General features: G+C 51.4%; 53 protein-coding genes and 1 pseudogene (1 of these 54 running past the window's edge). 8 read left to right on the top strand and 46 right to left on the bottom strand.

The window, feature by feature from the left end:
* From K0T92_RS25685 to K0T92_RS19020, 3 genes and pseudogenes are all read right to left on the bottom strand, one after another.
* Positions 1–126, bottom strand: a pseudogene (locus K0T92_RS25685) (IS256 family transposase); the annotation flags it as partial.
* A gap of 448 nt (positions 127–574) precedes the next feature.
* A complete protein-coding gene (locus K0T92_RS19015; protein WP_219874064.1) occupies positions 575–1,570 on the bottom strand; it encodes a C40 family peptidase in 996 nt (331 codons plus the stop codon).
* Between the two features lie 449 nt (positions 1,571–2,019).
* On the bottom strand, positions 2,020–2,271 hold the full coding sequence (locus K0T92_RS19020; protein WP_219874065.1) for a hypothetical protein: 252 nt from the start codon (positions 2,269–2,271) through the stop codon (positions 2,020–2,022).
* A gap of 201 nt (positions 2,272–2,472) precedes the next feature.
* Here K0T92_RS19020 and K0T92_RS19025 point away from each other — a divergent pair, with 201 nt between their 5' ends.
* Genes K0T92_RS19025 through K0T92_RS19035 form a run of 3 tightly spaced genes read left to right on the top strand, consistent with a single transcriptional unit; the run spans position 2,473 to position 3,722 of the window.
* Entirely contained in the window at positions 2,473–3,006 is a 534-nt protein-coding gene (locus K0T92_RS19025; RefSeq protein ID WP_219874066.1) for a TetR/AcrR family transcriptional regulator, read from the top strand.
* A 13-nt stretch (positions 3,007–3,019) separates the two neighbouring features.
* Entirely contained in the window at positions 3,020–3,349 is a 330-nt protein-coding gene (locus K0T92_RS19030) for a DMT family transporter (protein WP_219874067.1), read from the top strand.
* Between the two features lie 25 nt (positions 3,350–3,374).
* Complete coding sequence (locus tag K0T92_RS19035) at positions 3,375–3,722, top strand: DMT family transporter (protein WP_246628276.1); 348 nt, start codon at positions 3,375–3,377, stop codon at positions 3,720–3,722.
* 103 nt (positions 3,723–3,825) lie between these two features.
* Here the strand turns inward: K0T92_RS19035 and K0T92_RS19040 are convergent, their stop codons facing one another.
* From K0T92_RS19040 to K0T92_RS19060, 5 genes are all read right to left on the bottom strand, one after another.
* Complete coding sequence (locus K0T92_RS19040; RefSeq protein WP_219874068.1) at positions 3,826–4,737, bottom strand: cation diffusion facilitator family transporter; 912 nt, start codon at positions 4,735–4,737, stop codon at positions 3,826–3,828.
* Positions 4,738–5,071: 334 nt separating this feature from the next.
* The gene (locus K0T92_RS19045; protein ID WP_219874069.1) at positions 5,072–5,560 is read right to left on the bottom strand and encodes a double zinc ribbon domain-containing protein; all 489 of its coding nucleotides are present in this window, start codon (positions 5,558–5,560) and stop codon (positions 5,072–5,074) included.
* 273 nt (positions 5,561–5,833) lie between these two features.
* On the bottom strand, positions 5,834–7,456 hold the full coding sequence (locus tag K0T92_RS19050) for an ABC-F family ATP-binding cassette domain-containing protein (protein ID WP_219874070.1): 1,623 nt from the start codon (positions 7,454–7,456) through the stop codon (positions 5,834–5,836).
* Between the two features lie 66 nt (positions 7,457–7,522).
* Positions 7,523–8,587, bottom strand: a complete 1,065-nt coding sequence (locus tag K0T92_RS19055; protein WP_219874071.1) for a Gfo/Idh/MocA family protein — start codon at positions 8,585–8,587, stop codon at positions 7,523–7,525.
* 120 nt (positions 8,588–8,707) lie between these two features.
* A complete protein-coding gene (locus tag K0T92_RS19060; protein ID WP_219874072.1) occupies positions 8,708–9,745 on the bottom strand; it encodes an MBL fold metallo-hydrolase in 1,038 nt (345 codons plus the stop codon).
* A gap of 362 nt (positions 9,746–10,107) precedes the next feature.
* Between K0T92_RS19060 and K0T92_RS19065 the strand changes: the two genes are divergently transcribed.
* A complete protein-coding gene (locus K0T92_RS19065; protein ID WP_219874073.1) occupies positions 10,108–11,259 on the top strand; it encodes a virulence factor in 1,152 nt (383 codons plus the stop codon).
* Between the two features lie 12 nt (positions 11,260–11,271).
* Here the strand turns inward: K0T92_RS19065 and K0T92_RS19070 are convergent, their stop codons facing one another.
* The 7 genes from K0T92_RS19070 to K0T92_RS19100 all read right to left on the bottom strand — a co-directional run bounded on the left by K0T92_RS19070 (position 11,272) and on the right by K0T92_RS19100 (position 21,752).
* Entirely contained in the window at positions 11,272–12,060 is a 789-nt protein-coding gene (locus tag K0T92_RS19070) for a transglutaminase domain-containing protein (RefSeq protein WP_219874074.1), read from the bottom strand.
* A gap of 822 nt (positions 12,061–12,882) precedes the next feature.
* The gene (locus K0T92_RS19075; protein WP_219874075.1) at positions 12,883–14,379 is read right to left on the bottom strand and encodes an MDR family MFS transporter; all 1,497 of its coding nucleotides are present in this window, start codon (positions 14,377–14,379) and stop codon (positions 12,883–12,885) included.
* Between the two features lie 213 nt (positions 14,380–14,592).
* The gene (gene helD / locus K0T92_RS19080) at positions 14,593–17,010 is read right to left on the bottom strand and encodes an RNA polymerase recycling motor HelD (RefSeq protein WP_219874076.1); all 2,418 of its coding nucleotides are present in this window, start codon (positions 17,008–17,010) and stop codon (positions 14,593–14,595) included.
* A gap of 887 nt (positions 17,011–17,897) precedes the next feature.
* Positions 17,898–18,833, bottom strand: a complete 936-nt coding sequence (locus tag K0T92_RS19085; RefSeq protein WP_219874077.1) for an alpha/beta hydrolase — start codon at positions 18,831–18,833, stop codon at positions 17,898–17,900.
* Positions 18,834–18,848: 15 nt separating this feature from the next.
* Positions 18,849–19,481: a bifunctional 4-hydroxy-2-oxoglutarate aldolase/2-dehydro-3-deoxy-phosphogluconate aldolase gene (locus tag K0T92_RS19090; RefSeq protein ID WP_219874078.1), complete on the bottom strand. Its 633-nt coding sequence runs from the start codon at positions 19,479–19,481 to the stop codon at positions 18,849–18,851.
* A 112-nt stretch (positions 19,482–19,593) separates the two neighbouring features.
* The gene (gene mutY / locus K0T92_RS19095; protein ID WP_219874079.1) at positions 19,594–20,883 is read right to left on the bottom strand and encodes an A/G-specific adenine glycosylase; all 1,290 of its coding nucleotides are present in this window, start codon (positions 20,881–20,883) and stop codon (positions 19,594–19,596) included.
* The gene (locus K0T92_RS19100; protein ID WP_219874080.1) at positions 20,880–21,752 is read right to left on the bottom strand and encodes an AraC family transcriptional regulator; all 873 of its coding nucleotides are present in this window, start codon (positions 21,750–21,752) and stop codon (positions 20,880–20,882) included. The genes mutY and K0T92_RS19100 overlap by 4 nt, the downstream gene beginning before the upstream one ends.
* Positions 21,753–21,937: 185 nt before the next feature.
* Between K0T92_RS19100 and K0T92_RS19105 the strand changes: the two genes are divergently transcribed.
* The gene (locus K0T92_RS19105; protein WP_219874081.1) at positions 21,938–22,309 is read left to right on the top strand and encodes a c-type cytochrome; all 372 of its coding nucleotides are present in this window, start codon (positions 21,938–21,940) and stop codon (positions 22,307–22,309) included.
* 56 nt (positions 22,310–22,365) lie between these two features.
* Here K0T92_RS19105 and K0T92_RS19110 read toward each other — a convergent pair whose 3' ends face one another.
* The 9 genes from K0T92_RS19110 to K0T92_RS25530 all read right to left on the bottom strand — a co-directional run bounded on the left by K0T92_RS19110 (position 22,366) and on the right by K0T92_RS25530 (position 28,773).
* Complete coding sequence (locus K0T92_RS19110) at positions 22,366–22,599, bottom strand: hypothetical protein (protein WP_219874082.1); 234 nt, start codon at positions 22,597–22,599, stop codon at positions 22,366–22,368.
* A gap of 51 nt (positions 22,600–22,650) precedes the next feature.
* Positions 22,651–23,055, bottom strand: a complete 405-nt coding sequence (gene acpS, locus K0T92_RS19115; RefSeq protein ID WP_219874083.1) for a holo-ACP synthase — start codon at positions 23,053–23,055, stop codon at positions 22,651–22,653.
* A 24-nt stretch (positions 23,056–23,079) separates the two neighbouring features.
* Entirely contained in the window at positions 23,080–23,742 is a 663-nt protein-coding gene (modB, locus tag K0T92_RS19120) for a molybdate ABC transporter permease subunit (RefSeq protein ID WP_219874084.1), read from the bottom strand.
* 693 nt (positions 23,743–24,435) lie between these two features.
* On the bottom strand, positions 24,436–25,245 hold the full coding sequence (gene nadE, locus K0T92_RS19125; RefSeq protein WP_219874085.1) for an ammonia-dependent NAD(+) synthetase: 810 nt from the start codon (positions 25,243–25,245) through the stop codon (positions 24,436–24,438).
* A gap of 12 nt (positions 25,246–25,257) precedes the next feature.
* Positions 25,258–25,692 carry a BrxA/BrxB family bacilliredoxin gene (locus K0T92_RS19130; protein WP_219874086.1) on the bottom strand — a complete coding sequence of 145 codons (435 nt, stop codon included), beginning with the start codon at positions 25,690–25,692 and terminating at the stop codon, positions 25,258–25,260.
* A gap of 117 nt (positions 25,693–25,809) precedes the next feature.
* Positions 25,810–26,211, bottom strand: a complete 402-nt coding sequence (locus tag K0T92_RS19135) for a DUF3905 domain-containing protein (RefSeq protein WP_343223743.1) — start codon at positions 26,209–26,211, stop codon at positions 25,810–25,812.
* Between the two features lie 11 nt (positions 26,212–26,222).
* Complete coding sequence (locus tag K0T92_RS19140) at positions 26,223–26,372, bottom strand: hypothetical protein (RefSeq protein ID WP_219874087.1); 150 nt, start codon at positions 26,370–26,372, stop codon at positions 26,223–26,225.
* Between the two features lie 46 nt (positions 26,373–26,418).
* Positions 26,419–27,084, bottom strand: coding sequence for a hypothetical protein (locus tag K0T92_RS19145; RefSeq protein ID WP_219874088.1), 666 nt, complete (start codon positions 27,082–27,084; stop codon positions 26,419–26,421).
* A 21-nt stretch (positions 27,085–27,105) separates the two neighbouring features.
* On the bottom strand, positions 27,106–28,773 hold the full coding sequence (locus tag K0T92_RS25530) for a two-component system sensor histidine kinase NtrB (protein ID WP_219874089.1): 1,668 nt from the start codon (positions 28,771–28,773) through the stop codon (positions 27,106–27,108).
* 219 nt (positions 28,774–28,992) lie between these two features.
* Between K0T92_RS25530 and K0T92_RS19155 the strand changes: the two genes are divergently transcribed.
* Positions 28,993–30,267, top strand: a complete 1,275-nt coding sequence (locus K0T92_RS19155; RefSeq protein ID WP_219874090.1) for a BaiN/RdsA family NAD(P)/FAD-dependent oxidoreductase — start codon at positions 28,993–28,995, stop codon at positions 30,265–30,267.
* 531 nt (positions 30,268–30,798) lie between these two features.
* On the opposite strand, the gene K0T92_RS19160 is transcribed toward K0T92_RS19155, so the two are convergent.
* The 5 genes from K0T92_RS19160 to xylA all read right to left on the bottom strand — a co-directional run bounded on the left by K0T92_RS19160 (position 30,799) and on the right by xylA (position 36,404).
* Complete coding sequence (locus tag K0T92_RS19160; protein WP_219874091.1) at positions 30,799–31,200, bottom strand: hypothetical protein; 402 nt, start codon at positions 31,198–31,200, stop codon at positions 30,799–30,801.
* A gap of 159 nt (positions 31,201–31,359) precedes the next feature.
* A complete protein-coding gene (locus K0T92_RS19165) occupies positions 31,360–32,655 on the bottom strand; it encodes an ABC transporter permease (protein WP_219874092.1) in 1,296 nt (431 codons plus the stop codon).
* 16 nt (positions 32,656–32,671) lie between these two features.
* The gene (locus K0T92_RS19170) at positions 32,672–33,373 is read right to left on the bottom strand and encodes an ABC transporter ATP-binding protein (RefSeq protein ID WP_219874093.1); all 702 of its coding nucleotides are present in this window, start codon (positions 33,371–33,373) and stop codon (positions 32,672–32,674) included.
* A 202-nt stretch (positions 33,374–33,575) separates the two neighbouring features.
* Entirely contained in the window at positions 33,576–35,072 is a 1,497-nt protein-coding gene (xylB, locus tag K0T92_RS19175; RefSeq protein ID WP_219874094.1) for a xylulokinase, read from the bottom strand.
* A gap of 18 nt (positions 35,073–35,090) precedes the next feature.
* Positions 35,091–36,404 carry a xylose isomerase gene (xylA, locus tag K0T92_RS19180; RefSeq protein WP_219874095.1) on the bottom strand — a complete coding sequence of 438 codons (1,314 nt, stop codon included), beginning with the start codon at positions 36,402–36,404 and terminating at the stop codon, positions 35,091–35,093.
* Between the two features lie 283 nt (positions 36,405–36,687).
* Here xylA and K0T92_RS19185 point away from each other — a divergent pair, with 283 nt between their 5' ends.
* Positions 36,688–37,854, top strand: a complete 1,167-nt coding sequence (locus K0T92_RS19185) for an ROK family transcriptional regulator (protein ID WP_219874096.1) — start codon at positions 36,688–36,690, stop codon at positions 37,852–37,854.
* A gap of 14 nt (positions 37,855–37,868) precedes the next feature.
* Here K0T92_RS19185 and K0T92_RS19190 read toward each other — a convergent pair whose 3' ends face one another.
* From K0T92_RS19190 to K0T92_RS19210, 5 genes are read right to left on the bottom strand one after another with little or no spacing between them, the layout of a single operon-like run.
* Positions 37,869–38,711 carry a sugar ABC transporter permease gene (locus K0T92_RS19190; protein ID WP_219874097.1) on the bottom strand — a complete coding sequence of 281 codons (843 nt, stop codon included), beginning with the start codon at positions 38,709–38,711 and terminating at the stop codon, positions 37,869–37,871.
* Positions 38,708–40,030 (bottom strand): carbohydrate ABC transporter permease, encoded by a 1,323-nt coding sequence (locus K0T92_RS19195; protein ID WP_219874098.1) that lies wholly within the window; start codon positions 40,028–40,030, stop codon positions 38,708–38,710. The genes K0T92_RS19190 and K0T92_RS19195 overlap by 4 nt, the downstream gene beginning before the upstream one ends.
* Positions 40,031–40,037: 7 nt before the next feature.
* Complete coding sequence (locus K0T92_RS19200; protein WP_219874099.1) at positions 40,038–41,387, bottom strand: sugar ABC transporter substrate-binding protein; 1,350 nt, start codon at positions 41,385–41,387, stop codon at positions 40,038–40,040.
* Between the two features lie 18 nt (positions 41,388–41,405).
* Positions 41,406–42,743 carry an alpha/beta hydrolase gene (locus K0T92_RS19205; RefSeq protein ID WP_219874100.1) on the bottom strand — a complete coding sequence of 446 codons (1,338 nt, stop codon included), beginning with the start codon at positions 42,741–42,743 and terminating at the stop codon, positions 41,406–41,408.
* On the bottom strand, positions 42,744–44,096 hold the full coding sequence (locus K0T92_RS19210; RefSeq protein ID WP_219874101.1) for an alpha/beta hydrolase-fold protein: 1,353 nt from the start codon (positions 44,094–44,096) through the stop codon (positions 42,744–42,746).
* A 172-nt stretch (positions 44,097–44,268) separates the two neighbouring features.
* Here K0T92_RS19210 and K0T92_RS19215 point away from each other — a divergent pair, with 172 nt between their 5' ends.
* Entirely contained in the window at positions 44,269–45,204 is a 936-nt protein-coding gene (locus K0T92_RS19215; protein WP_219874102.1) for a LacI family DNA-binding transcriptional regulator, read from the top strand.
* Positions 45,205–45,300: 96 nt separating this feature from the next.
* On the opposite strand, the gene K0T92_RS19220 is transcribed toward K0T92_RS19215, so the two are convergent.
* The 12 genes from K0T92_RS19220 to K0T92_RS19275 form a co-directional block, all read right to left on the bottom strand.
* Positions 45,301–46,656, bottom strand: coding sequence for an ABC transporter substrate-binding protein (locus K0T92_RS19220; protein WP_219874103.1), 1,356 nt, complete (start codon positions 46,654–46,656; stop codon positions 45,301–45,303).
* Positions 46,649–48,208: an ABC transporter substrate-binding protein gene (locus K0T92_RS19225; protein WP_219874104.1), complete on the bottom strand. Its 1,560-nt coding sequence runs from the start codon at positions 48,206–48,208 to the stop codon at positions 46,649–46,651. Before K0T92_RS19225 ends, K0T92_RS19220 begins: the two co-directional genes overlap by 8 nt.
* The gene (locus K0T92_RS19230; RefSeq protein ID WP_343223746.1) at positions 48,205–48,744 is read right to left on the bottom strand and encodes an RNA polymerase sigma factor; all 540 of its coding nucleotides are present in this window, start codon (positions 48,742–48,744) and stop codon (positions 48,205–48,207) included. Before K0T92_RS19230 ends, K0T92_RS19225 begins: the two co-directional genes overlap by 4 nt.
* 139 nt (positions 48,745–48,883) lie before the next feature.
* Positions 48,884–50,164: an MFS transporter gene (locus K0T92_RS19235; RefSeq protein ID WP_219874105.1), complete on the bottom strand. Its 1,281-nt coding sequence runs from the start codon at positions 50,162–50,164 to the stop codon at positions 48,884–48,886.
* 66 nt (positions 50,165–50,230) lie between these two features.
* Positions 50,231–50,647, bottom strand: coding sequence for a GIY-YIG nuclease family protein (locus K0T92_RS19240; RefSeq protein WP_219874106.1), 417 nt, complete (start codon positions 50,645–50,647; stop codon positions 50,231–50,233).
* Positions 50,648–50,687: 40 nt separating this feature from the next.
* Complete coding sequence (locus K0T92_RS19245; RefSeq protein ID WP_219874107.1) at positions 50,688–51,452, bottom strand: DUF2087 domain-containing protein; 765 nt, start codon at positions 51,450–51,452, stop codon at positions 50,688–50,690.
* Between the two features lie 262 nt (positions 51,453–51,714).
* Positions 51,715–52,317 carry a sigma-70 family RNA polymerase sigma factor gene (locus K0T92_RS19250; RefSeq protein WP_219874108.1) on the bottom strand — a complete coding sequence of 201 codons (603 nt, stop codon included), beginning with the start codon at positions 52,315–52,317 and terminating at the stop codon, positions 51,715–51,717.
* Between the two features lie 89 nt (positions 52,318–52,406).
* A complete protein-coding gene (locus tag K0T92_RS19255; protein WP_219874109.1) occupies positions 52,407–52,982 on the bottom strand; it encodes a hypothetical protein in 576 nt (191 codons plus the stop codon).
* A gap of 256 nt (positions 52,983–53,238) precedes the next feature.
* Positions 53,239–54,336, bottom strand: a complete 1,098-nt coding sequence (locus K0T92_RS19260; protein WP_219874110.1) for a toxic anion resistance protein — start codon at positions 54,334–54,336, stop codon at positions 53,239–53,241.
* A 191-nt stretch (positions 54,337–54,527) separates the two neighbouring features.
* Positions 54,528–55,253, bottom strand: a complete 726-nt coding sequence (locus K0T92_RS19265) for a hypothetical protein (protein WP_219874111.1) — start codon at positions 55,251–55,253, stop codon at positions 54,528–54,530.
* 165 nt (positions 55,254–55,418) lie between these two features.
* A complete protein-coding gene (locus tag K0T92_RS19270) occupies positions 55,419–56,804 on the bottom strand; it encodes a phosphoribosyltransferase family protein (protein ID WP_246628278.1) in 1,386 nt (461 codons plus the stop codon).
* A protein-coding gene (locus tag K0T92_RS19275) for an HpcH/HpaI aldolase/citrate lyase family protein (RefSeq protein WP_219874163.1) crosses the window boundary here: on the bottom strand, positions 56,749–57,671 show its 3' portion. Its footprint extends 220 nt past the window's final position; 923 of the gene's 1,143 nt are visible here — the last part of the coding sequence; its start codon lies beyond the right edge, outside the window; it ends in the stop codon at positions 56,749–56,751. The genes K0T92_RS19270 and K0T92_RS19275 overlap by 56 nt, the downstream gene beginning before the upstream one ends.

Below are 57,671 nucleotides of genomic sequence, written 5' to 3' on the forward strand. Positions count from 1 at the left end.
GTTCGTTTCATCCTCCATGAAGTGTTTGATCTCCGCCTTCATAATGGATTCCAGGTTTTCTTTTACAAACTGAGTGACAAGATTTTCAAATAGGTTTGTGAGCTGGTTTTCTGCTATTATAGTCATGGAGTAGAGTCCCTTCTTGGTGCGTGGTAACCCCGAGGATACTCTACTTTTTTGTTCCCTGTTAAGGGGCCAAATATTGGTACACAAACTATTGTACGTCATCATTAACGGCCAATTTTTGCTCAAATTCATGCACGATTGCAGGAATCTTACTATTAAGGCGTCTTGCAACCGAAATTCATGCACATTTGCAGGCTTCTTACTCCGTCACGCTGCCTTCAAACCACACTCGGAGAAGGGTTAAGCAACTATACACGAAGGCGCGAGATACAGGAACCTGCTCAATTAGGCAAGTCCTCCTTTTACAATGAAAAAGATGCTCCCAGCCCCACTTTTTCAGCTTTTTCAGTGGTTTTGGAGGCATCTTTTCTTTTCACATCATGTGGGACTGGCTCATTGGATATTGGACTATTCGGACAGCCCCTCTTTGATGAACATGGACGGCAGCTTAAAGCGCACTTCCACCGAACAGGAAGCGATGCTCCCAATGTGTGCCAGCAATATCGTTGACGCGCACGCCGCCGGACTCCTTGGAGTACGTATGCAGAATGCGTCCGTCACCCAAGTAAATGCCGACATGTGTGATCGTTGCAGTTGATTTGTTGATACCGGCATATGAGGATGCCTTGGCGCCCTTATACGACATGAAGAACATCAGATCGCCGCGTTTCAGCTCGCTCCAGTTGGTCTTCACAGCTCCTTTGCCCTTCACATAACTGCCTTGCTGGCGGGAATCCGAAGGCAATGTCACCCCAATACCGGCCATGAAAGCTGTCCGGACGAAGTCAGAGCAATCGAATGTCGCTGTCGTATTCCGGTCCGAGCCGAATTCGTAAGGCGTGCCCAGAAAGCTCATGCCTGCGGTAATAACCTTCTCTACCTGTGCCGACTGCCCCTGCTGGCCGCCGCCAGGATTCGTCACGCCGCCGCTGATCTGTATGTACTCAGCGCGTGAGCTCACATAGCCTTTCACACCACGCGAGTCCTTCACCTCATACCAGTAGCTGTTCGGCTGTCCTGTGATCGTAACACTCTCGCCTTTGCTGAGATATCGAATTCTTGAAGCCTCTGTAGACGGGGATGTGCGGAAGGAGACAGAAGCTACAATAACGGCATTCCCCGTAGTCCCTGTGCTGCCTGTATTCCCGCTGCCAGCGGAATTTTTAACAATTTCAATATATTTATTGGACGATGATACATAACCAATCTGCCCGCTGTTATCTTGTACTTTGTACCAGTAGCTGTTGACCTCTTCCAGTATGGCAACCTGACTGCCCTTCTTCAAATATTTGATTACCGTTGATGCGGTAGAAGGCCGGTCACGAAAGCTTACGCTGGCTTGCACCTCTCCGACGAGGGCGCCATTGGCGGCAGCTGATGATGCTGGAATGATAAGCACGGCCGCAAGGATGAGCGTCAACAATGATGCCATAACTTTCTTCATGATGAATTTCCTCCATTTTCAATTGTGATGGTCGATTCTGCAGATGTCGGCAACAGAGGGCTGTCCTTATTCCATGATCATTAGAATCACGCTTTATGCATCGCTCCCTTCCTGATCCATATGAGACGTAAGGTGCATAAACTTATTGTACGTATGACACATCCTGTCACCTATCGTCCGCTTGTCTCATTTGCTCTATCGAAGAATAGGCAATAGGAACCATTGATAAGGCTTACATTCCAAAAAACAAAAAAGACGCCTCTCGGCGCCTTCCTTTATAATCCTTGGTACATATTGCTTTGAAGCCCTTTTCATTACCTTCATAACCAGTCCTAGCTATAAGTCTATCGAACTAGATGAGCTTATACTTATGATCAATCGGTAAATAAAACCAATTGCCTGAATCGGTCATTTTATATCCAGATTTATCCTCAACCAGTCCATCCGCACTAATAATTTTGCCACGTCGAAATACCCGCTTCGGGAACAGCGCTGTCCACCACAGCCGGAGTCTCGTACTTGCTGGCAACCTTCATCAGCGTATCATAACGATTGCTGGAATCCAGAATGGTCTGAAATTCCGATCTGTCGATTGCGGAGAATGTAGCCACCTCACCAGTATGATAATACAAATGAAGTCTTTCTTCCTTCTCATCATACGAGCAAAAGGCGATCTGCTTGGATTCTACTGGCACGAGCATTAACAATCCCTCCCTTATTAGCGGGCAATAACATCATATATCCTTATTAACCTTATATTCAATTCCGTCAATCAATATACGGACCGCAAATTAATTTTTTTTCGCGAGAATAGATAAAATCCTGTACTAACCGGTAATACTTCATTAGCAATTTGACAAAAAGACCGTCCAGACGGTATAGTTTATATAGAGGTGAGTAATGTGAATCGTAATTCTAAACGTAGTCATATCTTAACGGCAGCGGCATCTATTGTTAAAAACCACGGGGTCGAGAAGCTTACACTTGAAGCCGTTGCCAAGGAAGCCGGAGTCAGCAAGGGCGGACTGCTTCACCACTTTCCGAATAAGGAAGCATTAATAAAGGGCATGGTGGAGGAGCTAACGAACGATTTTATTGATGAGGTTAACCATAAAGCGACCACTAATGCCGCAGATTCTGGAAAGTGGATCCAGGCCTATATCGAAACAACTTTCGATGATCTGAACAGTGGCAATGGGATTAGCTCTGCGCTCTCTGCTGCTCTTTTTACCAATCCGGATCTGCTCGTCAATCTACAAAACCAATATGCAGTTTGGCAACAAAACATGGAGAATGACGGCATTGATCCGGTAAGCTCTACGATTGCCAGATTGGCTGCTGACGGCCTGTGGTTCACAGAAATATTCGGAGTTGGCAAGTTGGATGATGAAATACGCAGCAAAGTCATGATGCAATTGATAACAATGACCAGATAGGAGGCACGCCAGCTTGAATCCATTTGTATTACTGGCAACAGCCATCATTTGCGAAGTACTCGGCAGCTCGATGCTGAAAGTATCCAACGGATTTAAGAAGCTGCTCCCTTCTCTAGGGGTAGTGGTCGGCATGGGGGCCGCTTTCTATTGTCTATCCCTTTCACTTCGCACAATTCCGCTTGGTACGGCTTACGCGATATGGTCAGGGGCAGGCACAGCTTTGACGGCACTGATTGGCGTCATCGTCTACAAGGAAAGTTTCAATCTCAAGAAAGGTCTCGGCCTGGTTCTGATCATTGGCGGCGTTATTATTATGAGGCTTGCCGCCAGCGGCTCCCATTAACTTGCCTGGAATCGGAGGTTCTATTATGAAAGGCTATTTCGCATTAGGCACAGCCATTATTACCGAGATATTCGGTACAACCATGCTGAAATTCTCAGAAGGATTTACAATTTTATTCCCTTCCATTGGCGTAATTTGCGGCTTTGGGCTAGCATTTTATTTTCTATCCGTAAGTCTTAGAACAGTCCCCTTAAGTTTAGCCTATGCCATATGGTCAGGGGTAGGAACAGCATTAACCGCAGTGATTGGCATACTCGCATGGGGCGAACCCTTCAGTGCCGCAGCACTGGCCGGTATCGTCCTTATCATCGGCGGTGTCGTTCTATTGAACGCTTCTGACCGTCAGGATCAAGCAATAACAACATCTGACTAATCAAGCTGGGCGTAAAAAGATCCCCTCCAATCCAAGCACTCGAACCTCCATACTGCCATGGCGGTATTTGGAGTGCCTGATTGAAGGGGAATTAATGAAACCGTTAATTCGGACGCGTGCTCTCTGCCAGCCGGGCCTCTGTCTCCTCGAAGCTTAGCGGCTCCACATGAACATGAACACTCATAATATTGTGCTTGCGCTCCATCCGCCGCTCGATCTCATCGCTGATCCGGTGGCTCTCCACAAGCGATAACTCGGGGTCAACCCCAACAACAACGTCGATCAGCACATTGCTGCCATGCACCCTTGCTTTAATATCCTTGATGGAGCGCACGCCACGGGTACGTTCAATGGTCCCGCGAAGCGTGTTTAGCTCATTTTCATTGAAGCCGTCCGTAAGGGCATGTGTGGAGCTGTAGAAAATATCCCACGCTGTCTTGCATATAATAAGGCCGACTGCGAGCGCTGCAACAGGGTCAAGCCAGGGCAGCCCCAGCTGTGAGCCGATAATGCCGACGGCAGCGCCGATACTGACCAACGCATCGGACAAATTATCCTTCGCCGCTGCCATTAAAGCTTGATTATTGATCCGCTTCGCCAACTTGCGGTTGTATACATACACCCCCGCCATACAGGCGGCCGCCCCTAACGCCACCCAAGCGGTAATGAGATTCGGCGCTGTGCTATGATCCTCGAACAATGATTTGCCTGCACTGATAAGCACTTGAATGCCAACCGTCGCCATAATAAAAGAGGCGATAAGCGCTGCGATCGTTTCCGCGCGAAAATGTCCATACGGATGATCATTGTCCGGCGGCTTCTGCGAAATCCGCAATCCGATCAATACCGCCGTTGAAGCAATGATATCCGTCAAATTGTTAAAGCCGTCGGCTACAAGCGCTGCTGAAGCAAAGCCATATCCTGCAGCAAGCTTCAGGCCTGACAGTACAATATAGGCGCCGATGCTTATGATAGCTCCCTTTTCACCCTGCTTAATCTCTTGATATTGGTCCATCAGGTGGAACACCTCACTTATGTAAATTCGGCTTTGATCCCGAATGGATGCTGCTGCCACCTACGTATCATACTTGAAGACAATCGTGTGGGTCTAGAGAAACAGTGTTGGCGATGGGGTCACTTTTGTGGGGCTGCGCAACTTGTTTGTCCCCGCTCAAAACATTCGCCCGGCCAATCCGCAGTCCCTTGCCCATCCGGTTAGCAGCTAATAGCTTAACCTTTACCGGGGCAGTTGAAACATACTGAGCAGAACATAACCTCCCCGCATAGCAAAAAGGCAGCCTCTACTGGCGCCTCAGCGCGCTGTAGTGACTGCCTTTTACCAACAACTATTAATAGGTCTCTTCCGCTGAATCCGAGGACAATCCTTTGCCGCAAGCGACACAGACCTTGGCATTGAGCGCATTCTCTGTCTGGCAGTCGCTGCAGATGACACGAATTTCGCCGAATGTCGTCTCCGGCCTGTGCTCCTCTACGAGCTCCGTGCCGCAATCAGGACAGAATCTTGCATCCAGCGGTACGACCTTGCCGCAAGTGCAGCTTTTCTCAAACCGGATATTTCTGATCCGCTCATCCAGCAGCTGAATCTCCAGCTTCATCGCATCCAACTGCTCGCAGAAGGAGGCAATCTCCATATCTGCTGCTGTTATATCACCGCTCTCATGAGCGCGGTAGATAGCTTCGCCCATAATGAGATACAGCTTCTCCATTTCTTTCTCCTTGCCGGAGATTTGCGACTTCAGCCGCGTAATTTCTACTGTTTGCTGCGCTTTCTTCGCTGCATCAGATGCACCTTGCTTCACTTTATCGAAAAAAGACATGAGATCGACTCCTCCGTCATCCAATCTGTTCATACTATCAAGTCATCTACTAGTTTACCACATTCGGATGGGTCTTTTCATGGGACCGCTTTACCACAGTATATGACAAGGGCCCGCGGCGCTAAAACAACTTCTTTTCTCCAATTCATTGGAGCGCTGCTATTCTTCGATCCCGCCGTGGATAGAACGACAGAGGGAGCCATGATGGCTCCCTCTGTCGTTCTGGCTCTCATGTATGGCTGCATCAGGCAGCCGGCATGACACGAATCGCTGTTATTCCGCTGGATACATACGCTCGCGCAGTGCCTTTACCTCATCGCTCTCAAGGTATTCATCATAAGTCATAATACGGTCGATAATACCGGTCGGTGTAATCTCGATGATCCGATTCGCTATCGTCTGCACGAACTGATGGTCATGCGAGGTGAAGATAAGCGTACCGTCAAAGTCAATAAGACCATTATTAAGCGCTGTGATCGATTCGAGATCCAGATGGTTCGTCGGTTCGTCCATAAGCAGGACGTTCGCTCCGGCAAGCATCATCTTGGACAGCATGCAGCGCACCTTCTCTCCACCGGAGAGAACACTCGCTTTCTTCAGAGCTTCGTCACCAGAGAAGAGCATCCGTCCGAGGAATCCGCGAATAAAGCTCTCGTCCTGATCCTTGGAATACTGGCGCAGCCAGTCAACCAGATTCATCTCGATACCATCGAAGTAAGCAGCATTGTCCTTAGGGAAATACGCCTGGGTCGTCGTTATGCCCCATTGGTACGTGCCTGCGTCCGCCTCCAGCTCGCCAGTAAGCAGCTGGAACAGCACCGTCTTAGGCAGCGTATTCGGTCCTACTAATGCAATCTTGTCGCCTTTATTAATCGCGAGCGTAAGATTGTCGATCTGCTTGACGCCGTCAATGGACTTGGTCAGGCCGTCAACAAGGAGCAGCTGCTTGCCCGCTTCGCGCTCCGGCTTGAAGTTAATGAATGGATATTTGCGATTCGACGGACGAATATCGTCCAGCGAGATCTTGTCAAGCAGCTTCTTCCGTGAAGTAGCCTGCTTGGATTTGGATTTGTTGGCGCTGAACCGTTGAATAAACGCCTGCAGCTCCTTGATCTTGTCTTCCTTCTTCTTGTTCGCATCCCGCATCAGCGTTAACGCCAGTTGGCTGGATTCGTACCAGAAGTCATAGTTGCCCACATACATCTGGATCTTGCCGAAGTCGATGTCCGCAATATGCGTACAAACCTGGTTCAAGAAGTGCCGGTCATGGGATACGACGATAACAGTGCCTTCATAATTGCCAAGGAAGTTCTCCAGCCAGTGAATGGACTCCATGTCCAGATGGTTGGTAGGCTCATCGAGCAGCAGGATGTTCGGCGATCCGAACAACGCTTGCGCAAGGAGAACACGGACTTTCTCATTACCGCTGAGCTCAGACATCAGCTTGTCATGCAGCTCCGGCGGGATGCCAAGGCCGTTCAGCATGCCTGCCGCCTCGGATTCCGCTTCCCAGCCGTTCATATCAGCAAATTCAGCTTCCAGCTCACCGGCACGCATACCGTCTTCATCGGTAAACTCCGCCTTCGCGTAGATCGCGTCCTTCTCTCTCATAACATCGTAGAGCTTCTTATGGCCCATAATGACCGTTTCAAGCACCTTGAACTCATCATACTCATAATGATTCTGCTTGAGAACGGCAAGCCGCTCGCCCGGTGTAATATGCACTTCTCCCTGCGATTGCTCCACTTCGCCTGACAGAATCTTCAGGAAAGTCGATTTTCCCGCGCCGTTCGCGCCGATAAGGCCGTAACAGTTGCCCGGTGTAAATTTAATATTCACATCTTCAAAAAGCGCCCGCTTCCCATAACGGAGCGTAATGCCGCTCGTACTAATCATTGTGCGTAATCCCGTCCTTCACTCAGAAATCTCGTTCATCACACCATTATAGCACAGAAGAGCGGATTATTCCCATGTCAGCTTCACTTCATTGCCTGTTCTGGACGATTCATAGATCGCATCGAGAATCCGGTTGTTCGTATAACCCGACAATGCGGGCGTGATGGGCTCGATGCCTTCTTGAATGCAAGTGACGAAATGCTTGTTCAACAGCAGCCTTGAATCCTCTCCGTCCAGCGGTGTGATCGATGATTCGACGATAATATTGTTCGCATGGCTGACCATTTTTCCCGTGCTTCCAATAAGCGAAGCGCCAGCCTCTGTTCCCATCAGGTGCAGGAACGGCTCCTCGCTAATCGCTGCCGTATGCGCTGCCCAGCTGACGTCAAGCGACAACGTCGCGCCGTTATCGAATTTAATCAGCGCTGTGGCGAGATCCTCAACATCATAATAGCCGTCCCAGTTCGGCGTCCCCCAGTCGCCAACGCCTTGGCGGTTCGGCCCGAACTCGGCATAAGTAGAGCCATACACCGATATCGGCTTGGGGTTGCCCATCATATAGAGGGTTAGATCCAGCATATGAACGCCGATATCAATAAGCGGGCCTCCGCCCGATTCATCCATTCGGGTAAACCAGGAGCCCCAGCCTGGAATCCCCTTACGGCGCATCCAGCCGGTCTTGGCATTATAGATGCGTCCCAGCTTCCCGTTATCAATCTCCTGCTTGAGCGCCCGTGACAGTCCGGTCCAGCGCATCTGATGCGCCATCATCAGAATTTTGCCGGATTGCTCCTTGGCTTCCACGATTTCGCGGGCCGAGTCGGAATTGATGGACATCGGCTTCTCCAGCAGCACATGCTTGCCATGGCGAAGCGCCTCTATCGCGAGTGACGCATGAAATTTATTCGGTACTGCAATAACAACGGCATCAATTGCTTCATCCTGCAGCAGCGCCTCCGGACTTTGATGAACGATTCCGACGCCATGCTCCTGAGCCCGTTGCTCCGCAAGCGGCAGGAACGAGTCGGTGATCGCCGCTACCGTAACGCCTTCTATCCCCTTGAATACTTCCAAATGCAAATTGCCGATCGCTCCGGCACCTATAATACCAAGTCTAATTGACCCACTCATGTTGTGTTCATGTCCTCCCTTAGGCTGCCTGTTCTGCTGTTGTTCAATAAATGATTTACTATGCTAATGTGCAGTATATACAAAATGAATCCCCCGTAACAGGGGGATAATAGTGTTTTATCATTCCGATTTTGGCATTGGTCCAGTCGAGGGCACGCTCTGCCCGCCATTCAACCGCCATGTCTCTCCGTGCGGGAGGACGACCACGCGCGACTCATCCAGAGCAAGCCTCGCCTGATCCGCATGGAGCCGGTCAAGCGCTTCGCGGGGCGTATCATCCGCCAGCCGGAAGGAGCCATAATGCATAGGCACAAAATATTGGGCTCCAATATCCATGAAGGCTTGCAGCGCTTCCTCAGGCGTCACATGCTGCGTCCCCATGAACCATTCCGGATCATAGGCGCCTATCGGCATTAGCGCGACATCGATGTCGAAGTGTCCGCCGATCGTTTTGAACCCGTCAAAATACCCGCTGTCGCCCGCAAAATAAAGGGTTGGAGAAGCGTTTACGAACGGGCGCGAATTATAGCCTGTATTCTCCAAAGAGGATGGGCTCGCAATATTTGCCTCCGCTCTCTCGGCCGGTTCGATTACGTAACCTCCCCAATGCGAGCTGTTCGTGTCTGTCAGCGTCCTTCTTGTCCAATGCTGCGATGGCACGAAGGTGAATTTAACCCCGCCGATTGTGGCCGATTCCCACCAGTTCAGCTCAATAACGGAAGAGAAGCCCTTCCGATGCATTTTGGAGGCCAGTCCTACCGGTACAATCAAGGTTTTGCTGCTCGTTAACCGTTTCAGCGACCCGATATGCAGATGGTCATAATGAGAATGGGAAATCAGAACAACATCGATGGGCGGCATATCCGCTATCGCTATTCCCGGAGGTGTCAGCCGCTTCTGCATGGCGAGTTGATTCGCCCAGACCGGATCAGTAACGATATTGAGGCCGGACATCTGAATAAGAAAGGTGGAATGGCCGATCCATGTCAGGGACGGCTGCTCTGCATTTTGATGCAAATAGGCAATATCAGGCGCTGCACAGGGCACCGTGTAAGAGAAATCCTTTGTTTTCATCTTGCGCGAGCGCTCCTGGCGCCATTTTCTCAAATCTTTAAAAGAGCTCACCGTAGCAGCAGTGTTCAAATTCTCATAACGCATAACAGCGAATCGTCCTCCTCTTATCTCTTGCGCAGCATCGTTCTCTATGTTGTTGTCTTAACATTTACGATACCAGACTAATCTGACAATTAGCAAACCGCATGATAGTGAATGAGGACATCCTATTGCCGATTAACGGTCAGAAAGCAGTATGCAAGCTTGACCTGTCACAGTCATACGCTCGCTTGAGCCGCATTCGGAACTATCGCAGGGAGAATTTCATGTATTGCCGGAGCATACCAGGGCAATGGCCGATGCAGCAGGGAAGAGGCATAGGGAGGCCTGATGGATTCGCATCAAGGGCAATTTTTCTGTACACTAGTAGTACAATGACGGAAAGAAGCTCGGAGGGAATGTCTATTATGCGATTATTGCTTATTGAACCGACACCAAGCCCAAATACGATGAAGTTGAACGTGGATGAGAAGCTGCCCCACGGACAGCGTGCAAGCTATACGCCAGACATGGCGGACCAGGCTCCTGAGCCGCTTCGCAGCTTACTCGCCATTAACGGCGTGCGCGGATTGTTCCGCACTGCGGATTTCATAGCGCTTGACCGTAAGCCAGGCGCGGATTGGGAGCGTATATTGGCTGATGCCAGAGGCATTCTGCAAAGTGGTGAGGAGAATGACGGCGGAGCTTCAGCTCATGCTGCGCATGACAGCTATGGGGAGGCGCATGCTTTTGTGCAGCTGTACCGGGGTATCCCGATACAGGTTCGCGTGCGTACGGCGGACCGTGAAGTCCGGGCAGGGATGCCCGCCGCTTTCACGGATGCCGTAACAGCAGCCGCAGCGGCATCCATGATCCGCGAGCGCAAGCTGGAGGAGCTCGGCATCCGGTATGGCGATCCCGACGAGATTGCCGCCGAGCTGGTGAAGGAGCTGGAAGCCGCCTACACGGACGAGCGGCTTCAGCAATTGGTCGCAGCAGCACTGGCGCAAGGCGGCTTCGCTGCTGATGGTGAAGCCGCTCTGCCAGTGCGTCCGGCGCCGCTTACAACAGAAGAGCTTGCCCAGCGGCTGCAATCACCCGACTGGAGTGTGCGCTACGAAGCGTTGTCGCGCACACAGCCTCAGCCGGACATGCTCCCGCTGCTTGCTGCGGCTGTAGACGACGGCAATGTCTCCATACGGAGACTGGCCGTCGTCTACCTTGGCGAGCTTCGCATACCTGAGGCGCTGCCGCATCTGTTCACGGCGCTGCAGGACTCCTCCGCTTCCGTCCGCCGCACCGCAGGAGATACCCTGTCCGACCTTGGCGATCCCGCTGCAGTCGGCCCGATGGTCGGAGCGCTTGGCGACCGCAACAAGCTTGTACGCTGGCGCGCTGCCCGCTTTCTCTACGAGGCTGGCGACGAGTCCGCATTGGAGGCGCTGCAAATAGCCGCCAATGATACGGAATTCGAGGTCAGCCTGCAAGCCCGGATGGCGCTTGAGCGGATACAGCGCGGCGAAGAAGCTGCCGGCTCCGTATGGCAGCAGATGACAGCGCTCCGGCGCAAGGAGGAATAAGCGGCAGCAGTGTCAATCAGCCGCCGGATAAGGCTTAATCCATGAATGATCCTCTCTCATCTGCTTGTCCGACTTCAAAAAATAATTATAGCTTACTGCACCAGGACGATCCGGGAGCGGATCGTCCCAGGTGACATCAAGATGATGCCACTTGCCATCCATCTGCACCATGTTCCATACATGATTGCCTGTCACAACCTTGCCTTCGATAATAAGCGCTTCGAAGCCCGCAGCCTGCAGCATGCGGTGGGCAAGCAGCGAATAGCCCTGACAGACGGCTAATCCTGTCGTCATTGCTTCATATGCGGTATAACGCTGCAACGAGCTGTCATAAGCAACGTTGTACACGATCCAATTATGAATCGCTTTTACCTTCTCCCTCTCGCTCATCTCGGGAGTGATAATCGTCGGAAGAATTCCGTTCACCCATTCCGCGACCCGCTTCGTCTGCTCCGCCGTTTCACGATAGCGGACAGATAGCTTGATGCGCGCATCTGGCCCCCAAGTACGAACGGTGTACAGATAGGAATCCACGATGTAGGCCGTATAATCCTCAGCGGAGAACACCTCGCGCATCAGTGCATCGAAGCCCCCCGTCAGCGTATCCTCATCACCGGTGAAAATAGCTTCAATCTCCGGCTTCTGGGCAAGAAGCTGACCGACCAAGTCCCATTTAAGCGCTTCCAATGTTGAATGCTCGTTTGGACCCTGAGGGGAATATCGGAAGTCTGCGCCTAACCCACAAGACATAATAACAAGCAGCAACCCTACTTTGGTCCATAGCCCGCTCACAGCGATCATAACTCGTCTCCCGTTCACAGTATTGATTTCATTATACCTAATCTTACCAATGTAATAAAGTGTATTTCATATTCTTACCACATTTGGAACATTAAAAACCTTGCATCTCCGAGGGGAAGTCGCATGACTTATAATGACACGCTGCATAAACTAACATGATCAACAAAAAATGGGACTATCCTGACTTCATTGATCGCTATCGCCCTGTGTTCATCTCCCAGCTTGGCGCAGCACTTGAGGATAGTGCTCGTCCGCTGTAGCAGAGCATTGACGGTGGTCGGCCGCTGCTGAGCAGTGCAGAGTAGATTAGTGTAGTACGTGCGGCGAGTGGTGCGGTGTAGTGCGATGTAGTATGGTGCGGTCGTGTGGTGTGGTAGTGTGGTGCGGTCGTGTGGTGCGGTCGTGTGGTGCGGTCGTGTGGTGCGGTCGTGTGGTGCGGTCGTGTGGTGCGGTCGTGTGGTGCGGTCGTGTGGTGCGGTGTAGTCAGTACGGTATAAAGTAAAGTAGGAATCCTGCGAAAGTGCATGAATTTCGGTTAAAAGCACCAGTATGAAATGAAATGCCTGCGTTGGAGCAGGCATACTAGGCAGAATGAGCCGACTAGACGCGATTACGGCGTAAATGCCTGCACTGTGGCAGGCATTTCACTCTAGGCAGGCCGAAACAAGGAAAAAAACTGCATTTGCGCAGGCATTATTCGTCATTCATACAAGCATCCTAAGAAAAATGAAGCCCCCACTCTGCTCTGGCCAGTGTGGGGGCTTCTTCATTAGATCGGGGGAGCCCCATCTGCACAAGAGCGAATCGAAGCCAATTCGCGGGTTAGTGGCCCATCATCACCGCCGGATCCGGGTTGTCCCCGCCGGCGGTTCCGTCTTCTTCCCGCTGCTTCGGCTTCCGCAGAAGGAGCGACAGTGCGACACCCGCTGTCGCGATGCACGCGGACAGGAAGAACGTGTCGCCGTAACCCGCGACAATGGCGTTCAGCGGATTCGCGCCCACTCCCGCGCTTGCGGTGTGAGATGTGATTTGCGACGTCAGATAACCCGTCAGGCCCGCGACCGCGAACGAGACGACGACTTGCTGAGCTGCTGTCGTCAGCGGTGTGACGCGGCTCACCAGACGGCGAGGCGCAGAGTTCAGGACATGCGTGTTAAGCGGCATCATGGAGAAGCCCATGCCGAGACCCATGATGCAGATGCACAGGATGATTATCCATAGCGAAGTATCCACCGATATGCCTGACAAGATGAACAGGGAAATAGATACAAGGGTAAGACCGCCGAAGGCGAGCGGACGCGCTCCGATCTTGTCGAACAGCCTGCCGCTGATCGGCATGCCGATTCCCGCGCATATCGCCTGCGGCATCAAAATCCACCCCGTTTCAAGCGCGGTATAGCCCATGACGCCTTGCAGATACAACGGCACGATCAGCATCGCGCCGAACAGGCCAAGCTGTACGATCCACGTCAAGATGATGCTGCGTGTAAAGTCAGATGACCTGAACACTTTCAGCTCCAGCAGCGGCTGCTTCTGTTTCAACTCCACGAAGATGAAGAGAATGAGCGCAATACCGCCAACGGTCAAGCCCATGATCGTCGAAGCGGAGGACCAGTTGGTACCGCCTTCGCTTACCCCGTACGCCAGCATGGAGAAAGCGATCGGCGCGAGACACATCCCGATGATGTCCAGATGCGGCGCCGCATGGCGGTCGGATTTCGGCAAATACTTATACCCGAGAATGAGGGCGATAATGCCGATCGGCAAATTGATGATGAAAATCCAGTGCCAGCTGACAGAATCCACCAGCCATCCGGATAGCACCGGACCGAACGCCGGCGCCATCAGCATTGGGATGCCGAGTACGCCCATGATGGATCCGCGGCGCTCTGGAGGCGCGAGCTTGAACACCATGGCCATCCCGATCGGGGCCACCATGCCGCCGCCCAAGCCTTGAATGATGCGATAAATGATCAGCTGTTCCGGCGTTTGTGCGATGCCGCACAGCACGGATCCAAGCGTAAACAGAGTGATCGTAATCATGAAAATTTGCTTGGAGCCGAATTTATCGGTCATCCAGCCAGCAAGCGGGATAACGGCGGATAAAGCCAGCGTATAGCCGGTAACGGTCCATTGGATCGTCTTCAGATCAGTGTTGAAGTATTCAACAAGCTTCGGAATGGCATTATTGACGACCGTGCTGTCCAGAATAACCATGATCATGCCGACAATAATCGCTAAGAGCGGCGGAAGAATGGCTTTCAGCGAGAACTCGTCCCCACCGGCTGCCATCGGTTTAGTTTGCTTAGAAGTTGACATAGGTACCTGCTTTCTGCTCTATGAGCCCTGTATAGATGAAAATAATGGTCGAGGACAACGGATCTGTTCTTCGAGAGACTCCGACATGCGGAAAATAGGGGTCGTCGTGGTATTCTTGCTTGCAATCGGCCTTAAATGACGGGCTGCAAGACAGCGCCGTACAACTGCTGAATCACAAGCAGCAGCTAATCAAGGCCAACATCCCCCGATCCGTCAAAATGCTGCTTGCTCATACAAATCCGCAGGCAATGCCTGCACGAACGGCGACCAACCGCCCGTCGTATAAAGATGAAGCCGGTGCATGGCCCGTGTACACGCCGTATAAAGAAGCTTGCGTTCGCTATCCTTGCCGTATGCTTCAGGCGAAGCATCATAGACCAGGACACCATCGAACTCGACACCCTTGGCAAGATACACGGGAATGACCATCACTCCCTTCTCAAATTCCCGCGTCTCCTTCGTAATGAGCTGCAGCGCCTCGCCTCCATGAATCCGCAGCGATTCTTGGACCTTCCGGCTTTCGGCTGCTGTCTTCGTAATGACGGCGATGGAAGCAAAGCCCTCCGCTCTGAGCGAAGCGATGTCTTCCATTATTTGCGCATCACGCTTCTTCTCGTCGTTCAGTCTCGTCAGAAGGGGCTTTTGGCCTCCCCTTTCAAAGGGTGTAATTTCTTCCCCGCCTGGCAGCATCGATTTCGTAAATTCAACTATCTCCCTGGTCGAACGATAACTCCGTACAAGGCGGACAAGGCTTGTATCGGCTTGGCCGAAGAGGCGAATCAGCGGCGAATCGGATGCCTCCAGATTTGTCGCCTGAATGAAGATCGCTTGCCCAAAATCGCCGAGCACCGTCATCCGGGCACGAGGAAACAACTTTTTAAAATATTCATATTGAAACGCCGAATAATCCTGGCCTTCATCGACGAAGACATGCCGGATCTCCGTGTTCGTACGAACGCCTTCGACCAGTTCTTTTACAAACAAATAAGGGGTCGCATCCTCGTGGAACAATTCGTTCCGGCTCAGCATTTCCTTGGTTTGTCTGCATATTTCGGGCCACAGCGGGGGAATGGCGCTCTCATTTGTTTTCTCCCGATACGAGGATTCATCACCGAATAATTGACCATATATACCTTTAACATCGACAAACGAAAATTCCCTCACGCTTTTCCTTAGCGGCTTAAAGTGTTTTTTCACGATTGACCGAAGGATCATTTCCTCCTCCCGCTGGGCAAAATCAACATCGCCTTCATCTCCCCGGCGCTTGTTATTCATTAGCTCGCGAACGACAGCATATTGCTCCGAAAGGTCGAACAGTTCTCTCTCTTTGTGCAGCATGTCGAAAACTTCGGCATACTGTTCGTTGTCGAGATAATTTAACTCCTCCTGCACCCATAATGCTTCCCGTTCCTTGCGTTCGAGCGAAGCCATTTCATCCAACAGCCATTCCTGCAAAAGAACGACACGACTGAACAACGGCAGGGAACTGTCGAAATCGTACATTTTCGCGCACATACGCTCCGCAGTAATCAAAACGCGATTGCGAAACGATATGTCTTTGAACCGCATACCTTCCCGACCCAGCCACTTTCCGTAGTTCTGCAGAGCTTTCAGAAAAGCTTCGGAGGTTTTGTACGCGACTCCCTGAAGGCGAGCTTCATATCCTGGCTCCCCCTGGGCCGTCAGTATATATTCGATCTGATCGAAGGGGTCCTCAGACCGCAATGAGGAACCGAGCGAATGATCAAGATATTCCTGAAACGTTGTCTGCTGCATATTCTCTTCGCCGAGTTCTGGAAGGACGGTGGAAATATAACTGCCAAACATCGGATTGGGCGAGAAAAGCACAATCTGATCGGCTCTGATACTCTGTCGGTGCCTGTAAAGCAAATACGCCACACGCTGCAACGCCGCAGAAGTTTTCCCGCTGCCAGCCGCCCCCTGAACAATAAGCATCCGGCTTTTGTCGTTCCGGATAATGGCGTTCTGCTCCTTCTGGATGGTTGCCACGATGCTCTTCATTTGCGAGTCCGCTTCCTTGCTGAGCACTTGTTGCAGCAATTCGTCTCCAATCGTCTCGCTCGCGTCGAACATAGTGTTAATATGTCCGTTCTGAATCTGAAACTGCCGTTTGAGCGTCATCATCCCTTCGATCTCACCTGCCGGCGTAACATAAGAGGCTCCGCCTGGAGGATAGTCGTAATATAGGCTCGCGATGGGGGAACGCCAGTCATAGATTAGAAAATCCAGTCCGTCATTGTCGACGAAGGAGGATACCCCGATATAGACCTGCTCACTTGCGCTCAAGCCAGCCTCCTGAAAATCAACGCGCCCGAAATAAGGCGACGGAAGCAGCCGTTTCATCCCGTTCCATTGCTGCACCAGCCGTTTGTGGCTGCGTTCTCGTTCAGCCAGCATCGCGGACTGCTGTTGAACCGAGTAGAAGGTGTCTTCGAATTCTTCGGTCGTACTCGTGTTGATCGACAAATCTTCCCAGAACCGCTTGCGGATGTCCGCCGCCTGATCGCGCAGCCCGGCAACCTCTGGCTCCAGTTCGGCGATTCTCGCCTGCAGCTTGTTCCTGACCGATTCCAGCCGCTCCTGTTCCTGCCGCCAATCCTTCGCTTTCATCTCTCCCTGAACACACTCCTTTTTCCATTAAATTGGGATAAAAAAGAGCATTGACAAATTAAAGATCCAGATATACAATTAGAGTGGAAGAAGAAATGGATACCTTTATTTTTTAATTTGCCATTAACGCTAACGATTATATCATAGCGTTATTTTTCGTTCAATTTATTTTTTACTGCTGCCACTGGCAGTGTTGCACACTGACTTCATGCAGTTACCCATTAAGTAAAAAAGCGCGAGTGACACGGGATTCCGCCTCAGTCACTCGCGCTTTTTGGTTTATGCTCGCCTGCTGAGCAGGTTATGGGCATGCGAAAGCCACGTACAGTCGCTTTTGATCGGACAGTGGACCCGCTCCTCTTCCAGATAGCATTATTCTCTTCGCCGCCTTGCCTTAATTTGCATCGGCAATAACCGTCCCGGGAGAACCCCAGCGTTGCCTTTTACCTTCTCCAATTGCGGTTTGAAGTAGTTGACGGAGTAAGAAGCCTGCGAATGTGCATGAATTTTGGTTACAAGACGCCCTTCTGGTGAAATTCCTGCAGTCTGATGATTGTACACCTTCCACATCGTGTAGCTTCCGGCGCATGGCTCAGCTGGGTTATTTGAGGAATGTTAAGTAATATGCGATGAGTTCAGAGGGCACCTAATAGATATGTAAGTCTTAAAGAGCCTTTTTCATAAATCTTACACAAAAAAGGTCAAACCTTAAGATGAATTGGTAATTTTTATGCTAAAAAACGTCTAAATCGTCGTTTTTGTAATGAAACTGTAATGTTTCCTTCATGTTCCTTTCAGATTAGACCCATATAATAGACACATGACCCCCCTTTATAATATATTCTCTCTTGTGCCTGCGGATATTGCCGCAGGCTCCTTTGTTTTATTTAGAGATTGTCCCGCAGAAAGGGAATAACTCTCCTCCAAAATTCCGGATCCTTATCGGACACGCTGTGGCCGCTGCCATCAACGAACAACGTGTTCACCTTACAAACCAGTGTCAATCTCCGTAGATCATCCGCCGGAATGAAATCATCCCCCTTGCAATGAACCATCAGCACCGGAACCTGTCTTCCCGTTTCATTCGCTGTCAGGGCAAGCGGAATTTGTGCAGTCTTATACTCACTCCATGAAATCCCGGCTCTCCAAAGCCAGATCGGCATAATAAACAGGCCAAGCGGAAAATATGGCAGCTTGCGCCGTTTGAACTCTGCCTTCAGCATCGTAGCAGGGCGGGTCGGTGTAGAATCGGTTATGACCGCTCTGACCGGCAGCCCTCGAGGCAGTGCCAGCAGCGTCCCGAATCCGCCCAGAGAATGGCCCAGTACAGCAATTCTGCCCGGGTCTATCCCCGGAACCGACGAGACCGCTTGGACAGCAGCTTCGATATCATCCCGGAACATTAACGCCGATGCTGTCTTGATCGTATCGCTATCGCCATGGCATCGCGCGTCATAGACGAATACAGCATATCCCTCTGCGAGCAGCGGCTTCGTATACCGCAGCACACGCGAACGGTTGGAGTTCCAGCCATGCGCAACAATCACGAGCGGCAGCAGCCCTCCCTGCTTGTCCTTTGGTTCACCGACAGCGCCAGCATCACCCTGCCTCATTTCTTTTCCGGAGGAGTTGTCCTGTTCGGGCTTCAGCAGCCAGCCTTTCAACGACGATCCGGAACTTTTGAATGTCAATTCCGTGTATGGGGAAGCCGGCTGCGCCTGATTGGGCAGCTTCTTGGGATTTTGACTGATTACACCGATTTTCCATATCAACCAAACAAGAAGCGCGACTACTGTCGCGCCCGCAATCCACCCTATGTACATGAAGCCACTCTCCTTCTATAGCTTTTTGACTGCATCCGAGAACTTCCTCGCACGCTCGGTCAACAGTTGAAATTGTCCGTTACGTATCCACTCCAGATCAACAAGTTTGCCGCCCATGCCAACTGCACATGCTCCTGCCTGAAAATAATCCGCGATATTATCGAGATTGACTCCGCCTGTCGCGATCATCGGAATATGGTTAAGCGGCGCGCGAATCTCCGCCAGATACTTCCAGCCTAATGTGCCGAGCGGGAACAGCTTGACCGCATCTGCCCCGGCTTTCCATGCCCGCACAATTTCCGTTGGCGTCGTGACGCCCGGCCATACCGAAATTCCCCGCTCCCTGCCGTAAGCCACAACAGACTCATCCAGATTAGGCGAGATTAGAAACTGGGCGCCAGCAGCAGCGGCTTCCTTCGCCATATCGAGATCAAGTACCGTACCAGCCCCGATTGCTGCCCGCCCGCCGAATTTCTCCCTCCAGCGGTTAATCATAACCGTTGCGCCCTCTGTGTTCAGTGTGATCTCCATCATCGTAATTCCGCCGTCAATAAGCGCTTGAGCCGATCGATCAGCGTCCTTATCCTCAATACCGCGAAAAATCGCCACGATCTTCTCCTGCAGCAGCCGATCCAGCATCTCACTCATCTTGCAGCCTCCACTCTATCAGTCTGATTCGTGTCCTGTTAAGTCCTTCTATTTTAATATGCTTATATCTGTCTCTTATATCTGTCTCTTATTCTCGGCTTTTAAATGTCTCTCAATCTGTCAACGTCCAATAATCCCGCAGCAGCCGTAAGAACACATTCGGAAACGCAAGCTCGCGCATCTCCTCCGGTCCGATAAACCGATAGTTCGCTGGAAGCTCCTTATCGGCGTTATCGGCAGCATAAGAAACAAGGGATTCCGCAGCCAGAGTGTCATGCCAGGTCAAGACAGCATCGCCCGCGGCTGCAGCATGCTCCAGAGGCGATTCATCCGCCCGCAGCATGAACCCGAATTCAGCGCGATACACCTGAACATCCCAGACGATATGGCTGAAAATATGCTCGGCCTCGCCCCACCAGCTCACAGGACGCACCAACAGCCTTTCCTCCTGTGCCAATAACCGGCACAGCAGATCCATTTGGACCGGATCGCCACCCCGCTCCTTGCCGTTCACCGACTGCTGCGAGCCTCTGCCACGCTTGCGTCCGCGGACGGGCAACCCGTCATCGCCGCTTGCCGCTTGCGGCGCCAGTACATGCGGCAGCTCCCACATGGAGGCCAGCAGGCCTGTAGCCGGCCGCTGCCGCACCAGCACTTTGCCGGCATGCTGTCCGCTGCCGACAATCAATGCGGCAAGCCGCGTCTCAGGACGTGGCGGCTTGGCCTTCGTCTTGATCGGCAGCACATGCTCCTTGCCTGCCATGCGGCCTTCACAGTGCATCATGACCGGGCAGGTTAAGCAGCCGGGAGATTTGGGCGTACAGACCAGAGCGCCAAGCTCCATTAACCCTTGGTTGAAATCTCCGGCTGCGCCTTCAGGAATAAGCGAGGCGGCCAGCTTCTCGATTTTGACCCTGGTAGCTGGCTTGGCAATATCGTCCTCCAGACAAAAGAACCGCGACAGGACGCGCATAACATTCCCGTCAACGGCCGGCTCTGGCCTATTGAATGCAATACTCATGATCGCTCCGGCGGTATAGGGCCCGACTCCTCTAAGAGCAGACACAGCCTCCTTGTCTTCAGGCACAATTCCGCCATGGCGTTCAACAACTTCACGCGCGCCTGCCTGCAGATTGCGCGCTCTGGAATAATAGCCGAGTCCCTCCCAGCATTTGAGCACCTCGGGCTCGGGCGCTTCCGCAAGCGCGGCTGCAGTCGGGAACTTGTCCATAAATCGTTCATAATAAGGAATGACCGTATCTACCCTCGTCTGCTGCAGCATTACCTCAGACACCCAGATCCGATACGGATCGCGGTTCATCCGCCACGGCAGAACCCGCTTGTTTCCTCTATACCAGTCCAGCAGCTCGCGGCTGAAGTAACTGGCAGCTTCGGTCGTCATGAATGCAACTCACTTCCTTCGATCTCCAGCTGCGCCCTTGCCGGTACAGCACGGTAAATTTGGCGGTAGCGGCTTGGAGACAGTCCTGTATGCTGCTTGAACAGCCGGGACAAATAGTGATTCTGCAAGCCCACCCGCTTGGCCACGCCAGAGACGTTCTCATCCGTGCTCTCAAGCAGCTGCTTGGCCAGTTCAAGCCGCCGTAAGTTTACATATTGGATCGGCGAGCAGCCGACCACGTTCTTGAACACGCTGATGAAATAATTCGGGTGCAAGTAAGCCAGTCTCGCCAGCTCATTCACCCCGATATTCTCAGACAAGTGAAGATCAATGTACTCCAGCACACGATCAATCTTATCCAGTGATTCAATGCCCGAGAAGGCCTCATCGCTCAGATCGCACAGCTCCAGATAGCTCGCCATAATGTTCAGCAATGCGGCCCGCACTCTCAGCTTGCGTGTGAACACGTCAGAACGCAGCGCATCAATCATGGCCACAAAAAGCGATTCCACGTAATCCGATTCCGGCGGCTCCACGCGCACAGGCAGCTGCAGCAGCTCAAACAGCTGTGTGTCGCCTATAGCCGATCGAAAATGGCACCAGTACAAACTTAAGCTCTGCTCCTCCATGGAGCCGTAGGATTGATTTGCTCCCGGGGGAAGCAAGAACAGATGTCCTGGCTTTCCCTCATATCTGCGGCCGTTAAAGTGAAGCCAGCCTTCACCCTCGTGAATAAACCACAGCCGGTAGTAATCCGGAGTCTCCTCTTCAGTAAACCCCGGTTTTTTGACTGAGAAAGCCGCCATTGCAACCTCTGCTTGGAATCGTTGAAAATAATTTTGGATGATCGTCTTGTATGTAGGTTTCATTGCAGCTCCCAATCATCTAGTAAGTATCTTTCCATTTGATATACCTGTTTTCTATTATACGGACATTCCAGCAAAAAGGATATGGGAGTTAAGTTCGGTTGCTTTGTCCAGATGGAACATTTTATAATTATTGTGTCGAGAATTTCCCCGGCGACACAACTCATCGAAGAGAGAAGGTAATTGTTATGAACCAAGGGCTATCAGCCACGCTTCGCCGCAAGCTGAGACAACCATTATTATATGCAGTTGCAGCACTCGGCACTGTCCTCTTATTAGCCGGCTGCGGCGAATCCCCCACTGCGGTCTCATCTCCGGAATTAGATGGGCCAGCAGCCGTTATGGAGGTATACAAATCCAATTGCTTATCCTGCCACGGCACCGATCTACAAGGTAAAATGGGCCCGTCCACCGACCTGACAAAGGTTGGAGCGCGGATGACAGCCGACCAAATCGCCGAGCAGATCAATGACGGCGGAGGCGGCATGCCGAAATTCGATACCAGGCTGTCCGAGGATGAAGTGAAGCAGTTGGCAAGCTGGCTGTCCGAGAAGAAATAAAGGAAGGGCTGATTTCAGGTATGATTGCTCCTGATGTCAGCCCTTTGTATATGCTGTCAGCCTCTAATCGCTCGGGAACTGACCGGCAGCCCAAGGGAAAGATGTCCCTCGTATATCCACTTGGAATCGCCCATGATCCGATGGCGAGGCAGCCGCTCACCTTGCAATAGCGGGAGCCGTCCGCCCCAGCAGTCCGCATATATGCCATCGAACGGAGCCCTTTGTCCGCTCGTGAACCGCCTTCTCCCCGCGCGATCTCCTGCCATCATCCTCATGACCATCATCTCCATCCTCAGCCTCTTAACATGTTCTATTCTGAGTATGGTCAAAAGGTGAAGCTTTTATAGCTTTCGCTCAGACTGTTCAACGACAACGAATGCCGAGGCGATGGACTCGTCATGGGTAATCGTAACGTGAATAACTGTCGTATCGGCATCAAGGTTCAGCCTCTCCCATGCTTGCGGGGATAATCGGCAGATCGGCTTTCCCAGTTCGTTTCTCCCCACCTCGATATCACGGAATGACAGCGTCCGTCCGATTCCACAACCGAATGCCTTGGATACGGCTTCCTTCACAGCGAACCGGCCAGCTGCAAATTCAATCAGCCGCGTTCCCTTCGCCTCCTTCGCGAGAGCCAGCTCGCCATCGGTTAATATTCTTTCCATGAAGCGGGTGCCTATCGAGCCAGACAGCAGCTTCTCCATCCGCGTGAGCGAGGTTATATCATGTCCGATGCCAACGATCATCCTTGCATCCCCCTCATCCATCCTTTAAGATTTCGTATACCGGTTAGCGACCATGAGCATGAAGAAAGAGATTGCAATCATGACCGCCACCCAGAGCCAGGCCAGTGTCATCTCACCCGAATCGACTGCGATATAGATTGCCGTCGGAATCGTTTGTGTCTGTCCCGGTATGTTGCCCGCAACCATCAGCGTAGCTCCGAATTCCCCCAGCGCCCGGGCAAAGCCGAGAATGTAGCCCGCCGTCAGCGCTCGCGCGGCAAGCGGCAGCGTTACGAAGCGGAATACCTGCCACTCCGAAGCGCCAATCGACCGTGCGGAGTCTTCAAGCTCGCTGTCTACCGATTCGAACCCGACACGCATTGTCCTGTAGGCAAGCGGGAAAGAGACGACAACTGCCGCGACAATGCCCGCTCCCCAAGTAAAAATAATCGGGCCGTGGAACAGCCATTCGTAGACTTGTCCGATCCAACTGCGGCGGCCCATAAGCAGAAGCAGCAGAAAGCCTACCACCGTGGGCGGCAGGACAAGCGGCAGCAGAAGAAGCGTCTCTATGATGCTTTTTCCCGGATAACGCGCCCTCGCCATCCACTTGGCAGCAGCCAGACCCAGCAGAAAGACAATAACGCTGGCAGTCAGCGATATTTGTAGCGATAATCGGATAGGTGCAATAAACGCTTGCCATTCCATCGTTAAGCGGTCCGCCCTTTCTTCCCCCAAGGCAGCTTGAAGCCTGCACAGACTGTGAATTTTCTGAAGTCTCTTCTACATGAAAGTCCGATCCATAACCGTTCCGTCTTACCCATTATACCGATTATATCGAAGCTCATAAAGAGACCTGCGTGAACTATAATGACACTATTGCCAAAAGTGCGTGATATCCCGCTTGCAGCTGTGAATGCCGTGCCCCAGCACGGCATGACCCGAAACCCGCCCCACTAGCTGCGAATACCGTGCTTCTGCAGCAGGGCATGACACCCGAACCACCCCACTAGCTGCGAATACCGTGCTGCAGCATGGGACATGACTACCCGATGACCGCTTGTAAGCGGAAAATTCCGTCCTACAGCATGACCTGAGCATTCGAGGTCTGTTTGTAAGCGGGAAATTTCGCTCTACAGCTTCGCTATAACCGCCCCTGCCCGCGCGAAATGTGACTTTAAAGCGGAAAAATCCACTTACAGCGCACCAAACGAGCCACAATTTTGCTGAGAGAGGGAAAAATCCGCTTACAGGAGCTACCTGCAGAAATCGAGTTTGGCACCGCCGCCCGCCGCCAGACTTTGCGTAATAAAACAAAGTCCCGATCCCCAGGAGGAATCGAGACTTCGTATCTTTGCATTAACGCCAAGCGCAAGCTGGCGGGGCAGGCAATGGGATCGATTAGATGCCTGGAATCGGATCTCTCTTATGCCCTGTCTTCAAGTATTGCTTCTCCAGCTTCTCGCGGGCTTCGGCGTTGATCTCCTTACCCTCCAAATAAGCGCTGTTATCATCATACTTGATGCCAAGCTCGTTCTCATCAGTCTGGCCTTCCCATAGACCAGCGGTCGGGGCTTTGTCCAGAACGCTTTGCGGTACGCCAATTGCTGCCGCGAGCTGGCGCACTTGCCGCTTGGTGAGCGTGCTGAGCGGCGTAATGTCGACAGCCCCGTCTCCCCACTTCGTGAAGAAGCCGGTAATCGCCTCTGATGCATGATCCGTACCGACAACAAGCAGATTCAGATCGAAGGCCAAGGCATACTGCATCACCATGCGTGTGCGGGCCTTCACATTGCCCTTGCCTCCACGGCTCAGATGGCGGGACTTGCCGATCGACTTGAAGCCATGCTCGACCTCCAGCGCAATCTCGTTCACCGCTTCTCCGATATTCGTCTCAATGCGGTATTGAAGCTTGAAAGCCTCTGCCACCGCATAGCTGTCGGCAATATCCGCCTGCTCCTCATAGGGCTGGAACACGCCAAGCGTCATATATTCCTGTCCGGTTTCTGCGGACAGCTCATCCGTCGCCTGCTTGCACAGTCCAGCGGCAACGGCACTATCGATGCCGCCGCTGATCGCAATAAGCAGCCCCGTCGTACCGGATTTGCGCACATATTCCTTCAGAAAATCAACACGCGCCCGAATCTCGGCAGCCGGATCAATCTCCGGCTTGACCCCGAGACGCGCAATTATTTCGTTCTGCAAGCTCATTGCGGTCACCTCTTAACGGCAGAAGCGGTCGAATGCTGCTGTCAAGTCTGCAGCAATATCAGCAGCCGAACGGTTCTCGATTTGGTGGCGCTCGATGAAATGAACGAGCTCGCCATCCTTCATTACTGCAATGGAAGGAGAAGAAGGCGGGTACGGCGCAAAATATTCACGCGCCTTGGCGGTCGCTTCTTTGTCCTGGCCTGCGAAAACGGTATACAAATGATCCGGCGTCAGATCATGCTGCAGCGCCTGGGCTACACCAGGACGGCATTGGCCAGCCGCACAGCCGCAGACGGAATTGACAACGACAAGCGCAGTTCCTTTCGCACCAGGCAGCTTCGCTTCTACATCCTCCGGCGTGCGCAATTCTTCAATCCCGAGGCGGGTAAGATCATCGCGCATCGGCTGCACCATATCCAGCATGTATCGTTCAAAAGACATTGACATGTTCAATCACTCCAATAGTCCATATTTTATCCCCATTATACCGCTCGCTGAAATTGAAAGCAAAATAAAAAGCAGCCGGCTCCATTCGCCCCAGCTGCTTTCCATGCTGCCTCACTGCTATTCCTCTTCGGTTCCGTAAGCGGCATCCTTGTCGGGATGCATAAATACGCCGCTTTGCGGAGCAACGCCCTTCTCGAAATAATCGCGGTTCTCGCTGCGCAAAAAACCGATATCCTTGAACGGATGAACCCACTGCTCACCCGCCATAACAGCCGGATCCGTCTCTTCCGTCCAGCGGCTGAGCGGCGATTGAGGCGACTCATACATATGATCGCCAATCACAACGCCGCTGCTGTTGACGAAGGGTCCTCTCGGACCGCGCCCAACTCGGAACTGCGGGAGAAAATTTATTTCATAGGGATCAAGCTCCGGATCATCGCTTCCCATTCTTGGTCCCCGATGCGCGGAGCTTGACGATTGCTGCTGAAATGACGCCGAATTCGGGGGCTGCTTATCCATGCAATAACCCCCTATGTCGAAGGACGATTCGGACCGTCCAGTTTCTTGTCGAACCCTTCTGATTCCGGCGCCTTGTCGCTGCGTTCCTTGCGGCTCGCTGCAGCATCGTGCTCCGAGGCCTGCCAGGAACCCGCTTGATGCTTATTCTGATCCATACCCACAACCAGCACCTCCTTCCAATGCTAGTATGTGCGATGGCTCAGCTTGCTATCCGCTGGGCTTGCGCCAGAGGGAGCCGATAACTGCAAGGCCGATCAGACACCACTGCAGCAGCGTCAGACCGAGCGTCATCTGAGGCCAAGTCCCTTGCGGATAGGCCGCGAACAGACTGGAGACAAGCCCTCCGAAGCCGGCGCCAAGCAGTACCAATCGTATTGCATCTCCAGTACCGGGAGTTCCAGCCTCCTGCGACCGCAGAAGCGCAGCATAGATAAAGATGACCAGGATCATGTACACGATACGGTATGGAAACGCTGTAATCGCATTCCATACAATGAATCCGGGAAGAGCCGCATACGGTATAACATCCAGCAGTCTGAGCCACGATATCCGTTTTCGTTTTACCGTCCATGTCATATAGAGGGCAGCGGCAAGCAGCCCGAGCAGCAGGTCAGACAAGCTGCCCCTTACAATAATAAGCGAGCTCGGACGTTCCCACAGCAGGGCGGGATCATGAAGCAGGAATCCGATTTTCCAGCCGATAACCGTAATTACAGCGGCATTCGTCAGCAGATCAAGCCACGGTCCATTCCTCGTATCGGGTGAACGCTTTGTCCAGAGACCAAGCGCAGTTAACCCCGCGATAACAGACAGAAATGCAGCAAGCAGCCCTCCGTCCAAGCGAAATGTGCCAATGGAAATAAGTTCAGGCATCGTAGCCGGACCTCCCCGTTTCTAGTGGTTTGACCTGCACAGGAATGAAACGATAAAGCTGGTGCCCTCCCCTTCCGTAGACTCCACATGAATCTCTCCGCCATGTCTCTCTACGATGCTGAGGCAGAGCGGCAATCCAAGCCCTGTACCGCGTGTCTTCGTCGTATAGAAGGGCTCGAATAATCTCTCGCGCTTCTCGGCAGGTATGCCGCACCCGTTATCGACAACATGCAGCTCCAGCCGATCCCCATACTCGAAGGTGCACAGGCGAAGAACCCCCGTTCCATCCATTGCCTCCATCCCGTTACGTGCCAGGTTCAATATCAGTTGCTTCATTTCTTTGCCGTTCATCATAAAAGGCGTAAGATGCGGAGCAAGCTCCAGCTCGATCGATTGTCCCCGCATATTCGCATCAGCCCAGAGCAAGGGCAGCATCTCGTTAATGATATCGTGCAGACAATAGCACTGCTTGTCAATAACCCGATTCTGCGCCAATGACAGAAAATCGTTAATAATTCCGTTCGCGCGATCAAGCTCGTCCATCACAATGCGGAAATACTCCTGCTGATGATCGGGACTCCTCTCCCGCATCAACTGGACGAAGCCGCGTATGACAGCCATCGGGTTGCGTATTTCATGCGTAATGCTCGCTGCCATCTGACCAACCAGGCTAAGGCGCTCCATTCGTCCGATCTCGTTGCGCAGCTGATTCAGCTCGGTGATATCATGGCAGATGAGTACGGCTCCGATCACGGCATCGCTCTGTGTATCTCGAAGACATATGCCCGTCTTCAGATACATCTTATCCACCTCCTGCACCAATTCCGTGGAGGTTTGATGTCCCAGCAGCGCCTGGGAGAGCAGCCGGCCCAAAGCGTCATGCTCAAGATCATCACAGAGAATCGTGTAGGACTGCCCTAGCAGATCCGATCGATTTGTTGAAGAAATTTTATGCTTCAGATTATGAATCATCATTTCATTAATATGTGTAATAATGCCCGTCTGATCGATGAAAATGACGCCAAGGGGCGTTTCTTCAATAAATTGATGCAGCTTCTGCACTTCAATCCGATAGTTGGCTGAAACTACATGAAGATCGTTCGCGAGCACCAGCTTCTCGATATAGTTCTCGGATAAATACACGATAAGCCATACAATGAGGAAGTAAGCGGCGGCATGGAGAAGTAGAATAAGATACGATTGAGTAGACAGCCCCGAATCCAATGAAAACCATTGATGAACGACAAACGAGCCGATAGAAATGAAGTTTAATAAAGCCATTAACAAGAATGCAATACATTGCTTGCGCTTCCGGCTCCCCTGCTGAAAAGATGCAATTGTCAGAAGCAGCAGCGGAATGAAAACAACTATTATGCCGATGAGCTGAAGCCACTCCCACCAGCCGCCGATGCTGACTATCCGGAACAGCAGATAGAGGAATGCCAATGCAGCCATCACGATCGGACCGCCGTACAGTGAATTGACGAGCAGAATGGCCAGCTGAAAATCAAGATGAATTCCGTACATGTTAGTCGATGCGGCAATACTCAGCAATAACGAGCCTCCGGACGCAACGATCAGCATAAAGGGGATATTGCGCTTCTGTCCGGCTAATCGCTCAAACCATAATTGAAATGAAAATATGGGTAATAAAGCGATAAAGATTTGCAGCAGCACCTGCTTCCACACTAAGATTTTTATCTCCCCCCTTTCACATTGGAAATACCATTTATTAATCCGATTAAAACATAGCCGTAAATATTTTACAATAAAAGAAAATACGGAGGCGGATTTTGGGCCACAACATTACAGCAATCCAAACGAGCCGTGTAGACGCATCCAAAGCAGGATAGTATGATGAATAACGAACAAGCTTGCAAGGAAGACCCATGAAAAAGGAGTAACGCAATGAACTTTGATGTAATCGTTGTAGGCGGCGGCCCTTCAGGGCTTATGGCATCCATAGCGGCTGCTTCGCATGGCGCAACAACGCTGCTGATCGATAAAGGGGATAAGCTCGGACGCAAGCTCGGCATCTCAGGAGGCGGACGCTGCAATGTAACGAATGCCAAGGAGATTGATGAGCTCATTCGCAATATTCCCGGCAACGGCCGGTTTCTGCATAGCTCGCTTGCTAATTTCAGCAATCGGGATATTATCGCTTTCTTCGAGAATCTTGGCATCAAGCTCAAGGAGGAGGATCGGGGAAGAATGTTTCCCGTCTCCGATAAAGCCAAGACCGTCGTGGAAGCTCTTGTCCGCAAAGCCAAATCGTCTGGCGTAATTATCCGAATCAATGAGCCAGTTGCGGGTTTATTGATAGATGAACAGCGTGTGCAGGGTATTCGTCTCCGTTCAGGAGAACGTGTACAGGGCAGCTGTGTCATTGTTGCAACAGGCGGCAAGTCAGTTCCCCACACAGGCTCCACAGGCGACGCCTATCCATGGGCGGAGGCGGCAGGCCACACGGTTACAGAGCTGTATCCGACAGAGGTTCCGCTGCTCTCACGTGAAGCTTTTATCCAGAGCAAGGAGCTTCAAGGACTTTCGCTGCGAGAGGTTGTAGTAACTGTCTGGAATCCTAAAGGAAAGTCCGTCGTACAGCATGATGGCGATCTCCTCTTTACCCACTTCGGGCTATCTGGCCCTACGGCGCTCAAATGCAGCCAGTTTGTCGTCAAGATTATGAAGCAATTCGAGGTTAGCCTTGTTAAATTGACGATCGACCTGTACCCCGGGAAGACTGTAGAGCAGCTCTATAAGGAATCGCTGGAGCTATCGGGCAGAGAGCCCAAGAAGGCGATCAAAAATATTCTTAAAGGAATGCTGTCCGAACGGCTCATTCCGATCGTGCTCAAGAAGTCCGGTTTGAACGGCGATACGACCTATGACAATATTCCCAAGCAGCCCTGGTTGGAGATGGCCGCTTTATTGAAGAGCTTTCCTATCAATGTATCCGGGACGCTCTCCATCGAAGAGGCCTTCGTAACAGGCGGCGGTGTCAATCTGAAGGAAATCGAGCCGAAGACGATGCATTCCAAGCGAACTGGCGGATTGTTCTTTTGCGGAGAAGTACTCGATATTCATGGCTATACAGGCGGTTATAATATAACCGCCGCATTCACAACAGGCTATACCGCAGGGAAAAGCGCAGCCGAAATGAGACATTTGTTGAACGATTAAAAGGAATAAACCTGCTGCGCAGGGGAATGTTCTCGCGATCGCTGGTGTTCCCGAAATGCTTTAATGCAGGTTCTTTATGGGGAAATTGTGGGGACTATGAAATCATCAAACCGCTTTACTTTCTGGATACCCCCTTCTCCAAGTGTTTTGAAGGTAGAGTGACGAAGTAAGAAGCCTGCGAATGTGCATGAATTTCGGGTTACAAGACGGAATAATGTTAAAATTACTGCGATCAGGCATGAATTTGAGCAAAAATCGGCCGTTAAGGAGAAATGAAGGTGAAATACCTGCACGCTGGCAGGCATTTCACCTTCATGAGCCAGAAACGAGCAAATAACTGCCGTTTCGCATGTTTCGCCTAGCTCGCAGCTCGTATTTCGCAGCTCTCAGCGCTAGAATGACGGATTGTCCTCTGGCGAGGAGTACGGGGGCAGTCCCATGATCGCAGGCTTTCCACATCGTACATCTTCTTAAAGCAGGAGCTGAGATTTCCCAAAAAGGACTTATTGGACAGCCCCTTTGTGTTGCTTACTAAGTATGAACATCACCTGAAAAGTAGCTGTATGTCCCGCCATCTGGCAAGCAGTCCTCCGCATTGGACGCATCGTCGTCGCGGTTATGCAGGGCATCCTCCTGTGCAATCCAATCCTCGTTCACTATATGCGCGGGAATTGGGATCGCATCCATCCCATAGGCCTCGTCCAGGACCATATTGCCCCCAGCCTCCTCGATAGAAGAATGAACGACCATTGTTCCTCCGCTGGCCTGGACAATCTCCAGCGCTGAGGTCAGGTCGCTGCCATGAAGATGAATGTGCACCTGCCCGCCCTGATGGACAACAGGCTCATAGCCCAAATCCCGCAATACGCCGGAGGCATTCGCTGCTGAAGCCGCATCGGCAAATTGAAATAGCAATGCTGTATCGTTGGGCACCGGAACCCCGCCTCACTTTCCTGTCTTCATCATATTCCATCAACTGTCATTCAAAGATAGATTGCCCTATCCCCTCTGATCGCATTCAGATTCAGCAATCCGCAGTCCTCCGACGATATCAATTACAGTATGTGACAGTCAGCATCGTTTCGGCTTCAATTATCGGCCGCCCTTCCGATTCTTCAGCGGCAGCATAGGGAACAGCAGCTTATTGATGCTCCACCATAAGAGCACTGCAGGAATTGCAAGAAGCAGTCCCTGCGTCCCCCATAATTGCAAGCCCGCTATAAGTGCCTGCAAGCAGACAACAGGCGCAACCAGCCATTGCCGTGTAGTCTCGGCGGAGCGAATCAGTTCGGCATCCTTCCAATGAAATTGCGAGAAGAATGCCTCGCCGAAGACGATGCTGCTCCAATGCGATTGAACCCACAGCGTGAGCGGCAAAGGCAGCAAGACTAGAAGCACAAGCTTCAGAACACCCGGCGACAATAGAATAGCAAATATAGCTAATCCGCCGAAGCTGAGCCACATTCTAAGCAGCGCCATCCGTCTTAGCAATATTTTAATAACCAGCTCGGCTACAATTGTTCCTCCATCGAACCGTCTGAACAACCGTTTGGAGGATCGCAGCACAAGAGGACGGTTAAGCCTTATGCGGGGCCTGCGCTCAATGACATCCCTAAGCAGCAGTGCAGTGACAGCCAGCCTTATCTTATGCTCCTGCTGCACATCGGAATCGAAGGTATCCCGCGCGCGAAGCTTCATTCTCACCGAGATTGCCACTGCGGCCGCACCCAGGAAGCTCGGCAGAAGCAGCCACACATGCTCCCCGCCTGCGAGATAGGAAGACCCCATGTATGTAACGGCGAGCAGCAGCAGCAAGCCGATATGCAGGAATGCTTTGCGCCAGCCCCGATAACGGCCTTCAATGAGATTGCGCCATACAGCACCGAGCATTGCCCATATTAATGTGAATAGGAACAGAATAAGCAATGAGCCTGTCCCAAGGTGATGCAGGCCTATCAAGGAAGGAGCCGCCAACCCCAATAGGAGTGCAATGAACGGGATTAGCGAGACCGCAGTATAGACGGCACCGTAAGCGGTAAGCTTCCTGCTCCACGGCCGCATCTGCTGCAGGAAGAGAACATCGGCTTCTTCGGCAAAGGTTCTCAGCCTGCTCATGGCAACGACTGCAAACGGCAGCCGCTCCATCGTCCATAACGGCAAGCTTGCGAGCCATTCCGGAGGCTTAGTCCAGAGATCCACATACAAGCCGCCCCCGATTACGAGGGCCGGCAGCAGAATATATACCCATACCGTCCAGTCGAGCGCAGTCCGCCATACCCGCCATTGTTCTTGCCAGAATCGTCCCACCCGCCGGCGGAACAGCTGTTGTACCGTCCATTTCTTTACTGCGTCATTGCCGTCAGACTGCTTCATTAAGTTGGGCTGCATAGATATTTGCACCCCCTCATGTCAGCGCATAGAAGCACTCGGATAAAGGCGCATCCGGCGCACAGCCCGCCTGATTCCTCACCTCGTCAAGCGTTCCCTGCGCGACGATTGAACCCGCATCGATAAGGATCAATCTGCTGCTCAGACGTTCAGCACTATCAAGAACATGAGTTGACATCAGTACACCGGCACCGCGCTGCCTCTCTGCCTGAAGCAGCTCCAGAAAATCGCGTGTCGCCCTGGGATCAAGACCGACGAACGGCTCGTCCACGACGTAAATATCCGGCTCCAGCATAAAACCTATAATGAGCATCATTTTCTGCTGCATTCCTTTGGAGAAGCCTGTCGGAAGCCGGTGGCGATCATGGGTTAGCCGGAATTGCTCAAGCAGTTTCTCTGCCCGGGAAATGAACGTCCCCTCGTCCAGACCATATGCGGAGGCGGCAAGCTGCAGATGCTCCCACAATGTCATATATTCATAGAGCACGGGCTGCTCCGGTACGTAGGCATATCTGCCATTGTCCCCCCCAAATTCAACCTTTCCGTCAACATGCCTGAGAAGGCCCAGAACAGACTTCACCGTCGTGCTCTTGCCCGCTCCATTGGGTCCGATCAGGCCGACAAGCTCACCTGCTCCGATGGAAAAAGCTACATTCCGGATGACAGGCTGATGCTCCTCATAACCCGCTTTCCTTATGTCCACCGTTAACACATTCATCGTTAGAACCTCCATCCTGCCATAATGCCAAATGCACGCACATTGACTTTCTGCTGTATATACGAATAGGGAGGGGAACAAGTTCCTTTGCCGCCAACAATTATTCCGTTTCTGTACAACAAAACCGCTTGCAGCAGGCCCGGAGCCTGCTGCAAGCGGTCATATCATTGCCGACAATTCCAAGTAATCCGATCAAAGTCCGCTACCCTCTATAGGGTTGCAGCGCCTCATTCAGCTCGCGCGTCTGGCGGTACACCTGCTGATAAGTGCGGAACAATTCCGCATATACGCCAACTGCGGCAGGCTGCGGCTTGAATACGGAGGCCCGCTTCACGAATGAATCCGCACAATCCTTCAGGCTGGCGTACCAGCCGCAGCCGAATGCCGCAAGCATAGCAGCTCCCAAGCCAGGTCCCTGCTCGTTCTCAAGCGCAACAACATCAGCATTGAAGATATCAGCCTGCATCTGCAGCCAGACCGGATTTTGCGCGCCGCCGCCAATGGAGATGATCGTATCGATCTCTTTGCCCGCACGGCGGAACAGATCAACCGATTCGTTCAACGAGAATGTAATGCCTTCCATAACAGCCCTAGCAAAATGTACCCGCTCATGCGAGCCGTCAATTCCGATAAAGCTCCCGCGAATGACGGAATCGGCATGCGGTGTTCGCTCGCCCACGATATAAGGGGTGAAGAGAAGGCCCCTGGAGCCAGGCGCAATCTCCTCAACACCCGCAAGCAGCTCTGCGAACGATTCCTGCTTTGCGAAGGTATTCTTGAACCAGCTCAGGCTATATCCGGCGGCGAGTGTAACTCCCATCGCATAGAAGGCATCGCTCTTGCCGTGATTGAAGAAATGCACTCGGCCTCCATAGTCACTGCCGCTGTCCTGCTCATACGCCAGAATAACGCCAGACGTCCCGATGCTGCACATCGTAAGCCCCTCTTGAAGAATGCCGGCGCCGATTGCGCCGCACGCATTGTCTGCCCCTCCCGCGAATACCCTTGTTGCAGGGGACAGCCCCGCTCGTGCAGCAGGCTCCGGCAGCAGTGTGCCTACCAGACCATGCGATTCAATAAGCGACGGGCAGAAGCTCATAGACAGCTCCATCGCAGCAAGCACCTCCGCGCTCCACTCCTGATTGGCAACATCCAGAAGCAGCGTGCCCGCTGCATCTGAATAATCCATATGCAGCGCGCCTGTCAGCCTGTATCGGACATAATCCTTGGGCAGCAGGAACCGGGCGGCTTGCGCGAATATGTCCGGCTCATGCTTTCGTACCCACAAAATTTTGGGCAGAGTGAATCCTTCCAATGCAGGATTGCGTGTAATATCAAGCAGCCTGTCACCAAGAGCAAGCTCAATTTCACGGCACTCCTCGGTTGTTCGCGTATCGTTCCACAATATCGCATTACGAAGCGGATTGCCTTCGCTATCAAGAAGCACGAGGCCATGCATCTGACCGGAGAAGCTGATTCCTTCAATTGAATGAATAGGCACATCCGCTTTCCCCGTCAATTCATTCAGCGCTTCCAGCGTGCCCTGTACCCAATCCTCCGGCCGCTGCTCGCTCCAGCCTGAATGCTCATGATAGAGCGGGTAGCTCCGGGAAGCTTCGGAGACGATCTTCCCGTGCCTGTCCAAGAGCAGCGCCTTGACCGCACTTGTACCCAGATCGATTCCAATCACATATGACAACAAGCTCAGCTCCTCCTTCTATACGCTGAAAATAATCTCGCTGAGCACAAGCTTGATCCGCTCCTGGCGGCCAGACTCGTTCTTGATGGGATTATTCTGCAGCGCATACTGCTCCAAAGTGTGCAAAGTAGCCTTCCCTGCCACGATATCTGCTCCGATGCCATCGTTGAAGCTGCGGTAGCGGTTATCAACGATTCCGTCGAGCACGCGATCCTCAATCAGCTTCGCAGCAGCCTTGAGGCCCCACGCATAGCTGTCCATACCGGCAATATGCGCCAGGAACAGATCCTCGTCTTCGAACGAGCCGCGGCGGACCTTGGCATCAAAGTTGACGCCTCCCTTGCCGATGCCTCCGGCTTTAAGCACCTCGAACATTGTAAGTGTCGTTGCGTACAAGTCGGTCGGAAATTCATCCGTATCCCAGCCAAGCAGCAGGTCGCCTTGATTCGCGTCCAGCGAGCCCAGCATGCCGTTAATCGCTGCAACTCGAATCTCATGCTCGAAAGTATGTCCTGCAAGCGTGGCATGATTGGCTTCCAGATTCAGCTTGAAATGCTCCTGCAAACCGTATTTCTGCAAGAAGGCTATCGTCGTAGCCGCATCAAAATCATATTGATGCTTGGACGGCTCCTTAGGCTTGGGCTCAATTAAGAATTGGGCCTCAAAGCCAATCTCTTTGGTGTACGCCAGCGCCATATGGAACAGACGCGCCAAATTGTCGAGCTCAAATGCCATATCGGTGTTAAGCAGCGTCTCATAGCCTTCGCGTCCGCCCCAGAATACATAGTTCTCCGCACCGAGACGCTTGCCAATCTCCAGGCTTTTCTTCAGCTGTGCGCCTGCGTAAGCATATACATCTGCATTGCAGGTCGTGCCTGCGCCATGGACGAATCTCGGATGCGTGAACATATTGGCTGTATTCCACAGCAGCTTCTTGCCCGATGTCCGCATATGCTGCTCCAATAATTCCACAATGACATCCAGATTGCGGTTCGTTTCCTGCAGCGTGTTCCCTTCCGGCGCTATATCGCGATCATGGAAGCAATAGTAGGGCACGCCGATCTTGTCCAGAAATTCAAAATTCGCTTCCACCCGCGCCTTCGCGGTATCCATCGCATCCGCATAATCCCAAGCGCGATGGGCTGTACCTGCTCCGAACGGATCGGAGCCAGCCCCTGTTAATGTATGCCAATAGGCAATAGCGAAGCGCATATGCTCTTCCATAGATTTGCCCATAATAATTTCAGAAGGATTATAATGCTTGAATGCCAACGGATTGTCTGATCCCTTGCCCTCATATTGTATCTTGCCGATTGATTGAAAATAACTCATGTCACAGTAGCCTCCTCATGTTGTCTGGAAGTGGACGATATATCATCATGTAACCGCTCTCGCATCCGTCCTTGTCCGTAGCATAGCACACAAGAACTTAGTTTGTCCATTAAACAAACTAAGTTAAATGTGGTAAACTGTTTGTAACCGTCATCCGCGGCCTGCAGAAACTTCCATGCCGGAATAATCGTGTTACAATAGTATGCGCCGTATTGAATAAGGACATTAGCATAGCCGATCCATCACTCTGATGTCATTCACGACTCGATAGGAGTATTCCATTATGAAATCCAAAGCTACCGGCGATCTCGCCATGATCAAAAAAATGAATACAGCGATTGTGCTGGATACCATCATTGCACAAGCCCCATTGTCACGCGCACAAATATCAGAACAAACCGGTCTGAACAAAGCAACTGTATCCAGCCTTGTTCAGGATCTGATCGACAGCCGGCTCGTCGTTGAGAATGGGCCGGGGCAATCCAGCGGCGGCCGAAAACCCGTCATGCTGCTGTTCAACAGCAGCGCGGGCTATGCAATCGGCATCGATCTGGGCGTTAATTATATACGCGGCGTGCTTACCGATCTGGAGGGCAGCGTGCTTCAAGAGCGCGAGCTTGCGCTTCAGACTCACCAGCTCCATGATGTGCTGCCCCTGCTGACCGCTTGCATCAAGGACTTGATCTCGCTAATGCCAGATAGTCCCTATGGCGTTGTTGGGATCGGAATTGGCGTCCCCGGTATCGTCAGCGATCAAGGAACCATCCTGTTCGCACCGAATCTGGAGTGGCAGGAAGTACCGCTCCAATCCATGCTCCAGCAGCAGTTCAACATTCCTGTCACGATAGATAATGAAGCCAATGCAGGCGCTCAAGGAGAGCAAAAGTATGGCGCTGGCCGCAATATTACACACCAAATCTACGTCAGTGTCGGGATCGGAATCGGGACCGGCATTATTCTCAATCGGGAGCTGTATAAAGGTGCATCCGGCTTCTCCGGCGAGCTGGGCCATCTCTCCATCGACCTGAACGGCAAGCCTTGCCGCTGCGGCAATCAAGGTTGCTGGGAGCTGTATGCTTCAGAGAACGCTCTGCTGGAACAAGCAGCTGAGCTTGGTTATTCTGATCTTGATGCATTGCTCGCAGCTGCCGCGGCTGGCGAAGAAGCGGTGCTGGTGCTTTTTCGCCGTATCGGTGAATGCCTGGGCGTAGGAATTGCCAACATCGTCAATGTCTTTAACCCTGACGTCGTCATTATCGGGAACCGCATGAGCCGTGCTGAAGCCTGGATCAATGAGGCTGTGCAGGAGACAGTCGCCAGGCGTACGCTCCCGCAGCACTTCAGCCGGATGCGGGTCCTGTTCGCAGAGCTGAGTGATCAATCCGCAGTTCGCGGAGCGGCCTATTATGCCATTAATCAATTCCTGGGCAGAATCAAGCGCGGGGATTAGGCCGCCCTTCCACACTATCCTTTATTCGCGCCGGCTGTCAGTCCACTGACAAAAAAACGCTGGAGGTACATGAACAAGAGGGTGATCGGGATCGCGATGAAGACCGCCCCCGCCGCGAACAGGGTGAAGTAAGCGTTCTGGTAGGAGTTGACCATATCGTACAATCCAACAGCTACCGTCCACTTTTCCTTGGAACGAAGAACCAGGCTTGCGAATATGAAATCCACCCATGCGCCTGTGAAGGTCGTTAACGCTACGAATACAAGCATCGGCTTGGACAAGGGCAGCATGATGCTCGTGAAGACACGGAAATTGCCCGCTCCGTCTATGCGCGCCGCTTCCTCGATTCCTTTCGGCAATGTATCGAAGAACCCTTTGGCAACAAACAGGTTGAAGATAATGGAGCCGAACGAATAGACAATGACAAGCGCCGCATGTGTATCCAGCAGCCCCAACTGCATGAGCAGAATGTAGACCGCAACCATGCTCATGAAGCCGGGAAACATTCCAAGCACAAGGATCAGTGTCAGTGATGCTTTCCTCCAGGGGAAGCGGAACCGGGACAAAGCATAGGCTGTGATCGTGACCAGCAGCGTGCTGAGCAGCATGCTGAGCACGGCCACCTCCAGCGTATTGAGATACCACGTAGTGAACATCAGGCTCTTGGATTGAAACAATTCAACATAATGGGCCAATGTCAGACTCTTCGGAATAAACGTCTCGCTGTACAGCGATTTGCCCGGCTTGAAGGAGGAGAGCACAACCCAGGCCGCCGGGTACAAGCTCCAGCATACGACAGCCGCAAGAAAGAGATAGCTGGCCATAACTCTGAATTTTACTGACTTCCTGGCAATCATTGTGTCATCTCCTCATCCTTGAACGATCGGGTTTGGCGGTAATTCCAAATTGAGAATGCAGCTATAATAATAAAAAGAATGATTCCAATCGCGGAAGCGATATTATAAATATTATTGTTCAGTGTCAGCTTGTACAGCCAAGTGATCAATAAATCCGTATGTCCCGCAAACTGATACTCCGGATTGGAGGGACCGCCGTTCGTAAGCAAATAGATAACATTGAAATTGTTGAAATTGCCCGCGAGCTGGATGATGATGATCGGCGCAATCGCAAACATAATAAATGGAAGGGTGATAATCCGGGCCTGCTGCCACCGCCCTGCTCCCTCCACTTTCGCTGCTTCGTACAAATCCGGCGGAATCGTGGACAGAACGCTGCTCACGAGCAAAAAGGACAAGGGCATGCCAACCCACATATTGACGATGATGACTGTTAATTTGGCCCAGAACGGATCTGTGAGCCAAGGCAGCTCACCTAATCCGAAATGCGACAAATACTGATTAATGGGACCGAACTTGCCGTTGAACATCATTTTCATCGCTAATAAAGAGATCATCTGAGGAATGGCGTAAGGAATAATGATCAGCGTCCGCCATATCCCTTTCAGCCGGACTTCCTTCTGGGAAAGCACCAGCGCAACAGCAAGCCCGCTTGCGAACGTCGTTGCGGTCGCGACGACTGCCCACAGCACCGTCCAGCCCAATACGCCAAGGAAGGTGCCGCTCCAACTGCTCAATCGGAACAACTGGACGAATGTTTCGAATCCGGTCCAATCGACCAAATTGCCTGGCGGAATATGATGCGGCGAAGAATAGTTGGTAAAAGCAAGCAGAATCATAAATACGATGGGCAGAATGGTCAGAAACAGAATGCCTGCTGCCGGCAGAACCAGCAGCAATTGAGCGAATTTGAAATCATGCAAGTAAGTCAGCGTCTGCCTGAAGGTTGACGGAGACAGGCCCGCATTGCGCCTCTTCCCCGTCGAATAGGCGTCTCTGGCTGCCTGAATGCAAAGGATAATATAAAGCGCGAGCAGAAACAGCACAATCAGGCTCTGAATCATAAGATTGATGGAATGATCCCCCGGAATATTCACGGATTTGCCATCTACCTCAACAAGCCGGGAAGGGGCATCTCCAAGTGTTGCTATTCCCCAGATCGCCTGCCGCAGGGCGGATGCAAAGTAGGTGACAGCGAAACCGCTTGCAAGAAACATGATGAAGCCTTTCACCCACTGATGATTGTAGAGCTGCCCTGCTCCTGGCAGAATTGCTGACAAGACAGGAGCGACCAGATGATGGTAATGTTTTGTTTTCATAGGGCCGTCAGAAGGAAGCCTTGGTTGAATCCGGCTTTGGCGATTTGGCATTCAGCGATATAGCGTCACGGATTTGCTTGACCGCTCTGTCCAGCACTTCCTTTACATCCTTGCCGTCCCAAATCTCCACCATTGCTGCATCCATCGGAACCCAAACGCTGCCGATTTCCGGAATGGAAGGCGCGGAATGCGAGCTGCTGAATTGTTTATAGAAGGCACTTGTAATTTCATCCGCTTGAATAACCGCATTTTGCGCTGCTTCCTTGTGTGTGGGTACTGCTCCTGTCAGCTCGTAGTTCAGCAGCTGTGCTGATTTATTGGAAGCGAATCTCGCGAACAATTTTGCCGCATTGGGATATTTGCTGTAAGCGCTGACATACCATGAATTGACCTGGGACAGCGTAACCGAATCCTGACCGCCTACGGCCGGTATAGGAGCAACCCCAAAATTGATGCCCGCTTGCCGGAATGTATCAATGAACCATGAGCCTGTCACATTCATCGCGACGCTTCCCTCGCTGAACAAGGTTGTCTTGATATCACTTGCGATGTCGCCTGCGGAAATCGGAAGCACTTTATCGCGCAAGCTGGCGAACAGCTCCATTCCCTTGATCGCACCTTCATTATTCAAGCCAATATCGGCCGGGTCGGTGCCGTCCTTGCCGAATATATAGCCGCCCGTGGAGCCGATGAACGGATAGCTGAAGTAGAAGAAGGGTACGTCGAACATAAAGCCATACTTGTTGCTGTCCGGATCGTTGAACGTTTGGGAGAACTCAATAACCTCTTCCATCGTTGCAGGAGGCTTGCTGATCAAATCCTTATTGTAGAACATTGCGTAAGTCATCACCTTGATCGGATAGCCGTACAGCTTGTTATTGTAGGAAGCCGCAGTAACCGCTACCTCCTCATGCTCGCTGCGGGTAGCTGCTTCAAACTCGTCATTGGGGAGAATCAACCCTGCGCTCGCCGCTTTTCCCAGATGGTCCTGCGAGGTCGTGATGACATCCGCAGCCAGCCCCGCCGGGCCGTCCAGCTCGAATTTGCCGATCTGATCCATCGTTCCAAGCTCTTGCATCCTCACCTCGACACCATAGACATCCGTGAATTCCTTCATGATAGCCTCCACGAACGGACGGGCTTCCTTGCTCTCCCAGACCAGCAGGCTTGCACCGGGCTCAGGAACGAGATCGGTCTCCAGCTTGTCGAAGGTCAGATCGAACTTGCTTGCACCGGATGCATGATTTCCCGCTGGCTCGTTCGCATTGTTGGAGCATGCTGTCACCATGGTGAGTGACAGCGCTGCGACAACGAGTGATACTTTGGACAGACTTCCAATAGATGTTTTTTTCTTCATTAGATGTTTCCACCGTCCTTATAAGGATTGAACTTGAACCCAGCTTTGCACTTCATAGCGAACTGAAAAATCCTCATTGGCGACGAATTGTCGCTTAGGTATCGCCTCCCCGTCCGCGCCAGCCTCCTGCAATTGCGAATATTCGCAGATGTGGAAGGAGAAGCCGCTGCCTCTAGGCAGTGAGAACCTTCTGCAGAAGGTTTGCGGGCCGCTCCGAACAAGTTCTACTCCCGCATAAACTCTGGCATCCTCCGGGGTATGCGCCGGTACAGTAACCTCAATGTCAACCAACACCTCCGGGGATAATGCCGGAACAACCGTCAGCGCTTTGGATGCAGATACAGACAATGCAGGGGGCGCGTATTCGATTTCGCACTGTCCGGCTGCCCAGGCCATAATCAGGCCCTCCGGGGTAACCAGAGCCAGATTATCTGGCGTCAGCTTGAACCGCGCATCCATATCCACAACTTTTACAGCGCTTTCATAAGTGACAATCGGATAGATAAAGCTGCTCGCCCCTTCAACCCCCGCAATATCATCACCGATCAGCTCTGCCGACACTGCCTCTCCCATATTCCCGAAGAAATAGATTAGCGGAGCATAGACCCGCCGCTCCCATGTAGCCTCGTTATGCTCTGCCAGCGGTTCATAGCAGAACATGAGATCATCGCCGGAGCGATAGCCGAGAGCTATGAAATGCTCAACCATTCTTCTGACATGGCCTACCTGCACGGTCATTCCTTCCATTCCGCCGGTGTCGATCCAGAGACGAAGCTCCTCTTTTTGATTAAAATGCTGAATCATCGGACTGTGCGTCATCTCTTGTTCATGGTAATGAGCAAAATACGGCGAGAGCATCGCCAGCTTGCCGAATACATCCGGACGCCGGAAGCCAATGTGATAGGTGACCAGGCCTCCTCTGGACGAACCCATCAGCGCTGTATGACAGCTCTCCTGCTTCGTACGATAAGTGCGGTCAATATGGGGCTTCACCTCCTCTATCAGAAACTTCTCATAGTATTCTCCGAGGCAGGCATAATCCAGTCTCTCCGAGAACGTGCCGGAATGCGCAAATTCGCTATTGCGCTGCGATCCCATATTGGCCACGGCGACAATAATCAGTTCTTCGATGCGGCCCTCTTCGATCAGCTCATCGCAGTTGCGGTGCAGATTCCATGATTCTCCGTTAAAAGAAGGCTCGAAGGCATTCTGCCCGTCATGTACATAAAGGACAGGATAGAGCCTATCCGTCTCCTTGTCATATGAGGGAGGCAAATAGATGAACAGGCTCCTCTCATTGTTCAAAAATTGCGAGCGAAAGGCGGCAATGGTTTCAATTCTCGATTGTCCAGTCATTCAGTATTCTTCCTTCGTCAATTGATTAATGGGCTTCAGATCGATCCAATTGCTGACCGTATAACTGACCTTCTTGTCCTTGTCGGCAACGAGTCTTCTGTAAGGGATCTGCCCGAATTCAAGATCGACTTCGTCCTTATCATAGCCGCGCGTTATAAGGAAATCAAAGGTCATTCCCCGCGGCAGCTTGATCTCACTCCCGTACAGCCCTTTGCTGATCCGTGGAACGTTGAAGGTTGCATAGATCACATCATCATCCGGGGTAAACTCCGGCACATGAATTTCGATCTCGATATCAACCGTTTCAGACAGTTCCTCTACTACGGTGTATGTGCGGGAGGCCTCCAGTCCGCCATAGCTGTAAGTAATCGTCGCAGTTCCCGGCTGCTTCGGCAGCAATAGTCCCGACGGCGCTGCTTCTAGAATCTCCGGGTGATCTGATCGATAGCTGCCCGCCAGATCGCTGAAGCTGAACTCATTATCCAGCGTGACGACAGCGTTGATACAAAGCTCTGGCCCTTCCACGCCCACCGTATCGTCTCCCTGCAGTTCCACCTTCACTGCTTCGCCCTTTCCCCCGAAGAAGTGAATAAGCGGCAGATGCGCCCTGCGGCCCCAATCCCGTTCGGAATGAGCAGCATCACGTTCCTCAAAATAATACAGATCCGCTTCCTGCCTCCAGCCAGCGCGAAGCATCTCCTCTGCTACTTCCTTCACATGACTTGGCATAAAAAAACCTTCCGCTCCGCCGATGTCCAGCCAAATCTTCTGTCCCTCGTTCAGGGGATACAGACGGTATTGCTCCATTTCCTCCAGCGTATACGGCTCGACCTTCACGAAGAAAGGCGATAGAATGCCAAGCATGCCGAATACATCCGGGTTGCGCAGGCCGATGTTGTATGTCGCGATGCCAGCCGCCGATGAGCCCATCAAGCCGGTATGCTCCGCTTCCGGCAAAGTTCTGAAGCTCCGATCTACCAGAGGCTTCAATTCCTCAATTAGAAAATGCTCGTAGTCCTCGCCGAGACAGCGAATCGGATAAGCGCACAGATCATGAAAATATTCGCTGGTTCCTTCCTCAAACTTATGCTCCACAGCGACGATGATAAGAGGTTCGATAAGCCGCCCGGCTATTAGCCGATCTGCAACGCGATGCATGTTCCATGACTCCCCTGACTCCTTCCGGGGATTGAATACATGCTGGCCGACATGCATGTACAGAACAGGGTATCGCTGCGTGTAATCATCGTCATAGCCGACGGGCAAATAAATATACACCTCCCGATCATTACCTAACCGTGAAGCATGAATGCCTGATAGAACAACAAGCTGAGATTGATCAGAATTGGACATGCCAGAACCACCTTTAATAAAAATTATGATAAGAGAAACGCAAACTTAACCGGTTAAGTGATTTCACTATATCGGATGGCCGCGAGAATGTCAACGGGTAGGATTGACATTTTCTTCGTACCAGATTTATGATAGGTTAAGCTTTTTATCCTAGTAAGGCGGTAAGCAGATCATGAAAAAAACGACACTGCGGGATGTGGCCAAGGAAGCCGGGGTATCCGTCGCAACCGTAAGCTATGTGCTGAACAATGTAAGCAAGCAAACGATACCGGAGGAAACGAGGCAGCGCGTATTTACGGCTGCAGGCAAGCTGAAATATGTGCAGAACCTGACCGCCAAAGCACTTTCCTCGGGCAAAACCAATGTTCTTGGCGTCCTGTTCGTAAACAGCGCCAGTTCCAATATTCCCAAGCTGCTCAAATACGGAGCCTTTCTTCACAGCCTGGAGCGTATAGGCCATGACAAGGGCTATCATCTGCTGGTCGCCCAGATTGATCCACTGCAGCCCAACTACGAGATTATACTGGAGCGGAAGCTCGACGGCGCCTTTCTGATCGATGCGGTGGAGCAGTCCTTCCACTCCATATCCAGCAACCTCCAGTACGGATCGCCGCTCGTCATTGTTGACAGCATGATCAGCGATACGCTGTTTCGCAAGGTCAACCCGGATTGGGATACGTTGTTCCGCAAGTTTTATTTATCCGGCACGGAGAGACAGTCCTGCGCGCTCATTTATGAGCAGACCTCCAATATGCTGTTCAATCAAAATATCCAATCCGCCTCCGGATTGGATGAATCCTGCATATTAGCTGCATCCGATAACGGGGATGAGCTCAAAGGCTTTATCGAACGCCATGCCGATAAGCATCTGCTCGTGGTGAATGAGTTTCTCGCCCTCCAGGTTATGAAATACTGCAGCCCGGATAGCGTAACCGTCATATGCACCTCGGAATGCCCGGAATTTCTGCCGGAGCAGACTCGCAAGGTGCTCCTCAGCCGTTCGAAAGCCGAGGTTGCCTTCGAATTGATGAGTGAGCTGCTGCAATCACCGTTCAGCTCCTCTGGAGACCAGAGCATCGAAATGCAGCTGTCAGAGAATCATGGATAATCCTGCAGTTAACATGAAAGGGCTATTCCATAGCAGCTGGAAGCTGCTGTCGGAACAGCCCTTTGCGTAATTCTTTAACTCTGGCCCACCCTCGCGTTACTCCGGTATTCGGGCTGCATCCAGCAGCGCCTGACCTTCCCGCTGCAGCGTTGCTGCGAGCTTGTCAACCGATTGCTCCTTCTTGACCGCTGCTATCATTTCCCTGTTTACAAGCTCTTCAAATGGCTTAATAAACTTGCTGCCATCGATCACAATCTTCGTCGTATCGAAGGGCACAACAAAAGGCTTCAGCTGGTACAGCTCCTTCACGACCGGGTCCGATACATAATTCAAATAAGCTTTGTGACTGGATAAGCCCTCACCCGTGCCCAGCTTCGAGCGGACCTTCACCATATGCTCACTCGTCATGAAACGGATGACATTCCACGCCATTTCTACATTTTCCGCCTCAGCACCGATGGCCATCGCTGTATGAACATAAATGTTGCTGCTTCGTTGATGGTCTGCTGAACTGATGGGCGGGATAACATAACCGGTCTCATCCCCGTTCTTCAAGGTGGAATATGTACCGTAATTGGAAATGGTCATAGCCGCCTTCCCCTGCTCGAACAGATCCGCTTGCATGGATGCCTCCCTGTCGTAGTGCAGCACACCATCAATCATTTTCCCTTTCACTTCATCCAGTGACAATGTCCCGAGCTGATAGAGATGAACAATCGTTTCGATAATATGCCGCCATGCTGGTGTATCAATGTTAATTTGACCAGTGGCAAAGCTCGTATAGTAACCGCCTTCCCTAGTCCCGAAATCTTCGAGCACATTATACGGCATATTGCTGTAAGCCTGATGGAATCCGATGATTCCATCCGCTTGTCCTCCGCTAGACACAAAACGGCTGCCGAGCTCATAGACCTCTTCCATCGTCATGCCCCCGCTGGGAGGATCAATGCCATATTCCTTGAACAGCTTCTTGTTATAGTTTAGAACCGAAGCCGAGAATACGGGCGAAATCCCGTACAGCCTCCCGTTGCCCCACTGCTTCATTAAATCAATCATGCCGGGATAGAAGTCCGCTTCCTCCATGCCGCTGTCTGCCATCAAGGTTGACAGATCCATAAGCAGCCCCTTCGGAGCCATCTCTTTATAATTCCAGCTATAGGTTAGAATAAGATCCGGCTTCTCCTTCTCTATCTTCTCGCTGTACTCCTCTCTCGTCAGTGGCTCCCTTAGATCTGGATTCACTTCGATCAATTCGACCTCAAGCTCTGGAAAGGCAGCATCAATATAATCGCCGTATGTATATTCATACTGATCCCTGGAATCCACTGCAATTCGCAACACTTCCTTATCTGCACCCTGGCCTGGTTCCTCCGTCGCGCAGCCTGCCGCCATACTGATGATGAACAAGAGTATCGCCACTCTAGGCAGCCAATTATTCCGGTATTTATTCATTATTTTCGCCACCTCGCCCGCCAAGACCCGCAAGGAATGCATCCAGCTTGCCCTGCAGCTCCGACAGAGCGCTCTCTACTGTCTTCGTTCCTTTAACGACCGCATCCATCTGTTCCTTGCCAAGCTTGATGAATTCCCTCTGACTCTCTATATAGCGGCCGTCCGCAACATCCTTCCGGCCGGATGCCGCCCGTTCTGGATCGACTCCCATCCCGTAGTAACCGTTCCACTTCTCCTTCAACTGCGACTTCATAGCAGCTGATCTCGCCAACAGATTCGGACCACGGTCCCCGATCCGATCATATTTGTCCGCCGTTTCCTTCCCGACGATGAACCGGAGCAGCTCCCAGGCTGCCTCCTCATTCGTCGACTTGGCATTGATGGCATAGACATAATTGGCGGACAAATAATCGTATGGATTCGTCACCCCAGGATCCAGCTTAAACGGTACAGAAATCCAATCCATCGGCTTCTTCGTTGCTGCTTCATAGGTAAGCAAATCTTTATAATAGCGATCATCCGCGATAATCATCGCGGTCTTGCCGTTGGCAAACAACTCCGTGCTGTAAATTTGCTTGTTGGTCATCGCGCCCTTACTCCAGTCGATTGGCTTCGATTCACCAAGCCAGCCATCCTTGTAGCCGTCAACAAGCCGCTGCCACACTCCCTTCCAGCCCTCGGACTGAAGAGATGCCTCCACCTTGTCCTCCCCATAGGAGAGTGTCTTTAATCCGCTGGATTGTCCGATGAAGGTCGCAAACCCTGACAAGCCGCCGCGCTCCATGGAACCACTTCCCGTGACCAGCCCATATACGCCCGTTCCCTTGAATCTGGCTGCTGTATTCAGAATGTCGTCAATAGAAGCCCCGGCCTCCGGCAGCGCAATGCCCTGTTCTTGAAACAGCCCTCTATTCACTAGCAAAGTGCTGGAATTAAAGTCCGTTGTAAATCCGTACAGTTCTCCTCCACCCGCCAGGCGGAGCATCTCCACCAGAGGAGCATGGTATGCCTCAAGATCAAACTTATGCTGCTTGAACAGTGTATCCAGACTTTTCAACTTCCCTTCTGCCGCCATAGCTGAATAGATTTCCACAGGCAGCATGAAGATATCAGGGTTTGCTTTATCAACGAACGCTTTGAATTTCTCCGGCTGATGCATCGTCTCCACCTCCGTCATAATGGTCTCAATCGTAACGGACGGATGACGGATAATAAAAGGCTTCTTAATCTGGTCAAAATCTCGATACATCATCAGTTGAACGCTAAGTGTAACTTCCTTGTCCCCCAGCGGATCATTAAGCAGTGCTGTCAGGGCATCCTCAGGTTTGTCAAGGTTCAACATCCCTTTCCAATCATCGCGGAACCACCAGCCGCCCCCAAGTATAATAACAATGCTCATCAGCGCCGCAACAGCGCGAAAGGCAGACTTGTTCTTCCGTTGTCTCATGCGAATACGTTCCCTCACTTTATGTTCAAGGTCCGAGGTGAACCCATTCTTAATCGGAGGCCTGCCGGCAAGCTGGCTCTCCCAATCCTTTACCGGTTCCTTCATGTCCACTCTTCCTCCCCGGTCATTACCGCATCCTCTGACAGCTTGCGGCTAACGGCTGCTCTTGCACGATGCAGCCGTGACTTTGCCGTGCCGACCGACACTTGAAGCGTTTCCGCCATCTCATTCATCGAGAGTCCATAATGGCTGCTGAGCAAGAGCGCTTCGCGCAGCTTGCGCGGCAGCCCGAATACAACCGCCCAGACCTGCTGAGTCATCAGCTTGTCGATGGTTTCCTGTTCAGCCGAAGGATTGGCTGCCGTCTCCTTGTGGAACGGCATCAGCGTCACTCGGCGTATCCATGCCGACCGCAGCACGTCGCGCGCCGTGTTGCGGGTGATGGCAAGCAGCCATGTTTTGACTGAAGATTGCCCCCGGAAGTTATACAGATGCTCGTACACCTTGATGAACACTTCCTGGGCAATGTCGTCAGCCAGTTCTCTGCGATGCGTTAAGAAATAGGCGAAGTTCCAGACGTCCTTCCCGTAGGTACCCATGAGCTCGTTCAGTACGGTATTACGGTCCAAGCCGTCTGTCACATGTTTCAAGTAGTCGAACTGCAAAATATTCACCTCGCACAAGTAGACGATTCAACACTTCATTGGTTCCCTAATACAACAACATAGCCCCCGGACTGCGCTGCCAAGCGCGATCCGGAGGCTATCCATGTGTGTATTATTAATGCGCGCCTATTCCTGATGGCGAAGGCTGCTTGTTCGCCTGCTCCGGCGCTTTATACTTGAAGATCGGCAGCAGCAGCAGCATGCCAAGGAACATAAGCCCGCCGGCAATGATGTAAAGCGTGACAAGCGGCATTACAGTTTTTATTGGTCCCGCAGTAGCCATAGTAACTAGCATCATGCCGACAAACATCGGGCTCAGCACGCCGTTCACTCGCCCTACGATAGATTCCTCCGACCATTGAAGCATCATTGTGCTGATAGCAACTTGAATGATCGGGAAGAAGAGGCCGTTGATAAACTGCAATACGAGCGTAACCGTTACATTGGTAGAATAGCCGATTCCGACCGCACAGAGCGCACAGGCAAGCATGCCAATAGCAAGCATCTTCTGCGGGGACAGCTTCTTCGCAACCAGCATGACGGAGGCGCCGCCAATGAGCATCGCGATTCCGTTAATCATAAGCATGAATTGCAGAAACTCCTTCGGCTTCCCCAGCCTCTCCGTCACGATAAACAGACCCAATGTCTGCATGACACCTACGGCCAGTCCTGCCAAAGCAAATACCCCGCACAGCGTACGAAGCACCGGACTGCGCCAGACGTACCGGAAACCTTCTGCAATCTCGCGTCTCAGATGCCGTTCTTGAGCTGCAGCTTTCTCTACAGGCGCATCCTTGGGCAGCCGAACCAGCACGAGTGCGGATAACAGAAACGCCACACCCATAACTGCAATCGAAACATCGATACCGAAATTGTTGTACACGATAACACCAAGACTCGGCCCAAGCACCATAAATATTGCGATCAGAGTCTGAAAGATCGCCATAGCGCTTTGCAGTTGTTCCGCTGGTATATGCTGCTTGAACAGCTTCATGACCGACGGCTGCGAGAATTGGGACAGAATGGCAGATACAAAGGTGGCAAAATATACCGCTTCCCAAGTTTCGAACATTATTGTCAGGAGTACGACAAATACCGACACGGCTGATAAAATATCGCACCATATCATAGTGTTCTTAGGTCTCCATCGATCAGCGAAGGTTCCTCCAATGAAAGAGAAAACGAAGATAGGCGCAAATTCAACAACATAGATGAGTGATACAGAAACTGGATCATCACCAGTTTTATCCGTTACATAGAGCATCAGTGCCAAGTTCCGCACCCAAATGCCAATTTGGAGCAGTACATTGGAAAACAGCACAGTTTGAAAAAAACGATTGCGCAGCAGTTGACCATTCGATCCGTTCGATGCGGTCGCTGCGGCCTGTGTAGACATTGTCAAAACAACTCCTTGTAATGTTGCAGATTAATGATTGTGCAGAGAGACTAGCATTGTACCACGTTAATTCTGTCTAGGTCTACGATTATAGCCATCCGGCTCGTAAGCCTGAAACTTCTCCAGCCACTTCAGCTCCAGCTTGCGAAGCTCATCCCTGTAAGATTGTACCACATTCCTCCTGACCCCGGCAGAGCCCGGCATAATATCTTTATAATCATTACGGATTTCATCCCCCAGCTTAAGCGCCTCAAGCTCCTCATACTCGAATTTCGCCAGCTCGCTGCTGCTCCAATCCGTCTGCAGCGCCTTGTTCGCATGCGAGCCCATCGTCAAAACAAACTGTTCGCGCTGCCATGCTGAATCCAATGTAGATGTCGAAGCAATATATCGTTTCCCGTTACTTGTGTTCGTAATAGCATAGACACCCATCCTTCTCTTCTTCATGCCATACTCGTTCTGCAACTCTTTACGCCTATTCATATTTCTGAATATCCTCCTTCGTTCTTGCCGTGTGGCCATGTTAAACATTAAGCCAATATGCGCTTCCATCCTCTTCCCTGGCAAGAAAGCCATAATCGATCAAATAACGGCGCAAGGTTATATATTCCTCGGCCATGAACCGGATAAGAATATCATTGACCTCGCTCTCCTTGTACTTTCGGCCTTTCTTGAAACTTGTCGCGATATGGCGCAGCAATGCAGCCTTGCGCTTCTGTTTGCGCGGCAATCCTGTAAGCGGACCAGTTAAGCCGCCCGGCAAATACTTGCCAAGCAGCGCGTTATATTCTTCCTGTGTTAGCGAATAACGCTCATCGACCTGAGGCGCGGTACGGTGAACCGGCATTAATCGGGCGCCGCTAGGCAAGGCATCCTCCATCAGCTCGATTACAGCAAGAAACAGCTTTGCTTGCTTGGCCTTTTCCTTGAGTGCAAATCTGTGGTTCCGTATCGTGGAGGCGCTGCCGGCACTGGTGAGATTTACAGTATCAGCATCCGACATGCCTGAAGCAAAGGCACCTACCAGCTGCTTCTGCAAATCCGTTAGACCTGTCGCCTTTTTATCTAGTGATAAAAGATACTGAAGCATCGAGCCATGGGACTGCTCCATATGATAACGAGCATATTTATGCGCCTCCAAATAACGCTTGCCAGCAGCATATACGACCCCGTCCTCGAATTGCTCCCCGCAGATGAGACAAACATAACACTCTGCCGAAGAATCATACACGATCCCTTGCTTGAGCTCAGGAATTGATGCGCTATAAAACCGCTCGGATACATCCATTTTCAAACAACTCCATCGTTTGTTTGTTATTTATATAGATATAATATAATTTTGTTTATATTTTTTCAATATCTATTTAATAAATAGACAAAATTTATTTTCATCTATTTAATCAACGACCTGTCACTATCATTGGCCAAATCCGTATTGGAAAATGGCAAAAAAAAAAGACCCTCTCTTTCTAAAGCTCGTCTGGATCACCAAACGCACCAAGAAAGAAACGGCCACATTCAATCCATAATGAGCGATCCTCAAGTTTAATTTAGAAGAAGCTGAATAATTGCATGGAGTAGAACAGCAGCGTCTTGCCCCATTTCTTCTTCATGAAATCCTTAGCCCGATGAATGCGTGATTTGACCGTATTAACCGGAATATTGTTCGCCTTGCTAATATCCTCCATGGACATCTCAAGCACATACCGCTGATGTACAATATTTTTATACTTGTCCGGCAGCTTGTCGATCATTTCCGCCATCTTATCCGTAAATTCACGCTCAATTACTTCTCCCTCAGGAGTCGGAGCCTTGTTAGGAATGACGTCATGAAGTGATAAATTCTGATCGGATTGAGCAGCAACAGGCTGATCCAGCTGCAGTGCAGGCGCTTTCCTGCGGCGCAGCAGATCTAGACATATATTTTTGCCGATATGAAAAATCCACGGAGAAAACCGCTTGTTCTCATCAAAGCGATTCAAGTTCAGATATACTTTAAGAAAGGTTTCCTGCACCACATCCTCGCACTCTGTCTTGCTTCGTAGAATCCGATGCGCCATGTTATAAATTTTATCCTTATATAGTTCCACAAGCTTGTTGAATGCCAGCTGATCTCCCTGCCTCGACAACATCACCAGTTGAGCCTCATTCATCGCCATTCCCCTTTGCCGTCCGTCATCACGAGCTATACATCTATTATAACAGAAAAAAAAGAAACGCACCTATATAAGGTTACGTTTCTTCACCATCTTCGCCTGCTGTCCTGATTGGAACTCTCGCTGTCGCCGGAGAGACGATTCATTGCGTCAGAGTAGATACGAACGATATTCTGGATTGCCATAAATTCTTCATCAGACGGATTAACCCCATCCATAAACATGCGCTGAAGAATCTCAGAATAAAGCGCTTTTCTGCGACCGAGCAATTCCAGCTCCAGTTCAACGATCGATTCCAGCGAATGCTCTTGAATAAAATCCGAAATCTCATCCTGAGGCTGATTCCTTCTGCGATCTCCACGATCACCTCGGTCTCCGCTATCATAAGCAGGAGCTGCCGGCTGACCTAAGTCCACAGATGAACGAACAGACGATAACGGAATATGTTGTTTAGCCAGCATCATATGGAAGGTTTTGTTCTGCAGCAATTCGGTTACGACGAGTCTGCACATTTCACGGTTCTGGAGCAATATGCCTTGGAACGGATGGAGAATCCAGTCCCCTTCTCTTAGGAACAGGTTGAACGTCAACCATTCTCCGCCATACTGATAACGAAGATTAATCGTATTCTCATCAATGATTTCAAATTCAAAATCCAGCATATTCTGACCTCCAACCCGTTAGAAGAGCACTATCCTCTTATATTAAAACAGATTGGGCAAAAAAGGAATAGCCATGCTTCTATCGCTGCATGATAGAGCTTGCCTTCTCATAGCTCGCCACTAGAATAAGAACTATTATTAGACCGGCAGCCGATAGCGCACCAACCATAGTGACCACCCCACTCCAATAAAATTAATCTATTGTATGGTGTGGCAGCTTGTCGTATGCAACTAGACGGGCCTCCAGAATATTGTGCTAGTCCAGCAAGGAGCTTGTCTCATTGGATGATGAGGATTGGTTCAGAGCACCCTTCGATGCAGGCTCAAGTCCGAGGCGTTCCTTGAGCCCTGTATTGATTTTTGTCATATGGGTCGTATATTCGGTTGCGTTCTGAATGATTTTGCGGTTGGACTGCTCGTACAAATCCATCGCTGCGGTCAAGTCGCCGATCGCTTGATTGATAGCTTCCATGGACATGGACGGCTTGGAGAGCAGGTCGGTAGTCGTCTCCGTCGTCTGACGAAGCAGGCGGGCATTCTCCGTGAACTGATCCTGCAGCGTTTTGTTCGCCGAATTGACGGCATTAATGGTTTCGACCTGATCCTGCAAGGCCAATGAAATCATTGCAGATACGGTGATCAGATGCTGCGTCTTATCAATCGTGCTGTCCACTGCGTCAATCAGCTTGTCATTGTTATCATTAATAATGTCTGATGCTGCGATAGCCTGGTGGTACAGCATGATCATCTCAGTCATTGATTGGATGCGCGTTACCACCTTGCGGAGCCCGCGCTCAAGATGCGCCTTGCGCTGCGGATCGGACTTGGCGATTTCCTGTTCGAACATTTCCTTGAGCTTATTGCCTAGCGTAATGCGCTGCTGAAGATTATAAATTTCATCGACCGACATTTTCTTTAAATTTTTCATGTATACAATATTCTCTACGAGCGTATCCTTACCGTGGCGCAGAGAACCCGTTATCGCTTCAACATTTGTTTTAACGGATTGATATTTGTAGATGTAATTTTTGATCGGGCTCTTGCGCAGAAGCTTATCGAAGAATCCGAGCTGCTTGCTTTGGCTCAAGCTTTCCACTTCATTGCGGAGCTTGAGTATACTGCCCGACACCTCGGAGCGTTTGCCGGACATCAGCTCGGAGACCGGACGTTCCAGCATTTTGAGCGATTGGCCTGCCTTCTCCTGTGTCTTCTGCCCCAGCTTGCCGATCTCGTCCATTAGACTATCGAGCTGGAAAGTATCCTCAGTAGCGGACACTTTCGTAAGCAGATCACTCGCTTCCTTCTCAACCTTAACCAAATCGGCTTCCTTCAGCTGAATCTGTTGTGTTGACATGCTTTCCCCTCCTAAAAGTTTTTGCGTGGCCCTGCCTGACTCTGCGATAGCAGAGACAAGCAAAAACTGCTTCGTAAGCATAATCTTAGTTTTTGCGTGGCTCTGCCTGACTCTGCGATAGCAGAGACAAGCAAAAACTGCTTCGTAAGCGTAATCTTAGTTTTTGCGTGGCCCTGCCTGACTCTGCTCCGCTAGAACTGCCTTGTGCTGTAGCGCTGATGAATGATATCTGCTTTCGTCTGCAGCTCCACAAGATCCTTCTGCTCCAGCGTCTCTACATATGCATTGATTTTGGAGTTGATATCCTTCAGACCATCCAGCAGAATGCGCCGATTCTGGCGCTTCATGTCACCGCGCAGCTTCAAGAACGGAGTGACGAAGCCATTCAAATCCCGAAGCACCAGCCGTTTCATATTATGATTAATATCGGCATTCCCCAGCTCGACAAGCTGTGGGATAACCCGATGAATACGCGCAAGCAGCGACAGCGACTTCTCCACAATCTCATCATCGAGATTATTCTTCTGCCCTTCAGAAATAATCATTTCCTCGATCAACGCGATATACTCCACCATTTCACGCATTCCCTCATCCATAGGCGGTGCAGCAGATTCTGCTTGCTGCGCTGGTTGCTTAGGCGATCTGGAATGGGCACCCAAGTTCAATGCCGCTGAAGGCGAACCTGCGGTTGGAGCTGGAACTGCTGAAGGCGCCGGTACGCCCGGCGGCAGTATTGTTAAAGGCTGTGATGATGGAGGCAGCTCCCTGTCTTTTCGTTTGGAACGAAGGGCTCCCGCAACTAAAGCAATCATTGGAATCGCCATCGTAATGAATGGAGGCAAAATATTATAGGTTACTAATCCGACCAGATAACCAATTAATCCATATAAGAATACACTTCTTGTCCGAAATTGCACAAGCAAGCCCTCCCTCACTACGTGATCGATAGCATCTATTATACAGCGACACTTTCCCTCATCATACTCTTTGGAGACAAATAAGGAAAGTCTGCGCCCTTCAACTGCCAGCCCCTTCCCCTATTCTTGCACAGGCCAGTCCAGTTGCTTTATACAGAGGCCCTTCTACGGCTGGGAAGTGAACATAACAAGATTAACTTGTACAAAACCAAGTCCTTTAACTATTCGAAGCAGCGGCTCGATCCGCTCATTACGGACTTCCCTTTCGATAAAAATAAACACATCGTCATACATCCCATGCTGCACATTATACAAGTAGTTGGTTACAGCAGGATCATCCAGCGATGGATACGAATACGCCGATTGAATGGCATAATCCGTTTGCTTGACGGGATGAACCGGGCTCCGCGTCGTGGATTGATACAAGACGCCCTCTCCCATCAGTGAAGCGATGCGCATCGGCACGAACATAAACTCGCCCGTCCCAAGACAAAGCGTCCGCTCTCCCTGCCTCTCCTGCCTAAGTATAGAAGCCGCTGCTGTGCAGTTCTCTTCCAGGCGGAGATTGTCCGATTGCAATAGTCCGAATCTGCCTGTGCCTGCCAGGTATGGCTTATCATTAAGGAATCCATCCGGAGTCGTCGAAGTCACAATTCTATGTTCAAACTCAGCACCAAGTTCAATTGTCTTCACAACAGCGGTAGATGTCGTATGCTGGCTTGCCTGCTCTCTCTCGGACAGTACAGGCTGCCCAGTTACTTCGATGCTTCCCTCAAGAAGCGAGAGGCATGGAATCGCTATGCCCAGCTCCTGTTCGAGCTCTACGAACTTCGCTCTGTCTGCTGCTGACCGCCAGTCGAGAAGGCTAGCGACTACATAGGTTTGCCTTGGATATGATGCATGAAGCTCCCGAATAATATTGAGCGCTGTCTTCCCCGTTGTCATCTCATCATCTACGAGAACAATCGGCGCGTCATCCTGGAACAATTCGGGATCGACCGCATAGCAGCGATGCGATGTCGCATGGGAATGCTCCTCTTCAAAGCTGATGACCGACTCGAGCTCGTTGATGATTTCCCGTGTCGTATGCAGAAACTTTGTCCGGCCCGCGAACAGATCGTACATGCTGTGCCCTAGCGCGGTCGCCGTCTCGGCGAACCCGATGAATGTCGTCGGCTTGTCCAGAACGACCCGCTGCGCCATCAAACGACTATAAATATTCACGGCAGTTTCAGGCTCTGTGAACGCCTGCACAAGCTCATCTATGCTTACCTCGCATCTCTTGCCGAGCAGTTCCGCATACAGAACCCCCAGCGCCGCTCCAGCCAGCAGCGACACATGCGGATTAACTGGTATATGCTTGCCAAGCACCTTGCTGACGAACAGAAAGCTGCGTTTCTTATTCATTCGCGCCGCCATTGCGAACAACGTATCCAGCGGCAATGCGAAAGGATTGCGCTGCACAGTAATCGTTACTTCCAGATCGCCAGCTATGTTATACGTATACTTCTTCGGATTGTGTGAGAAGGCTTGTGAAGTTATGCTGTTCATGTAACACCCCGTATATTTTTGAACGGATAAGAATCCGCTTCGCCCAATTTAGATGCGGCTTGATTTCATTCATTTTATTCGCATACTGGCTCTTAAGAACGCCGAGATATCCGTTGTTATTCGCAAGAATCGTCGTTGCATCCATGTACTCCTCATGCGTAACGGCATACAGGCATTGGACAGGCTTGATATGGGTAGGATGAATAATCGTCTTGCCAATGATGCCGTTCTCCTTGTCCAGAACTACCTCTCTGAGCAGGCCGTCCATATATCCGTTAATAAACTCCTTGCGCACCTTGCGTCCCATGGGGCCCATCGTTTCTTTGAAGGGCGACTCTCTGAGCTGGGATTTGAACACGCGGTCGCTCTTGAAATATTCCCATACCGGACCCGAAATAACATGGCCTTCCGGCATTCTGCCGAACAGGTTAACGATATCCGCCATACAGTCCCGAATGGGGCCGATATCGTAGATCGTCATATCCGCGCTGCGCCGAAGGCCGAACAAGCTGGAAAAATCGGTTGCTCCAATCCGGATATTCAACACATAATCCTCATACAGATCCAGAACCGATTTGATGCCTAGCAAAGCGCTTAAACGCGACTCTTTGAAAATCACATCCGAAGTTTCTAATATTGGCATTCCGTATAAAACCGGACGATTATTGGCTTGGTTACGGTTATACTGATCAATAATTTCAAAATAACGAACACCGCTGTGCGCCGAAAATTTAGGAAATACAAAGCCGGTAATCAGCTCCAGGCTCTCTTCCAGCTTGTCTATGATGCGCATCAGCTGCTCTGGTGTACGAACACGGATAAAAATAAGCGGTAATTGATGCAAACTCATTAGTCCGTTCTCAATAT

This window comes from Paenibacillus oenotherae, assembly GCF_019443105.1.
Classification (GTDB): domain Bacteria; phylum Bacillota; class Bacilli; order Paenibacillales; family Paenibacillaceae; genus Paenibacillus_Z; species Paenibacillus_Z oenotherae.

Coding starts and splice junctions, on each gene's coding strand:
- K0T92_RS19090 (WP_219874078.1), bottom strand. CDS start 19,481: ATGAGTGAGATGCTGGATCGGCTGCTGCAGGAGAAGATCGTGGCGATT.
- helD (WP_219874076.1), bottom strand. CDS start 17,010: ATGAAAGCGAAGGATTGGCGGCAGGAACAGGAGCGGCTGGAATCGGTC.
- xylA (WP_219874095.1), bottom strand. CDS start 36,404: ATGAGTTATTTTCAATCAATCGGCAAGATACAATATGAGGGCAAGGGA.
- acpS (WP_219874083.1), bottom strand. CDS start 23,055: ATGATCGTTGGCATCGGACATGATATAACCTCGCTCACGCGGATGGAG.
- K0T92_RS19155 (WP_219874090.1), top strand. CDS start 28,993: ATGAACTTTGATGTAATCGTTGTAGGCGGCGGCCCTTCAGGGCTTATG.
- K0T92_RS19105 (WP_219874081.1), top strand. CDS start 21,938: ATGAACCAAGGGCTATCAGCCACGCTTCGCCGCAAGCTGAGACAACCA.
- K0T92_RS19045 (WP_219874069.1), bottom strand. CDS start 5,560: ATGTCTTTTTTCGATAAAGTGAAGCAAGGTGCATCTGATGCAGCGAAG.
- K0T92_RS19260 (WP_219874110.1), bottom strand. CDS start 54,336: ATGTCAACACAACAGATTCAGCTGAAGGAAGCCGATTTGGTTAAGGTT.
- mutY (WP_219874079.1), bottom strand. CDS start 20,883: ATGACGACCGAAGCTGCCAGTTACTTCAGCCGCGAGCTGCTGGACTGG.
- K0T92_RS19270 (WP_246628278.1), bottom strand. CDS start 56,804: ATGAACAGCATAACTTCACAAGCCTTCTCACACAATCCGAAGAAGTAT.
- K0T92_RS19245 (WP_219874107.1), bottom strand. CDS start 51,452: ATGGATGTATCCGAGCGGTTTTATAGCGCATCAATTCCTGAGCTCAAG.
- K0T92_RS19050 (WP_219874070.1), bottom strand. CDS start 7,456: ATGATTAGTACGAGCGGCATTACGCTCCGTTATGGGAAGCGGGCGCTT.
- K0T92_RS19205 (WP_219874100.1), bottom strand. CDS start 42,743: ATGACTGGACAATCGAGAATTGAAACCATTGCCGCCTTTCGCTCGCAA.
- K0T92_RS19015 (WP_219874064.1), bottom strand. CDS start 1,570: ATGAAGAAAGTTATGGCATCATTGTTGACGCTCATCCTTGCGGCCGTG.
- K0T92_RS19220 (WP_219874103.1), bottom strand. CDS start 46,656: ATGAATAAATACCGGAATAATTGGCTGCCTAGAGTGGCGATACTCTTG.
- K0T92_RS19060 (WP_219874072.1), bottom strand. CDS start 9,745: ATGCGTTATGAGAATTTGAACACTGCTGCTACGGTGAGCTCTTTTAAA.
- K0T92_RS19210 (WP_219874101.1), bottom strand. CDS start 44,096: ATGTCCAATTCTGATCAATCTCAGCTTGTTGTTCTATCAGGCATTCAT.
- K0T92_RS19145 (WP_219874088.1), bottom strand. CDS start 27,084: ATGCCTGAACTTATTTCCATTGGCACATTTCGCTTGGACGGAGGGCTG.
- K0T92_RS19255 (WP_219874109.1), bottom strand. CDS start 52,982: ATGCTGGATTTTGAATTTGAAATCATTGATGAGAATACGATTAATCTT.
- K0T92_RS19055 (WP_219874071.1), bottom strand. CDS start 8,587: ATGAGTGGGTCAATTAGACTTGGTATTATAGGTGCCGGAGCGATCGGC.
- K0T92_RS19085 (WP_219874077.1), bottom strand. CDS start 18,833: ATGTACATAGGGTGGATTGCGGGCGCGACAGTAGTCGCGCTTCTTGTT.
- K0T92_RS19215 (WP_219874102.1), top strand. CDS start 44,269: ATGAAAAAAACGACACTGCGGGATGTGGCCAAGGAAGCCGGGGTATCC.
- K0T92_RS19170 (WP_219874093.1), bottom strand. CDS start 33,373: ATGAATGTGTTAACGGTGGACATAAGGAAAGCGGGTTATGAGGAGCAT.
- K0T92_RS19035 (WP_246628276.1), top strand. CDS start 3,375: ATGAAAGGCTATTTCGCATTAGGCACAGCCATTATTACCGAGATATTC.
- K0T92_RS19075 (WP_219874075.1), bottom strand. CDS start 14,379: ATGTCAACTTCTAAGCAAACTAAACCGATGGCAGCCGGTGGGGACGAG.
- K0T92_RS19065 (WP_219874073.1), top strand. CDS start 10,108: ATGCGATTATTGCTTATTGAACCGACACCAAGCCCAAATACGATGAAG.
- modB (WP_219874084.1), bottom strand. CDS start 23,742: ATGGAATGGCAAGCGTTTATTGCACCTATCCGATTATCGCTACAAATA.
- K0T92_RS19250 (WP_219874108.1), bottom strand. CDS start 52,317: ATGAATGAGGCTCAACTGGTGATGTTGTCGAGGCAGGGAGATCAGCTG.
- K0T92_RS19165 (WP_219874092.1), bottom strand. CDS start 32,655: ATGCAGCCCAACTTAATGAAGCAGTCTGACGGCAATGACGCAGTAAAG.
- K0T92_RS19195 (WP_219874098.1), bottom strand. CDS start 40,030: ATGAAAACAAAACATTACCATCATCTGGTCGCTCCTGTCTTGTCAGCA.
- K0T92_RS19070 (WP_219874074.1), bottom strand. CDS start 12,060: ATGATCGCTGTGAGCGGGCTATGGACCAAAGTAGGGTTGCTGCTTGTT.
- K0T92_RS19240 (WP_219874106.1), bottom strand. CDS start 50,647: ATGAATAGGCGTAAAGAGTTGCAGAACGAGTATGGCATGAAGAAGAGA.
- nadE (WP_219874085.1), bottom strand. CDS start 25,245: ATGAGCTTGCAGAACGAAATAATTGCGCGTCTCGGGGTCAAGCCGGAG.
- K0T92_RS19135 (WP_343223743.1), bottom strand. CDS start 26,211: ATGGATAAGCAGCCCCCGAATTCGGCGTCATTTCAGCAGCAATCGTCA.
- K0T92_RS19100 (WP_219874080.1), bottom strand. CDS start 21,752: ATGAAACCTACATACAAGACGATCATCCAAAATTATTTTCAACGATTC.
- K0T92_RS19130 (WP_219874086.1), bottom strand. CDS start 25,692: ATGTCAATGTCTTTTGAACGATACATGCTGGATATGGTGCAGCCGATG.
- K0T92_RS19225 (WP_219874104.1), bottom strand. CDS start 48,208: ATGAAGGAACCGGTAAAGGATTGGGAGAGCCAGCTTGCCGGCAGGCCT.
- K0T92_RS19040 (WP_219874068.1), bottom strand. CDS start 4,737: ATGGACCAATATCAAGAGATTAAGCAGGGTGAAAAGGGAGCTATCATA.
- K0T92_RS19185 (WP_219874096.1), top strand. CDS start 36,688: ATGAAATCCAAAGCTACCGGCGATCTCGCCATGATCAAAAAAATGAAT.
- K0T92_RS19020 (WP_219874065.1), bottom strand. CDS start 2,271: ATGCTCGTGCCAGTAGAATCCAAGCAGATCGCCTTTTGCTCGTATGAT.
- K0T92_RS19190 (WP_219874097.1), bottom strand. CDS start 38,711: ATGATTGCCAGGAAGTCAGTAAAATTCAGAGTTATGGCCAGCTATCTC.
- K0T92_RS19235 (WP_219874105.1), bottom strand. CDS start 50,164: ATGTCTACACAGGCCGCAGCGACCGCATCGAACGGATCGAATGGTCAA.
- K0T92_RS19110 (WP_219874082.1), bottom strand. CDS start 22,599: ATGGAGATGATGGTCATGAGGATGATGGCAGGAGATCGCGCGGGGAGA.
- K0T92_RS19200 (WP_219874099.1), bottom strand. CDS start 41,387: ATGAAGAAAAAAACATCTATTGGAAGTCTGTCCAAAGTATCACTCGTT.